The 57,671-nt window shown below is 51.0% G+C and carries 50 protein-coding genes, 2 tRNA genes, 3 rRNA genes and 1 pseudogene (2 of these 56 running past the window's edge); 29 read left to right on the plus strand and 27 right to left on the minus strand.

Translation table 11 applies throughout. The features are described from left to right. From L3556_RS05175 to L3556_RS05200, 6 genes are all read left to right on the plus strand, one after another. Positions 1–107: ribosomal RNA gene (locus L3556_RS05175) — 16S ribosomal RNA — on the plus strand; it begins 1,382 nt to the left of the window's first position. Positions 108–220: 113 nt separating this feature from the next. Next, positions 221–294 (plus strand) — tRNA-Ile (locus L3556_RS05180). 9 nt (positions 295–303) lie between these two features. Beyond that, a tRNA-Ala gene (locus L3556_RS05185) sits at positions 304–376 on the plus strand. A gap of 146 nt (positions 377–522) precedes the next feature. Further along, a 23S ribosomal RNA gene (locus tag L3556_RS05190) occupies positions 523–3,398 on the plus strand. Positions 3,399–3,548: 150 nt separating this feature from the next. Continuing rightward, positions 3,549–3,665 (plus strand): 5S ribosomal RNA (gene rrf / locus L3556_RS05195). The 16S, 23S and 5S rRNA genes sit together here with 2 tRNA genes alongside, the layout of an rRNA operon. Positions 3,666–3,729: 64 nt before the next feature. Then, entirely contained in the window at positions 3,730–4,551 is an 822-nt protein-coding gene (locus L3556_RS05200) for a carbohydrate ABC transporter permease (protein ID WP_277866244.1), read from the plus strand. Positions 4,552–4,554: 3 nt separating this feature from the next. Here L3556_RS05200 and L3556_RS05205 read toward each other — a convergent pair whose 3' ends face one another. After that, positions 4,555–4,986, minus strand: a complete 432-nt coding sequence (locus L3556_RS05205; protein WP_277866245.1) for a pre-16S rRNA-processing nuclease YqgF — start codon at positions 4,984–4,986, stop codon at positions 4,555–4,557. A gap of 56 nt (positions 4,987–5,042) precedes the next feature. Here L3556_RS05205 and L3556_RS05210 point away from each other — a divergent pair, with 56 nt between their 5' ends. Then, complete coding sequence (locus L3556_RS05210) at positions 5,043–5,507, plus strand: Spy/CpxP family protein refolding chaperone (RefSeq protein ID WP_277866246.1); 465 nt, start codon at positions 5,043–5,045, stop codon at positions 5,505–5,507. Positions 5,508–5,519: 12 nt separating this feature from the next. Here L3556_RS05210 and L3556_RS05215 read toward each other — a convergent pair whose 3' ends face one another. After that, positions 5,520–7,811 carry a cation:proton antiporter gene (locus tag L3556_RS05215; protein ID WP_277866247.1) on the minus strand — a complete coding sequence of 764 codons (2,292 nt, stop codon included), beginning with the start codon at positions 7,809–7,811 and terminating at the stop codon, positions 5,520–5,522. Between the two features lie 235 nt (positions 7,812–8,046). Here L3556_RS05215 and L3556_RS05220 point away from each other — a divergent pair, with 235 nt between their 5' ends. Both L3556_RS05220 and L3556_RS05225 read left to right on the plus strand, forming a co-directional pair. Beyond that, positions 8,047–8,220 (plus strand): hypothetical protein, encoded by a 174-nt coding sequence (locus L3556_RS05220; protein WP_277866248.1) that lies wholly within the window; start codon positions 8,047–8,049, stop codon positions 8,218–8,220. A 12-nt stretch (positions 8,221–8,232) separates the two neighbouring features. Next, the gene (locus tag L3556_RS05225; protein ID WP_277866249.1) at positions 8,233–9,570 is read left to right on the plus strand and encodes a helix-hairpin-helix domain-containing protein; all 1,338 of its coding nucleotides are present in this window, start codon (positions 8,233–8,235) and stop codon (positions 9,568–9,570) included. Positions 9,571–9,727: 157 nt separating this feature from the next. On the opposite strand, the gene alaS is transcribed toward L3556_RS05225, so the two are convergent. The 3 genes from alaS to bioD all read right to left on the minus strand — a co-directional run bounded on the left by alaS (position 9,728) and on the right by bioD (position 14,389). Next, complete coding sequence (alaS, locus tag L3556_RS05230; RefSeq protein ID WP_277866250.1) at positions 9,728–12,421, minus strand: alanine--tRNA ligase; 2,694 nt, start codon at positions 12,419–12,421, stop codon at positions 9,728–9,730. Positions 12,422–12,508: 87 nt separating this feature from the next. Beyond that, a complete protein-coding gene (locus L3556_RS05235; protein WP_277866251.1) occupies positions 12,509–13,534 on the minus strand; it encodes a bifunctional heptose 7-phosphate kinase/heptose 1-phosphate adenyltransferase in 1,026 nt (341 codons plus the stop codon). A gap of 114 nt (positions 13,535–13,648) precedes the next feature. Further along, on the minus strand, positions 13,649–14,389 hold the full coding sequence (gene bioD, locus L3556_RS05240) for a dethiobiotin synthase (RefSeq protein WP_277866252.1): 741 nt from the start codon (positions 14,387–14,389) through the stop codon (positions 13,649–13,651). A 127-nt stretch (positions 14,390–14,516) separates the two neighbouring features. On the opposite strand from bioD, the gene L3556_RS05245 reads away from it, so the two are divergent. Beyond that, on the plus strand, positions 14,517–14,834 hold the full coding sequence (locus tag L3556_RS05245) for a DUF760 domain-containing protein (RefSeq protein ID WP_277866253.1): 318 nt from the start codon (positions 14,517–14,519) through the stop codon (positions 14,832–14,834). Positions 14,835–14,919: 85 nt separating this feature from the next. Continuing rightward, positions 14,920–16,014, plus strand: coding sequence for an A/G-specific adenine glycosylase (gene mutY / locus L3556_RS05250; protein WP_422110771.1), 1,095 nt, complete (start codon positions 14,920–14,922; stop codon positions 16,012–16,014). Here mutY and L3556_RS05255 read toward each other — a convergent pair. Together L3556_RS05255 and L3556_RS05260 are read right to left on the minus strand one after the other, a co-directional pair. Next, positions 15,995–17,044 (minus strand): PstS family phosphate ABC transporter substrate-binding protein, encoded by a 1,050-nt coding sequence (locus tag L3556_RS05255; protein ID WP_277866254.1) that lies wholly within the window; start codon positions 17,042–17,044, stop codon positions 15,995–15,997. The genes mutY and L3556_RS05255 overlap by 20 nt on opposite strands. 223 nt (positions 17,045–17,267) lie before the next feature. Beyond that, positions 17,268–17,801: a tetratricopeptide repeat protein gene (locus L3556_RS05260; RefSeq protein WP_277866255.1), complete on the minus strand. Its 534-nt coding sequence runs from the start codon at positions 17,799–17,801 to the stop codon at positions 17,268–17,270. A 110-nt stretch (positions 17,802–17,911) separates the two neighbouring features. Between L3556_RS05260 and smpB the strand changes: the two genes are divergently transcribed. The 5 genes from smpB to L3556_RS05285 all read left to right on the plus strand — a co-directional run bounded on the left by smpB (position 17,912) and on the right by L3556_RS05285 (position 22,777). Next, positions 17,912–18,373, plus strand: coding sequence for an SsrA-binding protein SmpB (gene smpB, locus L3556_RS05265; protein ID WP_277866256.1), 462 nt, complete (start codon positions 17,912–17,914; stop codon positions 18,371–18,373). Between the two features lie 118 nt (positions 18,374–18,491). Next, the gene (locus tag L3556_RS05270; RefSeq protein ID WP_277866257.1) at positions 18,492–19,955 is read left to right on the plus strand and encodes an ABC transporter substrate-binding protein/permease; all 1,464 of its coding nucleotides are present in this window, start codon (positions 18,492–18,494) and stop codon (positions 19,953–19,955) included. Continuing rightward, the gene (locus L3556_RS05275) at positions 19,948–20,670 is read left to right on the plus strand and encodes an amino acid ABC transporter ATP-binding protein (RefSeq protein WP_277866258.1); all 723 of its coding nucleotides are present in this window, start codon (positions 19,948–19,950) and stop codon (positions 20,668–20,670) included. Before L3556_RS05270 ends, L3556_RS05275 begins: the two co-directional genes overlap by 8 nt. 76 nt (positions 20,671–20,746) lie before the next feature. After that, positions 20,747–21,925, plus strand: a complete 1,179-nt coding sequence (gene corA, locus L3556_RS05280) for a magnesium/cobalt transporter CorA (RefSeq protein WP_277866259.1) — start codon at positions 20,747–20,749, stop codon at positions 21,923–21,925. A gap of 24 nt (positions 21,926–21,949) precedes the next feature. Beyond that, positions 21,950–22,777, plus strand: coding sequence for a DUF4253 domain-containing protein (locus tag L3556_RS05285; protein ID WP_277866260.1), 828 nt, complete (start codon positions 21,950–21,952; stop codon positions 22,775–22,777). Positions 22,778–22,796: 19 nt separating this feature from the next. Here the strand turns inward: L3556_RS05285 and L3556_RS05290 are convergent, their stop codons facing one another. From L3556_RS05290 to L3556_RS05300, 3 genes are all read right to left on the minus strand, one after another. Further along, positions 22,797–23,951: an esterase-like activity of phytase family protein gene (locus tag L3556_RS05290; RefSeq protein ID WP_277866261.1), complete on the minus strand. Its 1,155-nt coding sequence runs from the start codon at positions 23,949–23,951 to the stop codon at positions 22,797–22,799. A 17-nt stretch (positions 23,952–23,968) separates the two neighbouring features. After that, positions 23,969–24,778: a Tic22 family protein gene (locus L3556_RS05295; protein WP_277866262.1), complete on the minus strand. Its 810-nt coding sequence runs from the start codon at positions 24,776–24,778 to the stop codon at positions 23,969–23,971. Positions 24,779–25,128: 350 nt separating this feature from the next. After that, positions 25,129–26,049, minus strand: a complete 921-nt coding sequence (locus L3556_RS05300) for a LysR family transcriptional regulator (protein WP_277866263.1) — start codon at positions 26,047–26,049, stop codon at positions 25,129–25,131. Positions 26,050–26,375: 326 nt separating this feature from the next. On the opposite strand from L3556_RS05300, the gene lpdA reads away from it, so the two are divergent. Further along, positions 26,376–27,824: a dihydrolipoyl dehydrogenase gene (gene lpdA, locus L3556_RS05305; RefSeq protein ID WP_277866264.1), complete on the plus strand. Its 1,449-nt coding sequence runs from the start codon at positions 26,376–26,378 to the stop codon at positions 27,822–27,824. 40 nt (positions 27,825–27,864) lie between these two features. Here the strand turns inward: lpdA and L3556_RS05310 are convergent, their stop codons facing one another. The 4 genes from L3556_RS05310 to L3556_RS05325 form a co-directional block, all read right to left on the minus strand. After that, entirely contained in the window at positions 27,865–29,001 is a 1,137-nt protein-coding gene (locus L3556_RS05310; protein ID WP_277866265.1) for a DUF819 family protein, read from the minus strand. Next, positions 29,002–29,802 (minus strand): peptidase, encoded by an 801-nt coding sequence (locus L3556_RS05315; protein WP_277866266.1) that lies wholly within the window; start codon positions 29,800–29,802, stop codon positions 29,002–29,004. A gap of 69 nt (positions 29,803–29,871) precedes the next feature. Beyond that, positions 29,872–29,979 (minus strand): type II toxin-antitoxin system RelE/ParE family toxin, encoded by a 108-nt coding sequence (locus L3556_RS05320; protein WP_277866267.1) that lies wholly within the window; start codon positions 29,977–29,979, stop codon positions 29,872–29,874. Continuing rightward, complete coding sequence (locus L3556_RS05325; protein ID WP_277866268.1) at positions 29,976–30,236, minus strand: ribbon-helix-helix domain-containing protein; 261 nt, start codon at positions 30,234–30,236, stop codon at positions 29,976–29,978. The genes L3556_RS05320 and L3556_RS05325 overlap by 4 nt, the downstream gene beginning before the upstream one ends. Positions 30,237–30,492: 256 nt before the next feature. On the opposite strand from L3556_RS05325, the gene ftsH2 reads away from it, so the two are divergent. Next, the gene (gene ftsH2 / locus L3556_RS05330; protein WP_277866269.1) at positions 30,493–32,394 is read left to right on the plus strand and encodes an ATP-dependent zinc metalloprotease FtsH2; all 1,902 of its coding nucleotides are present in this window, start codon (positions 30,493–30,495) and stop codon (positions 32,392–32,394) included. 32 nt (positions 32,395–32,426) lie between these two features. Here ftsH2 and L3556_RS05335 read toward each other — a convergent pair whose 3' ends face one another. The 6 genes from L3556_RS05335 to L3556_RS05360 form a co-directional block, all read right to left on the minus strand. Continuing rightward, on the minus strand, positions 32,427–33,785 hold the full coding sequence (locus tag L3556_RS05335; RefSeq protein ID WP_277866270.1) for a UDP-N-acetylmuramoyl-tripeptide--D-alanyl-D-alanine ligase: 1,359 nt from the start codon (positions 33,783–33,785) through the stop codon (positions 32,427–32,429). Between the two features lie 2 nt (positions 33,786–33,787). Next, positions 33,788–33,994, minus strand: coding sequence for a glycogen debranching protein (locus L3556_RS05340; RefSeq protein ID WP_277866271.1), 207 nt, complete (start codon positions 33,992–33,994; stop codon positions 33,788–33,790). Between the two features lie 121 nt (positions 33,995–34,115). After that, on the minus strand, positions 34,116–34,361 hold the full coding sequence (gene psaC, locus L3556_RS05345; RefSeq protein WP_011056855.1) for a photosystem I iron-sulfur center protein PsaC: 246 nt from the start codon (positions 34,359–34,361) through the stop codon (positions 34,116–34,118). 351 nt (positions 34,362–34,712) lie between these two features. After that, positions 34,713–36,350, minus strand: coding sequence for an L-aspartate oxidase (gene nadB / locus L3556_RS05350; protein WP_277866272.1), 1,638 nt, complete (start codon positions 36,348–36,350; stop codon positions 34,713–34,715). A gap of 17 nt (positions 36,351–36,367) precedes the next feature. After that, positions 36,368–36,772 carry a photosystem II complex extrinsic protein PsbU gene (gene psbU, locus L3556_RS05355; RefSeq protein ID WP_277866273.1) on the minus strand — a complete coding sequence of 135 codons (405 nt, stop codon included), beginning with the start codon at positions 36,770–36,772 and terminating at the stop codon, positions 36,368–36,370. A 102-nt stretch (positions 36,773–36,874) separates the two neighbouring features. Continuing rightward, positions 36,875–38,050, minus strand: a complete 1,176-nt coding sequence (locus L3556_RS05360) for an adenylate/guanylate cyclase domain-containing protein (protein WP_277866274.1) — start codon at positions 38,048–38,050, stop codon at positions 36,875–36,877. Between the two features lie 128 nt (positions 38,051–38,178). Between L3556_RS05360 and L3556_RS05365 the strand changes: the two genes are divergently transcribed. The 6 genes and pseudogenes from L3556_RS05365 (at position 38,179) to L3556_RS05390 (ending at position 43,290) form a co-directional block, all read left to right on the plus strand. Further along, positions 38,179–38,973: a nuclear transport factor 2 family protein gene (locus tag L3556_RS05365; protein ID WP_277866275.1), complete on the plus strand. Its 795-nt coding sequence runs from the start codon at positions 38,179–38,181 to the stop codon at positions 38,971–38,973. After that, positions 38,970–39,797 carry a septum site-determining protein MinC gene (gene minC, locus L3556_RS05370; RefSeq protein WP_277866276.1) on the plus strand — a complete coding sequence of 276 codons (828 nt, stop codon included), beginning with the start codon at positions 38,970–38,972 and terminating at the stop codon, positions 39,795–39,797. Before L3556_RS05365 ends, minC begins: the two co-directional genes overlap by 4 nt. A gap of 113 nt (positions 39,798–39,910) precedes the next feature. Then, positions 39,911–40,711, plus strand: a complete 801-nt coding sequence (gene minD, locus L3556_RS05375) for a septum site-determining protein MinD (protein ID WP_277866277.1) — start codon at positions 39,911–39,913, stop codon at positions 40,709–40,711. After that, positions 40,711–40,980, plus strand: a pseudogene (gene minE, locus L3556_RS16230) (cell division topological specificity factor MinE); the annotation flags it as partial. The gene minD and the pseudogene minE, both read left to right, overlap by 1 nt. A 237-nt stretch (positions 40,981–41,217) precedes the next feature. Then, entirely contained in the window at positions 41,218–42,300 is a 1,083-nt protein-coding gene (mazG, locus tag L3556_RS05385; RefSeq protein WP_277866279.1) for a nucleoside triphosphate pyrophosphohydrolase, read from the plus strand. An 87-nt stretch (positions 42,301–42,387) separates the two neighbouring features. Further along, on the plus strand, positions 42,388–43,290 hold the full coding sequence (locus L3556_RS05390) for an alpha/beta fold hydrolase (RefSeq protein ID WP_277866280.1): 903 nt from the start codon (positions 42,388–42,390) through the stop codon (positions 43,288–43,290). Between the two features lie 3 nt (positions 43,291–43,293). On the opposite strand, the gene ahcY is transcribed toward L3556_RS05390, so the two are convergent. The 6 genes from ahcY to L3556_RS05420 form a co-directional block, all read right to left on the minus strand. Then, the gene (gene ahcY / locus L3556_RS05395) at positions 43,294–44,583 is read right to left on the minus strand and encodes an adenosylhomocysteinase (protein ID WP_277866281.1); all 1,290 of its coding nucleotides are present in this window, start codon (positions 44,581–44,583) and stop codon (positions 43,294–43,296) included. 163 nt (positions 44,584–44,746) lie between these two features. Next, positions 44,747–46,162: a glycogen synthase GlgA gene (gene glgA / locus L3556_RS05400; protein ID WP_277866282.1), complete on the minus strand. Its 1,416-nt coding sequence runs from the start codon at positions 46,160–46,162 to the stop codon at positions 44,747–44,749. Positions 46,163–46,191: 29 nt separating this feature from the next. After that, positions 46,192–46,821 carry a DUF3727 domain-containing protein gene (locus L3556_RS05405; protein ID WP_277866283.1) on the minus strand — a complete coding sequence of 210 codons (630 nt, stop codon included), beginning with the start codon at positions 46,819–46,821 and terminating at the stop codon, positions 46,192–46,194. 124 nt (positions 46,822–46,945) lie between these two features. Beyond that, positions 46,946–49,447, minus strand: a complete 2,502-nt coding sequence (gene pheT, locus L3556_RS05410; protein ID WP_277866284.1) for a phenylalanine--tRNA ligase subunit beta — start codon at positions 49,445–49,447, stop codon at positions 46,946–46,948. A gap of 175 nt (positions 49,448–49,622) precedes the next feature. Further along, on the minus strand, positions 49,623–50,258 hold the full coding sequence (locus L3556_RS05415) for a peroxiredoxin (RefSeq protein WP_277866285.1): 636 nt from the start codon (positions 50,256–50,258) through the stop codon (positions 49,623–49,625). Positions 50,259–50,461: 203 nt separating this feature from the next. Further along, on the minus strand, positions 50,462–50,926 hold the full coding sequence (locus L3556_RS05420) for a nucleoside deaminase (RefSeq protein ID WP_277866286.1): 465 nt from the start codon (positions 50,924–50,926) through the stop codon (positions 50,462–50,464). A 185-nt stretch (positions 50,927–51,111) separates the two neighbouring features. Here L3556_RS05420 and L3556_RS05425 point away from each other — a divergent pair, with 185 nt between their 5' ends. The 5 genes from L3556_RS05425 to L3556_RS05445 all read left to right on the plus strand — a co-directional run bounded on the left by L3556_RS05425 (position 51,112) and on the right by L3556_RS05445 (position 56,755). Beyond that, positions 51,112–53,454, plus strand: coding sequence for a diguanylate cyclase domain-containing protein (locus L3556_RS05425; RefSeq protein ID WP_277866287.1), 2,343 nt, complete (start codon positions 51,112–51,114; stop codon positions 53,452–53,454). Positions 53,455–53,630: 176 nt separating this feature from the next. Further along, positions 53,631–54,497: a Tab2/Atab2 family RNA-binding protein gene (locus tag L3556_RS05430; protein WP_277866288.1), complete on the plus strand. Its 867-nt coding sequence runs from the start codon at positions 53,631–53,633 to the stop codon at positions 54,495–54,497. A 128-nt stretch (positions 54,498–54,625) separates the two neighbouring features. After that, complete coding sequence (sodB, locus tag L3556_RS05435; RefSeq protein WP_277866289.1) at positions 54,626–55,228, plus strand: superoxide dismutase [Fe]; 603 nt, start codon at positions 54,626–54,628, stop codon at positions 55,226–55,228. Positions 55,229–55,555: 327 nt separating this feature from the next. Continuing rightward, entirely contained in the window at positions 55,556–56,287 is a 732-nt protein-coding gene (locus tag L3556_RS05440; RefSeq protein WP_277866290.1) for a DUF928 domain-containing protein, read from the plus strand. A 159-nt stretch (positions 56,288–56,446) separates the two neighbouring features. Then, positions 56,447–56,755, plus strand: a complete 309-nt coding sequence (locus tag L3556_RS05445) for a DUF5132 domain-containing protein (RefSeq protein ID WP_277866291.1) — start codon at positions 56,447–56,449, stop codon at positions 56,753–56,755. A 188-nt stretch (positions 56,756–56,943) separates the two neighbouring features. On the opposite strand, the gene L3556_RS05450 is transcribed toward L3556_RS05445, so the two are convergent. Then, positions 56,944–57,671, minus strand: partial view of a cob(I)yrinic acid a,c-diamide adenosyltransferase gene (locus L3556_RS05450; protein WP_277866292.1) — the 3' portion only. 406 nt of this gene lie beyond the right edge of the window; only the last 728 of its 1,134 coding nucleotides appear in the window; its start codon lies off the right edge, out of view — the gene reads right to left on this strand; it ends in the stop codon at positions 56,944–56,946.

Here is a 57,671-nt window from a genome sequence, read left to right on the forward strand (position 1 = left end):
GTTACTCTAACCCGTAAGGGAGGAGGGCGCCGAAGGCAGGGCTGATGACTGGGGTGAAGTCGTAACAAGGTAGCCGTACCGGAAGGTGTGGCTGGATCACCTCCTTTTAAGGAGACCTAATCTGTTCAGGTTGATTTATCACCTTTTGTAACAGGTTCACGGTCTAAGAGGTTTTGCGTCTAAGGCTTTCAAACTAGTTCTAGGTTAAACAGGCAGGCAGGGGCTATTAGCTCAGGTGGTTAGAGCGCACCCCTGATAAGGGTGAGGTCCCTGGTTCGAGTCCAGGATGGCCCATTAATGCCTGGGGGTATAGCTCAGTTGGTAGAGCACCTGCTTTGCACGCAGGGGGCCAGCGGTTCGAGTCCGCTTACCTCCACGTCTTTTAAAGGTTTACTTTTAAGCGACGTGACCTGTTTACGCGATACAGAACCTTGAAAACTCAATAGTGATTTGTCAGGTAGTTGTTTAGGTGACAGATTAAAATCTGTTATCTAATAGACACAGACACCAATGTTGTATTGTGGTCAAGCTACAAAGAGCCTACGGTGGATACCTAGGCACACAGAGGCGATGAAGGACGTGGTTACCGACGAAACGCTTCGGGGAGCTGGAAGCAAGCTTTGATCCGGAGATGTCCGAATGGGGCAACCCAATAACTCTAACGCCAATCCATAACGTTAGAGAGCCAACCCAGCGAATTGAAACATCTTAGTAGCTGGAGGAAGAGAAAGCAAACGCGATTCCCCTAGTAGCGGCGAGCGAAGCGGGAACAGCCTAAACCAGCAGGCTTGCCTGTTGGGGTCGTGGGACAGCGACATGGAATCGAGCGACTAGACGAAGCAGCTGAATACTGCACCAGAGAAGGTGAAAGTCCTGTAGTCGAAAGTTTAACGATACTAGCTGAATCCCGAGTAGTCCGGAGCACGTGAAATTCCGGATGAATCTGCGAGGACCACCTCGTAAGGCTAAATACTCCTGTGTGACCGATAGCGTATAGTACCGCGAGGGAAAGGTGAAAAGAACCCCGGAAGGGGAGTGAAATAGAACATGAAACCGTAGGCTTACAAGCAGTCGAAGGCCGATTTAACGGCTGACGGCGTGCCTGTTGAAGAATGAGCCGGCGACTTATAGGTACTGGCAGGTTAAGACGGAAATGTCGAAGCCAAAGCGAAAGCGAGTCTGATAAGGGCGTTAGTCAGTATTTATAGACCCGAACCCGGGTGATCTAACCATGGCCAGAATGAAGCTTGGGTAAAACCAAGTGAAGGTTCGCACCGACCGATGTTGAAAAATCGGCGGATGAGCTGTGGTTAGGGGTGAAATGCCAATCGAACCCGGAGCTAGCTGGTTCTCCCCGAAATATGTTGAGGCATAGCGGTTGAGATTATAGCGGGGGGGTAAAGCACTGATTCGGTGCGGGCTGGGAGACCGGTACCAAATCGAGTCAAACTCTGAATACCCCGTGTACACTCAGCCAGTCAGACGGTGGGGGATAAGCTTCATCGTCAAGAGGGAAACAGCCCAGACCACCAGCTAAGGTCCCCAAATTGTCACTAAGTGATAAAGGAGGTAGGAATGCATAGACAACCAGGAGGTTTGCCTAGAAGCAGCCACCCTTAAAAGAGTGCGTAATAGCTCACTGGTCAAGCGTTCCTGCGCCGAAAATGAACGGGGCTAAGTGACGTACCGAAGCTGTGGGATATATCTATCGATGTATCGGTAGGGGAGCGTTCTGCATTAGTTTGAAGCACTAGCGTAAGCAGGTGTGGACGAGGCAGAAGTGAGAATGTCGGCTTGAGTAGCGAAAACATTGGTGAGAATCCAATGCCCCGAAACCCCAAGGGTTCCTCCGGAAGGCTCGTCCGCGGAGGGTTAGTCGGGACCTAAGGCGAGGCCGAAAGGCGTAGTCGATGGACAACTGGTTAATATTCCAGTACTCATCTTGGTTTGTGCAGAGGGACGGAGAAGGCTAAATCAGCCGGATGTTGGTTACCGGTTTAACTGTCCGAGGTGTTGAGGAGCGGTGAAAACGCTCTGAGCTAAGGCAGGAATACGACCCGCTACGGCGGGGAAGTGATTGATGTCATACTTCCGAGAAAAGCTCTAAACACGCTAAGCCAAGATACCCGTACCCGAAACCGACACAGGTGGGGGGGTAGAGTATACCAAGGGGCGCGAGATAACTCTCTCTAAGGAACTCGGCAAAATGGCCCCGTAACTTCGGGAGAAGGGGTGCCACCGAGAGGTGGTCGCAGTGAAGAGATCCAGGCGACTGTTTACCAAAAACACAGGTCTCCGCTAAGTCGCAAGACGATGTATGGGGGCTGACGCCTGCCCAGTGCCGGAAGGTTAAGGAAGTTGGTTAGCGTAAGCGAAGCTAGCGACTGAAGCCCCGGTGAACGGCGGCCGTAACTATAACGGTCCTAAGGTAGCGAAATTCCTTGTCGGGTAAGTTCCGACCCGCACGAAAGGCGTAACGATCTGGATGCTGTCTCGGAGAGAGACTCGGCGAAATAGAAGTGTCTGTGAAGATGCGGACTACCTGCACCCGGACAGAAAGACCCTATGAAGCTTTACTGTAGCTTGGAATTGGGTTCGGGCTTTGCTTGCGCAGGATAGGTGGGAGACGTTGAAGTATCTCTTTTGGGAGATATGGAGTCATCGGTGAGATACCACTCTGGCAAGGCTAGAATTCTAACTCTCTGCCGTTATCCGGCGAGGGAACAGTTTCAGGTGGGCAGTTTGACTGGGGCGGTCGCCTCCTAAAAGATAACGGAGGCGCGCAAAGGTTCCCTCAGACTGGTCGGAAATCAGTCGAAGAGTGTAAAGGCATAAGGGAGCTTGACTGCAAGACCTACAAGTCGAGCAGGTACGAAAGTAGGCCTTAGTGATCCGACGGTTCCGCGTGGAAGGGCCGTCGCTCAACGGATAAAAGTTACTCTAGGGATAACAGGCTGATCTCCCCCAAGAGTTCACATCGACGGGGAGGTTTGGCACCTCGATGTCGGCTCATCGCAACCTGGGGCGGTAGTACGTCCCAAGGGTTGGGCTGTTCGCCCATTAAAGCGGTACGTGAGCTGGGTTCAGAACGTCGTGAGACAGTTCGGTCCATATCCGGTGCAGGCGTAGGAGCATTGAGAGGAGTCCTCCTTAGTACGAGAGGACCGGGAGGAACGCACCGCTGGTGTACCTGTTGTCGTGCCAACGGCAAACGCAGGGTAGCCAAGTGCGGAGTGGATAACCGCTGAAAGCATCTAAGTGGGAAGCCCACCTCAAGATGAGTGCTCCCATGGCACAAGCCAGTAAGGTCACGGGAAGAACACCCGTTAATAGGCTCTAGATGGAAGTTCAGTAATGGATGAAGTCGAGGAGTACTAATAGACCGAGGGCTTGACCTCAATAATATTGTGTCGGTGTCTGTAGTTTAATCATCTGACAAATCACGGTTTGAGTTTTTATAAAAGTCTGATAGCGCAAGCAACACTTTAAGTTTGACTATGAAGATTATCCTAGGTTTCTTCTGATGTCACTATAAGGTTTACTACTTGCTTGGTGTTTATGGCGCGGTGGTCCCACACTGATCCATCTCGAACTCAGTTGTGAAACGCTGTTGCGGCGAAGATAGTTGGGGGGTAGCTCCCTGCAAAAATAGCTCAATGCCAGGCATAAATTTTAAGGTTCCTCCTAATCTCTTAATGGTTTTCCATAGAGTTTAGGGGGAATTCTTTTATGGATATTGGATCAATGCTGCGGTATTTTTTAGGGCGATCGCCCTTGTGGGTCTTTGCTGGTTTTGTGTTTTTGCCGTTGCTGATAGCGGTGCTGACATCGGGCTGGCCGGTGGGTCAATTGCCAACTCAGTTATGGTCATTGGCGGGCTGGTCTTGGCAGAGTTATGCTGTGGCTTGGTCTGATGGGAATTTTATCCGTGCTTTTGCCAATTCGGCCTTTGTTGCGGTTGCGGTGACGCTGTTACAGATTGTGACCTCTGCCATGGCGGGCTATGGGTTGGCTCGTTTAGTCTTTCCAGGGCGGAGAGTGATTCTTTTGTTGATTCTGGCGACGTTGGTGATCCCTTTCCAGTTGTTGGTTATTCCGATTTTTTTAGTGTTGAAAACAGGCCATCTGATTAATACCTATGGAGCGTTAATTTTACCAACGGCGGCCAATGGGTTTGGTATTTTTTTGATGCGGCAGTTCTTTTTAAGTATTCCCGTTTCCTTGGAGGAGGCGGCCCTATTGGATGGCGCGAGTCGCTGGCAGATTCTCTGGCAAATTTTACTTCCCCTCTCTCGTCCTGCTTTGGTAACCTTGTTTATCTTTACGTTTATTGGGGAATGGAATGATCTGTTTAAGCCGCTGATTTTTACGACAAAGCCAGAATTGATAACGGTACAGTTATCCTTGGCGAATTTTCAGGAACAGTTCACGAATGATTGGCCGTTGATGATGGCGGCAGCGGTGATTGCCACCATTCCAGTAGTGGTTATTTTTCTGTTGGGGCAACGTCAGTTTGTGCGTGGAATTGCAGCGACAGGCGTGAAGAGTTGACAGCTAAGATTGCGTGGCCCGATACCGCTCAATCAGCAAAATTGCGACAATATCGTCAATGGGTCGGGGAGGTTGGCGGAGTCCTTGGGGAAGAAGTTGCTGTAAGCCTTGGGGAGGAAACATCTGCCAATAGCGATCGCGGGCTTCTAGGGTGCTGTTGCGCTCATCAACCGCTACAACTGGAATAGGGGGGTGAAGCTCTTGCTCTAGTTGGGCTTTCCAGGTTTTAGCCGTTGTCTGGTTGCCGATAATGATTTTTTCAATGGAATAGTCTTGCTGCCAGGCCGTAATCCGAGCGATCGCCCCTGAAGATGCTACTACTTCATGTTTGAGTATCTGACCCATGGTAGTGCTAAGGGCCAGTCCACATTTATCCCGGCCTGGATCAAAACCAAGCCAGCAAGGAGGGTGTACCGCCGGATCATTGGAGGGCATGACTATCTATACGCTACAATTGGTGTGCCATGGGTTCATCTGGGATAAATAATTCTATGCAGCGGTATCAAACAAAAGCAACATTTGGTGTACTTGGTCTTGTCTGTGCTGCGGTTTTAGTCGGCGGGAGTGTGGGATCTGTGTTGGCCCAACCGACCTCAGCCCCTGTGGCTACTGAAATGCCAAAATGGATGGCAGCCCTGAAGGTAACACCGGCCCAAGCTGAGTCAATGATAGCAGTTCAGGCAAAGTATAAGCCGATGGTGCAAGAGATGCAAACGGAGTTGAACCAAGCGGAAGAAAGCCTGGAAAATCTTTTGGTGACAGGGGCGAGTAATGATGAAATTCGTACTCAACATGAAAAAGTCTTGGATCTCAAGAAAAAAATAGACATGACGCGATTGGAATCTGCCCTGGAAATCAAGGAAATTCTGACACTAGAACAACGGCAAATGCTCTCGACAATGACTCGTCAGCGGTTAGTTAATTTGCGTGATCACCTAAGGAATGGTTCCCAGTAATGGTTTATTTGGTTAGGTTTCCGTAGGCGCGATCTCGGACTTGATCTCTGGTTTGGTGGGTAGGGGAACGGAACGGGCGGTGAGTTGATCTCCCGCTAGGGCTAGTTGATTCATGGGCCCACACAGGAGTAGGCGATCGCCCGCTTGTAATAGGGTGGTTCGCGTGGGAGAGGTTATGAGTGTGCCTTCCCTGCGTAGGGCCTGAATGGTGACCTCGGTGGGTAAGTGAATATCTGTTAGTGAACGGCCAATCACAATGGTTTCGTTGGGCAAAATCAACCAGAGAAAAGACGTTCCACTGCCCGGTAGGGTGACTTCGCCAGAAATGAGGGCTTGGAATGCCTCTAGCTCTTGGGGCTGACCCGTGACTAAAAAGCGATCGCCGGCCATGAGGGTAGTCTGACCACCGGGATAATCAATCTCTTCTCCACCCTGACGTAGGATCGCTAAAAGGGTGACTCCGGTGAGTTGCCGCAGTTCAATTTCCCTGAGGGTCATGCCGGTGACGGGGGAGTTTTCCGGTAGGTTAACCCATTGACTATTGAGATCCCGGGCGGCTTGGCGCAAATCCCGAGCGACTTTATCGGGGGATGCGTCTCCCCGTAGGATTTGATAGTGGCGATCTCGCACATGTTGCATCTGCTGTTGAATCATCCGGGCGGAGACTCCCAGGGTGAAAAATAAATGGGTCGCCAACTCTAAACTGGCTTCAAATTCGGGTTGTACCACCTCCCGCGCCCCCAGTTGATAGAGCAATTCAATCTCGCGATCGCTATTGGCGCGGACAATGACATCCAACTCCGGGGCAAATTCTAGGGAGCGTTTCAGGCAAAGACGGGTACTCATACTGTCCGATAGGGCGATCGCCATACCTAGGGCCTGATCAACCCCTGCCTTTTCTAGGACTGGCAGGCTAGCGGCATTGCCGTAGATATAGGGCAGCCCGGTTTCCCGCACCTGCTGAATCACATGTTCACTCTGGTCAATGATCAAGACGGGATAGTTTTGCTCCTCTAGGAGTTGGACTAAACTTTTGCCGACCCGACCATAGCCACAGACAATTAAATGATTCCGGCGGGGTAAACCCGTTAAATCCATCTCAAAAATGCGATCGCTCTGTTGTACGTATTGACTCAGCCAAGGCGAATCTAAAACCCAGGGGATCAGTTTTAAGAGAAAGGGGGTCACCACTAAGGTCACCGCCGTAGTCCCCAGGAGCAGTAAATAGACCTGACGGGACACGAGGCCCAAGGATTGCCCGGAACTTGCCAAAACAAAGGAAAATTCGCCAATTTGGGCTAACCCCACCCCGGTGAGTAGGGCCGTTTTCCAGGAATAGCCAAAGAGTTTGACAATGGGCGTGACAATGAGGAACTTGCCGAGAATGACCAGGGCAACTAATCCTAAAATAACTTCGAGATGTTGCCAGAGAAACACTGGATCGATCAACATGCCAATGGCGGCAAAAAAGAGGGTCGCAAAAATATCCCGAATGGATTCCACGTAGGCTAGGGTTTGATCCGCATATTCCACCTCCGAAATCATCAGGCCGGCAATGAATGCGCCAATTTCAATGGACAGGCCTAAGCGTTCGGTGAGGAGGGCAATGCCTAAACAGAGGGCCACGACCCCCAGTAAAAATAATTCCCGGCTTTCCGTTTGGGCCAGTAAACGGAGCAGGGGGGGTAAGAGCCAAATGCCGGCGACAATCGCGCCCAGGGCAATCAGGGCAATTTGCAGTACCGCCCAAGCCAAAGCCAATCCTAATTCATCCAGTGGTTTATCCAGGGCCGGTAAGATGGCTAACATCAGGCCTACGGCCAAGTCCTGAACCACCAGTATCCCCAGCATCACCTGGCCTTGGGGGGAATTGGTCTCATTGCGATCCATTAAACTTCGCAAAACCACGGCAGTGGATGATAACGAAAGAATCGCCCCTAGAAAGACCCCTTGGGGGGCCGATGTCACCCAGCCCACGGATAGGGAAATCAGGGTGGTGACCAGGATAGTCAGGAGAATTTGTAAACTGCCTCCCCCTAGGCTAATTCCCTGCACTTTTTTGATCTCTCCTAGGGAAAAACTCACCCCCAGGGCAAAAAGGAGAAAGGCAACCCCCAGTTGGGCCAGGGTTTCCACTTGAACCACTTCTTTAATTAGGCCCAGACCCGCGGGCCCGACAATCATGCCGGCCAGGAGATAGCCCAATAGGGTGGGTTGGCGCAGTAGGGCCGCCATTAGGCCAGCGATCGCCGCCACCCCTAACACCGTTACCAGATCAACAATTAAGCGAAAATCTTCTTGCACGGCTATGGATGACTCACTCAAAAATAGATTGATGGCAAATATTTGGCCCCTAGGAGCGATCTCTGTGAGCTTTTTCGATATTATTTTTATTCACGGTAGTCAGTCGCTCTGCTCTATTATGGCCTATGGTGTATGGCCTATACTCCTATAGCTTTCCTTCTGTTTTCGGACAGGCAGTGGGGGCGATCGCTCCCTAGACTAGAAGCAAATCAAATTACTTTGGAGGATCAAGGGAATGATGATCCAACGCCTGATTGGCCGTGTGATGGATACCCATATTCTCACCTCGTCCATTGAAAATCAAATTAGTCAACTCCTCTGGAAACGGGACTATGACGGTGAAGATATGGCTGCCCTTGAACAGTTGTTAGATGCCTTAGACGCAGGGGATATCCAAACCGGAACCTAACAAGAGGATGTTATGAAAATAATCAGTCGTCGTCCTTTGGGAGTCCAGCCTGTTTACGATATTGGTTTGGCAGGGGATCATAATTTTTTGCTCGCCAATGGGGCGATCGCTGCCAACTGTTTTAATAAATCCCACTCCACGGCCTACGGATACGTCACCTACCAAACGGCCTACCTTAAGGCTAACTTCCCCGTAGAGTATATGGCGGCCCTGTTGACCGCCAACAGTGGTGATCAAGATAAGGTGCAGCGGTATATTGCCACCTGTATCACCATGGGGATTGAGGTATTGCCCCCGGATGTGAATCACTCCGGTATTGATTTTACGCCAGTGAGTCAAGGGATATTATTTGGTTTATCGGCGGTGCGAAATGTGGGACAGGGAGCGATCGAAGCGATTTTGTCAGCCCGTGATCAGGGTGGCCCCTTTGAATCCTTGGCAGACTTTTGCGATCGCGTAGACTCGCGGGTGATGAATCGGCGGGCCTTGGAAGCATTGATTTCCTGCGGGGCTATGGACTCCATGGAAACCAATCGGAATCAACTCCTCCATGATTTAGAGCCAGTTCTAGAATGGGCCCAAGGTCGGGCCAAGGATCGGGCTGTAGGCCAGGGCAACCTCTTTGATGTCTTGGGGGGAACCACCGCCAATGAAGCCAATCAAACCTATCGCCTTGCCCCCAAAAGTGACCCGGTGGCGGATTTACCGGAAGCTGATAAATTGCGGCTAGAAAAAGAACTGCTTGGATTTTATGTCTCGAATCATCCCCTCAAGGAAGTGCGACAGGTGTCCCGGGTGTTGGCTCCGGTGAATGTGGCGGACTTGGAGCAGCAAGGTGGGGATACGGCCGTGAGTGCCATTGTTTTATTGACAGAACTCAAACCCATCACCACAAAAAAGGGAGATCGGATGGCGATCGCCCAGATTGAGGATCTCACGGGCAAAGCGGAGGCAGTTATTTTTCCGAAAACCTACGAACGGATCCATGGTTGTTTGGAATTGGATCGGCGATTAATGGTGTGGGGCAAGGTAGATCGCCGTGATGATCGCCAACAACTCATTATTGAAGATGCCGAACCTGTCGAAGAAGTCACCTTACTCATGGTGGATCTGGCCCCAGAGCAGGCCGGGGATATTCGCTACCAGGGACAGCTTTCCGAGATTTTGAAGGAACAGTCCGGGGATAATCCGAAGATTCCCGTGATTATTAAAATTAGCAATGGTATTGAAAGCCAGTATGTTCGTTTGGGGCCCCAATTCCGAGTTGGCAACGATCGCTCCACACTTCAGTCCCTACAGCGGGCCGGGTTTCGGGCCAAATCCACCGGACTTTTGGCCTTGACTCTATAACTTAAGCTATCGCTCCGTCCGCTCCATCGCGTTGTTAGCCTGTGTTTGCTTCACCCAGTTTTCTGGGGTTGCGCCAATTCTCAGTTTGCAGACCGGGGACTCGATCAAATTCTCTCTGGTTTGCTGTGATCTGACCCTCTCTTATCCCGAATTCACGTTACTCTAGAAAGGCAGCCAACTTGGTTTTAGCCAGGGCGATCGCCGCCGGTAGCTGATCCGGTAAACGTCCCCCCGCTTGGGCCATATTGGGTCGGCCGCCGCCACCACCACCACAGAGTTGGGCTAATTCCGCCACAAATTTACCCCCATGGAATCCCCGTTTTACGAGATCATTACTAGCCATAACAATCAAATTAACGTTACCTGATTCATTCGCACTGCCGAAGACAATCACGCCGGAGCCTAGTTTGGGCAAGAGCCATTCCGCTGCGGTTTTCAGACCGGCCCCATCCATGGCCTCTACCTGGGCCACCAGGGTATTCACGTTACCCATTGGGATGACTTGCTCTAGAAGGTGTTGGCTTTGGGCGAGAGCTAACTCAGCCTTGAGATCCGCCACCTGTTTTTGGCTAGTTTTGAGTTCCGTTTGTAGGGCGGTAATCCGCTCTAGAAGTTCTTCGGGCTTGGTCTTGAAGCGATCGCCTAGTTCCTGGACAATCCGATCTCGCACATTCAGGTAATCCCGCACCGCCGGCCCGGCCACGGCCTCAATGCGACGAATACCGGCAGCAACCCCCGTTTCCGTCATGATCTTGAACAGACCAATCTCAGCGGTATTTTGGACATGGGTGCCACCACAGAGTTCCATGGAAACCCCTGGCACATCCAGCACCCGCACCTCATTGGCGTACTTTTCCCCAAACATGGCGATCGCCCCCTTGGCCTTGGCCTCGGCTAGGGCCATAATGCTGGTCTCAGTGGGATGACTCTCCATAATCCAGGTATTGACCTGATCCTCAATTTGCTGAAGCTCATCACTACTGAGGGGACGGGGACAATTAAAATCAAACCGGAGCCGATCCAGGGCCACCAGGGATCCCGCCTGACTAATACTTTCATCAATCAACTTCTTGAGGGCAGCTTGTAACAGATGGGTAGCGGTGTGATGGGCCTGAACCCGACGACGACTGGCTAGATCAATTTGGGCCGTGAGGCGATCGCCAGCTTGTAGGGTTCCCCGCTCCACTCGACCATGGTGAATAAAGAGGCCCTTTTGTTTTTGCACATCCTCAATTTGCACTAGGACATCATTTCCAGCCAAGTAGCCGCGATCGCCAATTTGCCCTCCGGATTCAGCATAGAAGGGCGTTTCCTCTAGAATGACCTGCACCTGGGTACCGGGGCCGGCAATGTCCGTGGGATGGCCCCCTAGCAAAATAGCTTGAACCGTTGTGGTTAGGGCAAATTGTTCATAGCCATGGAAAGGGGTGGGGTGGAGGTGATCCGCCAGGGTATCTAAACTGCCCTGAATGGTGACATCAATGGTTTCATGGGCCGCCTGGGATCGCTGGCGTTGCTCGGCCATGGCCGCCTCAAAGCCCTTCACATCCACCGTGAGACCCTGTTCTTCGGCAATTTCCTGGGTTAATTCCAGGGGAAAGCCATAGGTGTCAAAGAGAATAAAAGCATCCTGCCCACTGATTTGGTTTTGGTGCTGGTGTTGTTTGGCCTGTTTCGTGTTCTGTTTTTTATTGCCTTGGGATTTTGCAATCATCTCCCCTAGAATTTTCTCGCCCCGATCCAGGGTTTTCAGGAAATTTTCCTCTTCCCGATCCAGTTCGGCTTGGATCACTGCCTGGCGATCGCCCACCTGGGGGTAAACGGTTTTTGCCAGTTGGATGGCCGTTTCGGACAGTTGCACCGTAAAGGGTTGATCAATCCCCAGTAAGCGCCCGTGACGCACAATCCGCCGAATTAACCGCCGCAGTACATACCCCCGGCCCATATTACTGGCGGTGACGCCATCGGCAATTAAGTGAACCACGGCCCGGAGATGATCGCCAATCACCTTCAACGAGGTTTGTAATTTGTGGGATAGCTCGCTGTAGTTCACATCCGCTAAATCCGCCGCCGCCTGGATAATCGGAAAAATTAAATCCGTTTCATAGTTATTGGGAAACCCCTGCAACACCTGGGCCATCCGCTCTAGACCTAGGCCAGTATCAATGTTTTTAGACTTTAGGGGGGTTAACTGTCCCTGATCATCCCGATTTAATTCCATAAACACGAGGTTATAGAGTTCAATAAACCGGGAATCATCCTCCAGATCAATATTTTTTAGCCCCCGCTGCGGGTGAAAATCATAATAGATCTCAGAACAGGGGCCACAGGGCCCCGTTGGCCCCGCTGCCCAAAAATTGCTCTCTGCACCCATTCGACGGATCCGTTCCGGGGGTAGGCCCACCTGGCGATGCCAGAGATCAAATGCTTCATCGTCCTCTGCAAAAACACTCACCACTAATTGCTTGGGGGAAAGTTGGTACACCTGGGTCATTAGTTCCCAGGCCCAGGTAATGGCTTCGGGTTTGAAGTAATCGCCAAAACTAAAATTTCCTAGCATCTCAAAAAACGTATGGTGGCGGGCGGTGCGACCCACATTTTCAATATCGTTAGTGCGAATACATTTCTGGGAGGTGGTGGCGCGCGGGACAGTTGGGGCCTCTTGTCCTAGGAAAATCGGCTTAAAGGGCAGCATCCCGGCGATCGTCAATAATACCGTTGGATCCTCTGGAATTAGGGAGGCACTGGGGAGAACCTTATGTCCTTTGGCTGCAAAAAACTCTAGGAACTTGGTACGAATATCATTGCCACTGAGGGCCACAGGAGCTTTCACAGACTTGGAAGACTTCATAGGGATAGGGGTGACGAAAAACTAAGGGCTAACTACCATCATAATCATCAATCTGCAAGCTCTGATTTTAGGCATGGGGCTGGATCGTCAGGCATCTTCCAGTAAATGCTCTAGGGCTAAGGCCATTTCTGCGGGGGTTGTTGTTGCTGTACCAAACTGACGCACTACAATACTGGCGGCTAAATTCCCAAGAACCGCCGCCTCCCAAAAACTGGCTCCGGCAATAAAGGCCAGGGTCATGGCAGCCACAACCGTATCTCCGGCCCCGGTGACATCAAAGACATCGGTACGATTAAAGGCGGGTACATTTTCCCAGGGGCGATCGCGGACAAACAGACTCATCCCCGCATCGCCTTGGGTAATCAATAGGTGTTTAGCGGCCGTTAAATTGAGCAGGTCTTCCCCCGCTTGTAGTAGGCTTTGGTGATTGTGAATAGGATAGCCCACGGCAGCTTCCGCCTCCGGTAGATTGGGGGTAAACAGAAATGCACCATGGTAGCGGCCCAGGTTTTTTTGGGCATCGACAAGGGTACGGCCGTGGCCGAGGGCGGCTTCAATGACGGGGGCAGTAAAGACACCTTCGCCGTAGTCGGAGCAGACAATGGCATCCACGGTGGCGGAATGGCTACGGATATAGTTGGCCAATTGGCTTTGATAGGTGTCTGCGGGGATCGTGTCGGCTTTGCGATCAATCCGCACAATTTGCTGGGTCACGGATTGGCGGGCATGACCAGAGATGCGGGTTTTTGTCACTGTGGGGCGATCGCCATCGCAGAGAATCCCCTGGGTATCAATGTCGGCCTGATCAAAAATATGTCGCAGGGCTGCCCCTTGACTATCACTTCCCACCAATCCCACCGCCATTACTTTGGCCCCCAGTTTTGCCAAATTAAAAATGGCATTGGCTCCCCCCCCAGGAACTTGACGAGTGGATTCATGGCGCAAAATCAGCACCGGGGCCTCCCGGGAAATCCGTTCTACTTGGCCCGTGAGAAATTCATCCAGGGTTAAATCCCCCACCACTAAGACCCGTGCTTGGTGAAAGGCCCCTAGTAGCTGTAATAGTCGCGGGTAAGCTGTCGTTAGTTTTTCCCGTAGGGCCGGATCAAGCACAGAAGACCGCCAAATACTAATGAGTTAATGGGCGAAAAAGATGGGTTAAGGCACTAGAAGGTAACTTAAAGATTAGCCAAAAGATATTTATCTTTCAAGATACCAGATCCAGCCCTAGGAACCTTTGCCCAAAATTGATGTGAGGGGCCACTGGGCTACAATCTGCCCTAAGGCATCTAGATCGGTGGCGGTTAGATCATCGGCGGCGGTCATAAAGGGCAAAATCCCTAGGATAGGAACGTGGGTCAAGTCCGTAATTAAATCCTGGGGTGCCCATTGCTGGATGTCTAGTTCTGTGCAGGGTTGAACACAGTTCAAAATAATGCCATGAATCTTTAATTGATGACTTCGGGCTAAGGCCACATTGGCGACAATTTGGGCGATTGCCCCCAAGCGCACAGGAACCACGAGCAGGATTGGCAATTTCCAGGCCGCCGCCAAATCCGCCACCGTCCATTCCCAGGTGATCGGTGTGCCTAAACCGCCAATGCCCTCAACCAACACCTGATCGTAGGTGGACTGCAACTTTTGTAGGGTTTGCCATACCGGCGTTAAATCAATGGGGCGTTCCTCCCGTTGGGCTGCGAGGGGAGGGGCCAGGGGAGCTTGAAAACTTAGGGGGGAAATCTCATCAGCGGATTGGTGAAAATCAAAGAGACGCAAATAATGGCTGCGATCGCCCCCCCGTTCCTGGTCTACTCCATGCTCCACGCTAGGTGTAACTCCCGTTTGGATTGGCTTGAAAACTGCCCACCTTTGGTCAGGACAATACCGCCGCCCATAGGCAAATAGGGCCGTTGTCACCCAGGTTTTACCAATTTCAGTATCCGTGCCCGTAATTAAAACGTTACCCATAAAATGAACCAACCGAACGGAAAACCGTCATAATCCTTAGGGGTTTTACCCACCCTGACTGCTACCTTTAATTGTTACATTAGGAAGCGTGTATCCTATAAAACCTAAGCCTTGGCGAGGAGAAGAAATGGAGTCATTTGCAAACACCGGCAATCTCCAAGAGAATGTTGAGTCCCTTTGGAACTACCTGCAAGACTTAGATGCAGACGTGGTTGCCCGCCTTTCCCGCCCCACATCGACAGAAATGTCAGTGGTGATGGAGCGGCACATTGGCAATCTTCTGGGCTACTTACCTCCCGAAGGGTTTGATGTCAGCATTACGACAAATCGGGAGCATTTGGGCCGGCTGTTGGCCTCGGCGATGATGAGTGGCTATTTCCTACGGGGAGCAGAGCAACGCCTTGAGTTTGAACGCTCACTTCAAGGAATGGTTTCCCCAGAATAAACCGAAATTAGGTTCTTGGGTGGATCGTCTCCGGGATGGTAGCGGGCTGTATGCCCCTGAGGTAATCCCTCATCAACCATGGGCGATCTCTCCCCTACAACAGGCATTACTCCGTTGGTATCAACACCAGGGGCGGGACTTACCTTGGCGACATAGCCGCGATGCCTACGCCATTTGGGTATCCGAGATCATGTTGCAACAAACCCAAGTGCAGACGGTCATTCCCTATTACCAGCGTTGGTTAGAGCATTTTCCCACCATTTCCAGCTTGGCGGCAGCGGATCAAGATCAGGTTCTAAAACAATGGCAAGGATTGGGCTACTATGCCCGAGCCCGCAACCTGCACCACGCCGCCCGCATCGTTGAAGCAGACCATGGGGGCAAGTTTCCCGAGCAATTTGAGCAGGTTATCGCCTTACCCGGAATTGGCCGTACCACGGCGGGCGGGATTCTCAGTGCGGCCTTTAATCAACCCTGGCCAATTTTGGATGGTAATGTCAAGCGGGTATTGGCCCGTCTTCTCGCCCTCGATCGCCCACCCAAACAGGCCGAAGCCTATCTGTGGCAATGGTCGGAGCAATTATTACCCCACGGGCAGGCCCGAGACTTTAATCAGGCCTTGATGGACTTAGGGGCAACCCGTTGTACGCCTCGGCAACCCTTGTGCCATGATTGTCCTTGGCAGGCCCACTGTCGCGCCTATGCTGAAAATAAACACCATCAAATTCCGATCAAAATGAAAACGAATCCCATTCCCCATAAATATATTGGTGTGGCGGTGATTTGGAATGATGCCGGCCAACTCCTCATCGATCGCCGTCCGGCCGCAGGTTTGCTGGGAGGCCTGTGGGAATTTCCGGGGGGCAAAATTGAACCGGGGGAAACCGTCCAGGATTGCATTGTCCGGGAAGTGACCGAAGAACTGGGGATAGCCGTGGACGTAGGAGAGCATTTAATCGATATTGATCATGCCTATAGCCACTTCAAAGTCACCCTTCAGGTGTACCATTGCCGTCATCGCCAGGGAGAACCCCAGCCCCTCGGTTGTGATGCGGTGCGTTGGGTCAGCCTAGAGGAGTTGGATCAGTACGCCTTTCCCAAAGCCAATGAGCAGATCATTGCTGCCCTGCGTTCCCAAGCACACCCTATTGACTTGCCCCCTACTGACTTGCCGGTGTAGCCGCCGCTGCTTCATCGGTTTTCGCCGCCAAAATATCGGCTAAACTTAAACCCACGGGCGATCGGCCGACAAAAAGGGAACCAGGAATCCCCTCGTTGTAGCGATCCATGGCCAAGGTCGTGACCTTATCTGGCATGGGCACGTAGCCCACTTCTTGGACGAGGTACTTGTTGGCGGGATCCATCATGAATTCCACCAAGGCCTTCACCTCAGGGCGATCGGCGACCGTGGTTTTCACATAGAAAAATTCTGGCCGGGCTAGGGGTTGGTAACTGCCATCGCCGATGGTGGCTTCACTGGGTTCAACGCAGCCTTTGCCATTGTCAATGCCCACCAGTTTGAGTTTGTCAGCATTTTCAATGTAGTAGGCGTAGCCAAAATAACCAAACCCTCCCTTATCACCGGCAATGCCTAGGACTAAAACGTTATCATCCTCACTGGCGGTAAAGTCACCCCGACTCATGGCGGATTTACCCATGACCGCTTCGGTAAAGTAGTCAAAGGTACCGGAGTCCGTTCCTGGGGCATAGAGAGCGAGGGCTTGATCGGGAAATTTGGGATCAATTTGTTTCCAATTTGTGATCTTTCCTTGGGCTGCGGGTTCCCAAGCTTTTTTCAACTGCTCAACGGTCATACAGGTAGCCCAGGTATTTTCTGGGTTCACCACCACCGAAAGGCCATCGTAGGCAATGGGCATTTCAATATATTCAATACCCGCTTTTTCGCATTCCTCAATTTCTTCTGCTTTAATCGGTCGGGATGCGTTAGAAATATCCGTTTCGCCAGCGCAAAACTTCTTAAATCCTCCCCCCGTACCGGAAGCATCCAGGGAAATAGAAACACCGGGATGAACCTTATTAAATTCTTCTGCCATCGCTTCGGCAATGGGAAACACCGTACTGGAACCGTCAATGACAATACTGCCGCTCAATCCAGAATCAGCTTGTCCACCATTCCCCCCAGAGGAATCCGAGTTCTCTCCCCCACAACTAGCCAAGGCCAGGGAAGCCAAGGCTACAATGACTAGCATTGATTTCTTTGTTTTCAGCATAATAATGCGATCACCATAAAAATAATCAGCTTGGCGATGAAAGACTGTGCATCATCACAACGGTCTCTAAGCTCATTATTCCTATCTGTTAATGCTTGTCAAGAAAAAGTGTATTTCAGATTACAAACCCAGACCAAAAGATTATTCGGGAGTTGGATCGGTTAAGTCTTAAGACAGCGATCGCCGCATTATCTGGTAAATCTCAGGCGGTGGGGATCGTTAAGCGTTTCCGTAAAGAATTAGCCCGCCGCTTGGCGATCGCATTGTTGGCATCATACTTGAGGGTCTGCTCGTAGGATTCTAGGGCCGGCTGACTCAGGTTTTTCTTTTCGTAGGCATGGCCCAGATTATTGGAGGCCGTGACGTAGGTGGGCTGATTTTTTAGGGCATCTTTGTAGTAGCGAATAGCCAAATCGTACTGTTCCTGAATGAAGTAGGCATAGCCCAAGGCATTAAAAATGGGAGCGGTAAAGGTTTCTCCCTCAGCTTCCGCCGCCTTCAGGGCCTTTTGAAAAAGGGGGATCGCCTGGACAGCCAGTTTTTTGTTAAGATAAATGCTCCCTAACTCAAAGTATTCCTGGGCAGTGCCGGGTTCTTTTTTTAATTTGCCTTGTAAACGGGATAAACTGGTTTCAATCCGACGGGTGCGAAAGATTTGTTTCACCACAAACCAGCCAGCGATCGCCAAGATAACTACTAACACTGACAAATAAATTGCTGGCAACGAACTATCCATACCTGTTTAACCCCATACCTCTTTAAGCTTATTTAAGCGTGCAGCATACCTCACCTATCTAGCCTATCGGACTTTTTGCCTTTGCGTCATGGATCTCGGCTAATTAATTTATGGATAACGGATATAAAATTCTCAGTGATAACCGTCAAGCTCGCTATCTTTACGAAATTCTTGACACCTACGAGTGCGGCATTGCCCTAGTGGGAACCGAGGTCAAGTCCATCCGGGCTGGCAAGGTGAACCTGCGGGATGGTTTTGCCCGACTGCGGGATGGGGAAGTTTGGCTGATGAATGTCCATATTTCCCCCCACAGCAGCACCAACCAAGTCTACAATCACGATCCGCGCCGGAGTCGAAAACTGCTGCTCCACCGTCAGGAAATTCGTCGCTTGATTGGCAAAATTGAGCAAAAGGGCCTGACCCTCGTACCCCTGAAAATGTACCTAAAAAAAGGTCGGGTCAAGGTAGAAATTGCCATTGCCCGTGGTAAAAAACTTCACGATAAACGCCAAGACCTGAAGAAGAAGCAAGATCAACGGGAAATGGAGCGGGCCTTGAAACACAATAACTAGGCTGAAACTAAGATAATGCCTATCGTCAATTTCCCAGAAATTGTTTTTCTGACCCTTGCGTAGCCAACAGTATAAGGGCTAACATCAATAAAATTTACGTTTCCTTAGGCTCGCCATCGTGTTTAATGGTCTTCCTCGGTTAAGCCAGTACTTACGTCAGAAACTACGCTATGGGGCGATCGCCCTAGTTACGCTCCTATTGGTGATCATTTCAGGGTTGTTTTCTTCCTTCTCGGCCCAAACGGTTCCCTCACCCCTAACCATGGCCACATCCGCCGATTATCGTCCCTTTGAATTCCATGACACCTCTACCGGCAGAGATGAAATTGTTGGCTTTGATATAGATGTCGCTAGAAATATCAGTCAACAACTGGGCTTTGAGTTAAACATTGTGGATATGGACTTCAGCGGTTTGATTCCGGCCCTACAGAGTGGCCGGGCTGATTTTGTCATGGCTGGGATGACCCCCACCCCAGAACGGCAGCAAAATGCTGATTTTTCTATACTTTACTTTAATGTTAAAAACACGATTTTGAGTAAAAAGGGGAGTCCCTTTACCACCCTAGAAAGCTTACAGGGCAAGTCTGTTGGTGCCCTCCTCGGCAGTACCCAGCAGGATTTGGCTAATACCATTCCCCAAGTCACCGTTAAGGTTTACAACAAAGTTACCGATGCTATCCAAGATGTCATTGCCGGCCGGATTCAGGCAGCCTTGGTGGAGGAATTTTTTGCTAAGGGCTATGTAGTTGCCGATCCCAACCTGATGTATACCATCATCCCCGGCAAGGATAGTGGCTATGCCATTGCTTTTCCCCAAGGTTCTACCCTCGTGGAACCCTTTAACCGGGCAATTACCAACATGAAACAGGACGGCACGATCGCCCGACTGGAGAAAAAATGGTTAGATGCCCAAACGAAACCAGAGGCCTGGACGACTCAACGGATCATGGCTTCGGTCATGTACATGCTGGGGGGAATTCCCGTCACCCTCGCCTTTACAGCCGTCTCTGCCATCTTTGGCTTTATCTGGGCAATTATCCTAGTTTTAGCGAAAATCTCTGTCCTCAAACCCCTCCGCTGGTTGGCCAACGCCTACACCTCCATTTTTCGCGGTACGCCCCTGATTTTGCAAATTGCCCTAGTCTACTTTGCCACCCCCCAACTCACGGGTTACGATATTCCCGCCTTTCAAGCCGGGGTGATTGCCTTTGCCCTCAATTCCGGGGCCTATATCTCGGAAACCCTTCGCAGTGGCATTCTCTCTGTGGATAAGGGGCAGCGGGAAGCCGCCATGTCCTTGGGGGTTCCCTATCGGCAAATGATGAGCGATATTATTATGCCTCAGGCGATTAAAAATATTTTACCGGCCCTAGCCAATGAGCTAATTAACCTGCTCAAGGACTCGGCCCTAGTTTCTACCATTGGGGCTGCGGATCTATTGCGCCGAGCCAATGTGGTGGGGGCAGAAACCTATTTATACTTCCAGCCCTTAATCTTTGTGGGCGTGATTTATTACCTGATGGTGATGGTGTTGACGATCGCCACCTCCGTACTTGAAAAAAGGATGCAACGCAGTGCTTAAAATAGAAAATCTCTATAAATCCTTTGGTTCCCTGGATGTCCTTAAGGGGATTAGCACAGAAATTGACAAAGGGGAAGTGGTTGTCATGCTTGGGCCATCGGGTTCCGGTAAGTCCACTTTTCTGCGCTGCTTAAATCGCCTAGAAGACCCCACCTCGGGCCATATTTATTTTAAGGACAAGGATATTTTGCATCCCAAAACTGATATTCGCAAAATACGCCAAAATCTGGTCATGGTCTTTCAGCACTTCAACCTATTTCCCCACATGACGGTTTTGGAAAATGTGACCTACGCTCCCATCAATGTGAAGGGGATTGGCAAAGATCAGGCGGCAACCCTGGGCCAAGACTTACTAGAGCGGGTGGGGCTAGGAACCAAATCAGATGTCTATCCTGCCAAACTATCGGGGGGGCAAAAACAACGGGTGGCGATCGCCCGCGCCCTGGCCATGGAACCAGAAATGGTTTTATTTGATGAACCCACCTCGGCTTTAGATCCAGAGATGGTGAAAGAAGTTCTAGACGTGATGCGGGATCTAGCGCATAGTGGCATGACCATGGCCATTGTCACCCACGAGATGAACTTTGCCCGTCAGGTGGCTAGTCGCATCCTATTTTTGCACAATGGTCAACTGGCCGAAGATACCACCCCCGAAGCCTTTTTTAGCCATCCCCAATGCGATCGGGCCCGACAGTTTTTAGACCGAATGCTGTAAAAATTTGCCTGCGGGGAACGGATTCTCTCTGGTATCCTCAAAGGCAATTAGGACTCTTCGGGGACATCTCACTGCTATGGCTAGAAAACCCTTTCATTTTTTTCGAGCCGAACCTCCGGCCAACGTTGAGATTCCCCCTGAGGAAGACGATGACGATAACTATCTGGACTACTTCTATGATGAACAGGGAACACTCCCCGGCACCCTAACCATTGAAGCCGATGCGCCAATTCCCGATATTATTTTGATTGAGTACGACAAAGATCGAGCGGTTCGCCTCAACCTGGATAGCCCAGAGGCCTTCATTCCCTACCTAGAAACCCCCACTGTCTCATGGATTGATGTTCAGGGGTTGGGCGATGAAAATGTTTTGCAACGCCTAGGTCGAGTTTTTGGCCTGCATCCGATTGTTTTAGAAGATATTGTCAATGTTCCCCAACGCCCCAAAGTTGAAGATCATGATCACCAACTACTCCTGATTACGCGGATGGTCACACCCAAGGAGGATGGGCGGGGCTTTTATACTGAGCAGGTTAGCCTGGTTTTAGGAAAAAGTTACCTGTTAACGGTGCAAGAAGAGCCGACCCGTGACTGTTTTGATCTAGTTCGTCAGCGAATTCGCACCAATCGTGGCACCATTCGCCAAAATGGTTGTGATTATCTTCTCTATGCTTTGATTGATGCTATTATCGATGGTTTTTTTCCGGTGCTAGAAGACTACGGCGAACGGATTGAACTCCTCGAAGATGAAGTTGTTGCCAACCCTAGCCGCGAGACCCTAGAAGAAGTACATCAGATTCGCCGGGAACTGTTGGCCCTAAGGCGAGCCATTTGGCCCCAGCGAGATGCTCTCAATGCCATGATCCGCGATCGCAGTGAGTTACTCTCCGATGATGTGCAAATTTATTTGCGGGATTGCTACGATCATGCAATTCAAGTCTTAGATATGGTTGAAACCTATCGGGAATTAGCCGCCAGTTTAATGGATGTTTATCTTTCCTCTGTGGGTAACAAAATGAATGAAATCATGAAGTTGCTCACGATTATTTCGACGATTTTCATTCCCTTGACATTTATTGTCGGTGTTTACGGTATGAATTTTAATCCAGAAGCCTCGCCCTTGAATATGCCAGAACTCAATTGGTATTGGGGCTATCCAGCCTGCTGGGCGGTGATGATTGGAATTTCGGCTTTCCTCTTTGGCTACTTTTGGCGGCAGGGATGGTTTAAGAACTTTTCCTCGGTGGATGATTAAATCCCCGAATCAATGACGACATAAATGAGTAGCATTAAGGAGCCAAAATTATCGATGATTCAGTCCATTTCTGAGCTTGCAGCCAGTCTCGCGGGAACTACCTTAGCTGAACGGATGATGCTGGAGCTTCCCATACTGGATACCGATGAAAAAGCCTACGCCTTGAAAATTTCTGGGGACGAAGTAGAATCCGCTTGGAGGATTGCCCGTGCCTGTTTATCTCAAACCCAGCGATGGCCGGTTGCGGTGGGTTCATGGGTGGAAAATTGGTCGAAGTGGCCAGAACAGATCGCCAGGGCAGATTTCTTTTCTCGTTTTTACTATGAAGAAGCCCCTAACCCCGTTGATATTTCTCCCCGTGGTCTATGTCGGTTGGCAGATAGGGTGGATGTTCCGGCATTTCTAGAGCGCATGGCATGGGATCGTACCCAGGAGAAGGCTCTATATGGGGATTGGGGTGACATTGATCCAAAGAACTTAGCACCAGAAGATGCGCGACTCCCTTGGTATCAACCGCCTACAGTGGCTCTTCTCTTTTTACCCACCATTCATTGTTGGGATACCCTAGCCTACTTGAACTGGTTTGGAACATCTGATTATGGAGCCGAGTATTATATTGCCCTGGGACGCTCCTGGGAAAAACGGTTTGGGGCTGAGTTAGTGGCCCACTACGGTACGATTTTGCAATGCTTAGTGAGTCGTCCTCCCCAAATCCTAGGGGATGCAGAAACCCTAGCCCAGGAACATGATTTGGCAAGTCCCTGTACCCTGGCCCAGCCTGGCCTGCACATCCTCGACTATGCCAAGGGTCTGGTGGGGTGCGATCGCTGGGCACTACAAGAAAATCCCTAGGATAGAAGACTCTTACCGCCTAGTCGGCCACATCAAATATCAATAGCTGGGTTGGCCGCTGGGGCTGAAAATCATTATCAGCAATGATCACAAGACTGGAATGGTGATCCCTCAGAGCAGGGCCAAAACTTAATCCTTCTAGGTTATCGAGGGAAAAGCCAAGGGTGCGTAAATCTAGAAGAAGTTGTTTTTGGACGGGCCGCACCTGGGAATTATTTCCTAGACGAGTTCGCCCCAAAACATCCGTAGCCCCTGCCAGGGAGACCTGAAAAAGTTTGGCCCCAAACCCCGCCGATACACTAAAGGTGCGCTCCAAACTAAGGAAATGGCCGCCATTATCTAGGGCTAACAACTCCACTAACCCATTGGCAATATCCCATTCACCGTCTGGTTCTAGGGGATACAGGTGTTCCGCAATTAAAATGGGATCCCCAACCCCCCGGACATAATGGAGTAACCGGCAATATATCGGCCCCTGCCCATCCCTGGCTAAATCCTGAGCTAAGGCGGACTCCGTTGCCGCAAACAGGCGATCGCCCGTGGGGGAAAGGGTCAAGGATTCAAACCCTAGGTTATCCCGGACACCCATGGGTTCACCGTCCTCTGTCATCTGGGGAATGAAATAGTTGGGTAAGGGATATTGACGCAGTTCCTGACCATTTTGGCGATCAAATTCCCTAATCCAGGGGGGAGACTCGGATTGGGCCACCCCTTCACTACTCACTAATAGGGTATCTTCCGGGGTCAGGGCAATACCTTCTGTATCCGCTTGGTTCGGGGGAATGGGGTTTGTGGATCTATCCTTGAGGAGCGTAAGGTCGGTGATTTCAAGCTCCGGGATAGATGACCCACTGACAGATGGTTCACTGGGGTTAGGGTCAGGAAGATTTAATCTTAGGGTATAAAAACGGGGACTTTGGCGATCGTCACTAATGGCATAAAACTGATTCCGGGGGCGATCGTAGGTGATGCCCGACAAACCGCCCACCGAGGTATGGGCAAAGGTTGTGTCACTGGGTAGGGTCACTTGGGCGACAAAATCTAGCCGCAGATCCAAAAACAGACGGGATGCTGCTTGCACCTGCGGTAAATTACAACTGGTCAGGGCGATCGCTAAGCTGGCGATGAGTAGGCAAAACCGCCACCAACGTCCCAACCTGGAAATGGTCGGCATTCTAAGACAGATACAAACTATTGGTTTTCAGCTTGTTGAATGGCAAATTGGATCGCTTCTGGGGTCTGTACCAGTTGGATTTGCCCCGCCACTGGATCATCACTGGTGAGCATGGTAGACACTAATCCATCCAGCATAATCACCCGAATGGTTGTGTCCCGAACCAGTTCAGGCCGTTGCTCTTGAGCCTGCCGGAGTTCATTTTGTAGTTGGGCATTATCAAAATAGAAGGGGACAAAACGAGTCGTCCGGGATTGGCCATTTTCTTGTACTGTGGCTTCTACGGCAATGGGGCCGCCGGTTTTAATATCTGCCACATAGAATAAGGGCGTTCCCCCCGCAAAGGGCTGACCCTCTTTTGTCAGCAGTTGGCCATCCCGCTCCACAAGGTCTCCATTTTTCTTCAGCAGATCTACAGCCGTATCGAACTGTTGGCGGGAGGGAATAATATCCACGCCGATGTCAGCGTTTTCCTGACTCTCAAGGGCAACCTGCACTGCGCCGCTGAGGGATGCGGTTGAAATTCGAGCAACATTTCCCACCTCTGGCTGATTGGTTTTTAGACCAGTTAGGGCCGTTTGGGCATCCTGCTGATTAATGAAAAAGGTGAAAACTTGAACTTTCTTCTGATTACTGGGGTTTTCTAGCTCGTAGGTGAGGGGTTCACCCTGCTGGTTGGTGATCATGAAAACGGGAACGTTATTGAGTTGCCGTAGTACTTGCTCTTGGGGCAGAGCAAACGCAGTCATTTGCCGGGTTAGGGCCGGAGCCATCCACAGGCCACTGACGAGTCCTGCAAGTATACCCAAGCGCGCTAAACCTTTCATAGTTTCTCCTGAGTCTTTAATGGTCAATTACTCTATTGATGTGATATGACGACGCACAGTTCCCACAACTCACTCACGCAACCATTTTATCCAAAGGACTGAAGGAATCTACCCTGCCTTTATCGATCCTATTCAAACCAATAGACGACAAAGGAATGAAGCCTTGGTCTAATTGGTCTAAAGGAGCTAGGGGACTCGGTATAAATTCACGGTCGATCCTTAATGTTTAATCACCCTATGCCATTTTGGCACATGGGGCAAGAGTGGCCAGCCGAAGTTTTTTACGGTTTTTTACTGCGTTTTTTTACCTTGGCGATCGCGGGTAAGGCCTGGTCTAGATTGGGCTAAACTTAGGCTAAGTTAGATTCAATCATCTCCCGCCCTTCAGTGGAAACGTAATCAAAAAAGGCTTGGGCCACCACGGACAGTTGCTTCCCCGATGGATAGACCAAGTGCCAATGGCGTTCAATGGGAAAATGCTCCACATCTAAAATTTTTAGTTGGCTGGATTCGCGATCGAGGGCTAAACAGTGGTGGGACAATACGGAAATACCCAAGCCGCCGGCGATCGCCTGCTTAATGGATTCATTACTTCCCAATTCTAGGCGAATGTTCATGGAGATGCCATGGGTCGCAAAGAGTTGCTCCACCGCCTGTCGGGTTCCCGACCCCAATTCCCGGACAATAAAGGGTTCCCCATCTAGCTCTTGAATAGAAATCCGCTGGCGATCGCTGAGGGGATGTTGACTCGGGGCAACCACCACTAACGGGTTATCTAAAAAGGGGTGGCACTGAATATCCAGATGTTCCGGGGGATAGCTGGGAATATATAAATCATCTAAATTTCCCCGCAATCGTTCAACCACCTGCTCATGGTTGGTCACTGTCAGGGCCACATCAATGCCTGGATACTGGCGGCAAAAGGGGCCCAATAATCGGGGAATCACATACTTGGCGGTTGTAATCACACAGAGGCGCAAATGGCCCTGCTTTAATCCCTTTAAGTTAGCCACGGCCATATCAAAGCGATCCAACCGTTCAAAAATGTCCTGACAAGTAGCCAATAGCTCCTTACCTGCCTCGGTTAAAAAGAGCCGTTTCCCCACCTGTTCAAAAAGGGGCAACCCCACGGCCCGGGTCAGTTGCTTCATTTGAATAGAGACGGTGGGCTGGGTTAAAAAGAGTTCTTCCGCTGCCCGGGTAAAACTCCCATGGCGGGCTGTCACCTCAAAGACTTTAAGCTGATGGAGAGTAGCCTGTTTCAATCCCATGACTCCTAAGATTTTCTTGGTGAAGATAAAATTGTGAACAATAATTCAGTCATTGGCGATCGGCAGGCAGGTTTCAGGTGTCCAATGGTTCAGCCAAGGATGCAGAGGAAAGATTTATAGAGGAAATTCTATCAAACTTACCTTCAGTATATAGTAAGCCTAAGCTATATCAAGATTATATAAAGCCGCCAAACGGGGCTACATTAGGAAGGATCGGGGCGGTATAAGCTAGTAAATAGGCATTGGCTATAACCTAGACGTACCCTAGGATGGGGTGTTCTTTGGTTCATACTAGATTATTTACAGATTATTTAGGGAGAAATGGCGTGAGCTTCGATTACGACTTAGTGATTATTGGGGCCGGAGTAGGCGGCCATGGGGCAGCCCTCCATGGAGTGAGTGCGGGCCTCAAAACAGCGATCGTCGAAGCTGCCGAAATGGGAGGAACCTGTGTCAATCGTGGTTGTATTCCCTCCAAAGCCCTTTTAGCTGCGGCGGGGCGTGTCCGTGAATTACGGAATCATCACCATTGGCAAAATTTTGGCATTCAACTGGGCCAGATCAATTTTGATCGCATCGGCATTGCCGGCCATGCCGATGATCTGGTGCAAAAAATCCGGGGAGATCTGACCAATAGTCTCAAACGTCTGGGGGTTGATACCCTTGTGGGTCGCGGCAAACTGGCGGGGCCGCAAAAGGTAAGCATTACGACTGCCACGGGTGAAACAACGATCACCTGCCGGGATGTGATTATTGCCAGTGGTTCGGTTCCCTGGGTTCCCCCTGGTATTGAAATAGATGGCAAAACCGTTTACACCAGCGATCAGGCTGTTAAGTTAGATTGGCTGCCGGATTGGATTGCCATTATTGGCAGTGGCTACATTGGCCTGGAGTTTGCCGATATTTACACCGCCCTCGGCTGTGAAGTCACGATGATTGAGGCATTGGATCAACTCATGCCCACCTTTGACCCGGACATTGCCAAGTTGGCCCAACGGGTGCTTATTAATCCTCGGGATATTGAAACCTATACCGGCCAGTTAGCCCGGAAGATTACCCCCGGCGCGCCAGTTTTGATTGAGTTAGCGGATGCCAAAACCAAGGAATTAACGGATGTCTTGGAAGTAGATGCCTGCCTGGTGGCCACGGGTCGGATTCCGGCAACCCAAGATTTAGGCCTGGAGAGCCTTGCCATTGACACCGATCGCCGCGGGTTTATTCCTGTCAATGATCAAATGGCCGTTCTCAAGGGTGATCAGGTCGTTCCCCACGTTTGGGCCATTGGCGATGCCACCGGGAAAATGATGTTAGCCCATGCCGCATCTGCCCAAGGCATTACGGTGGTTGAAAACATTGTTGGTCGCCCCCGTACCATGGATTACCGCAGTATTCCCGCCGCTGCCTTTACCCATCCAGAAATGAGTTTTGTTGGTTTGACCGAACCCCAGGCTAAGGACTTAGGGGAAAAAGAAGGGTTTTCAGTGTTGACGGCGCGTACTTATTTCAAGGGAAATTCCAAGGCGTTAGCGGAAACCGAAACCGATGGCATTGCCAAAGTGATTTTCCGGGGGGATACGGGGGAACTCCTAGGGGTTCATATTTTTGGCCTCCATGCTTCGGACCTAATCCAAGAAGCCGCCAACGCCATTAGCGATCGCCAGACGGTGCAAACCCTGGCCTTTAAGGTGCATACCCACCCCACCCTCTCGGAAGTGTTAGATGAAGCCTTTAAGCGGGCCAGTGAGCAACTCGCAAAAAATCTGGAAAAAGCTTAAAAACGATCCAAGGAATCAAAATAGAGCACAAAAAATGGGGTCAAGAAATTGCCTCAAAAATAAAATTAAAACTAAAGCCAATATAATTACCGATCGCGTAGCCCAGTAAACCTAGGGTGACGGCGGGTAAAACAAGGTGGGTGCGTTGCCGGCCCATGGCTTGGGCCATGGCGGTAGAGGGGCCACCAATGGCCGCTTGGGAGGCGATCGCCAGTAGCTCCATATCTAACCCCAGCCACACCCCGAACCCAAAGGTAATCAGACCATGAACCGTGACAATTACCAGGGCAAAACCAATGATTTCTAAACCCAGGTTGAGGACACTCCCTAGGTGGGAACCGGCACCAATCACCGTAAAAAATAAATTCAAGCCAAAAATGCCCAGTTGAGATGTTCCCCGCAAAAGCCGTACCCAACCAAATTGGGCCAGAGCCAAACTCAGGGTCGTCAGCCAAACAATCGCCGGAATCCCCGGCAGCCATTGGTGTAGCCCCTCCGCCAACTGAATAATTCCCAATCCCACCCCCAATAAAATGGCTAAATCCAGGGCAGCAAAACCATTGGTTTGGAGTATTCCTTTCCCTGGGGAGGATACCGAGGGAGAGCTATCGAGTTCTGAGGGTGGCAAGAAGTAGCCTAAACTGCTAGGCAAAACCAATGTCATCCCCATCCATAGGGCCGTGAGCAAATTATCCGCAGCGGTGGCCCCACTAAAGAGGTTATCCGGTAGACCCACGCCCCGACCAACGGCAATAAAATTAAGACTGCCACCAATGTAACTCGCCGTCAGACTGGCCCCTAGTTTTCCCGTATCGGGGCCAAAGTGACCTTGAAAAATAGCACTGGCCACGATCCCACCCAATAGGGTTCCCAGTATCGAGATCGCAAAGGCAAGCAAGGTTTTTCGCCCCAGTTTCCGTAGCTCCCCCAAATTCACCAGGAGTAATAGCCAGACAATAGCTAGGGAGGTAACGGGGCCATAGATCCATTCATAGACGGGGGCTTGACTGGGAATAATGCCCAGATTAGAGAAAATGGCTGCCAGGATCAAGATAATTAATGAGGCCCCGACCCGTGAAGCCCAAACAAATCGCTGCTCTAACCACAGTCCCACCGCAGTTAGGCTGATCAAAATCGTTAATAGGGCAAGGGACTGGTTCAAGGGCAAATGGCTCAATCAAGGCTCATCAGAAGACGTTTCAGGGCGATCGCCCGCCAGGTTCGGCATGACCCAACCTAGGCGAGTGGGCTGTTCATAGACCCGCCGCAGGGTATTAATATCTCGTTTTGAGATCGGGGGTGGCTCCCGTACCTGGGCAAAATAGAGGGCATCGGTATCTACGGGACTATGACCCCAAACCCCCAGGGCATGGCCCAATTCATGGCGGAGGGCCCCTAGAACGTAGGGAGGACTCTGATTCGGATGAACAATGACCGTACAGCGGTGCCGCAGAATCGCTTTCGAGTCTAGCCATAGCTCATAGAGGGTTTCCCCAGAACGAACCCGACCACCACTTCGATAACCGGTGTGGGTTGACTGAATTGTAATGTCTGCCCCCTCAGGCTTTTCCACAATTTTCAGAGGTAAATAGGCCTGCCATTCTTCGACGGCGGTTTGGGCCGCCTTCAGCCAGGGATCCCGTTGGATGGTGTCTGGAGGGTTGAGATACACCCGAATCGGGAAGTCACTCCACACCAGATACCCCACTTCCACTACTTGCACTTCATCAAAGTAATCCCCCGCATCGGCCCATAGTTGGGTGTCCGCCAAGGTCGTGGGGAGGGGATGGCGGGCAAAATCGGGCCATTGGATATTCCTGGGGGCGATCGCCGCTTGTGCAGGGTAGGACGGGCTATGTCGCAGCATATCTAGGGGAACATCACCATGCCATGGACTCAAGAGGAAAAGCCATAGACCAAGGAGTCCCCAGCCTAAAAACCATGCCAATTTTTGCCCTAGGGTCCGCGTTTTTCCCATACTGAGATTTTATCCTACGAACTGTAAATTTATGCTGCCGTGCTTTTTCAGGATTTCCATGACATTATCTCAGGTCAATTCTTCAAAAAGAGAGGGAAAATCTCGGCGACCACTCACAACTCTGAGGATTTCGATGCCATCATCCAGAATTCTGTAAAAAATGACGTAGCGGCTCATGCCTGATTTGCTTGCTGGAATCGCTCTAGAATTCCATTGACAAATGCTTCACCATCAATTGGATCCGTATGGTTGGAGACTTCAATTGCTGCATCAATTCTGACTCGAATGTCTTCAACCCACTCTGCTTCAGAGTGCTCGTACTCATCAAGTAACCGTAAAGCGATTTCTAAAATTTCTTCGGCAGAGTGATATTTGCCAGCTTGAAGCTTAGTTTGCACAAAGTGTTCTTGGTCAGGAGTGAGACTGATGCTCATATAAACCTTTGATCCAGACTACCGATCATTCTAAGTCAGGTTTTCACCTGTCTGTTGCTCCATATTGGAAATACCAAGGTTGCAAACTTATGCTGTAATTAGGTGTCTTTCGCTACGTCCCCGCTGATACTTCAGGCTGCATAACATGGTCTTTGGTGGGTGGGGCCTCTTGGGCAAGGTAGCATCATCAATGATCTTGGTGCATTCCTGAGAATTACGTTAAATTTGATTAAGAACCCCTTTACGAAAATTTGCCATGAAACTATCCTGGAAAATAATATTACTCTGGTCGTTACCTCTAGTCATTGTTGGTGCCTTAATTTGGCAGGGAGGCTTTGCCACGCCGAGTCAGGGTCAACCAGAACTTAATGCCGCAGCCGCTAGTACCCGCATGAGTTACGGCCGGTTTATTGATTACCTGGATGCGGGGCGAATTAGTAAGGTTGATGTGTTTGATGGGGGTCGCACTGCCATTGTTGATGTGGCGGATCCCGATATTATTGGTGGTCGTCCCCTGCGGGTGCGGGTTGATTTACCCGGTACGTCTCCCCAACTCATTAGTCAACTCAGGGAAGATCATATTGATCTAGATGTGCATCCGGCCCGAAATGATGGTGCCCTCTGGGGGTTATTGGGCAATCTTCTCTTTCCTATTTTATTGATTGTGGGTTTATTTTTTCTCTTTCGCCGTTCTGGCAATGTTCCCGGCGGCCCTGGCCAGGCGATGAATTTTGGTAAATCGCGGGCCCGGTTCCAAATGGAAGCGAAAACTGGGGTGATGTTTGACGATGTAGCCGGGGTCGATGAAGCCAAGGAAGAACTGGAAGAAGTGGTTACATTTTTGAAAAAGCCAGAAAAATTCACGGCGGTGGGAGCACGGATCCCCAAGGGTGTTCTATTGGTGGGCCCCCCAGGAACCGGCAAAACCATGTTAGCCAAGGCGATCTCTGGCGAAGCAGGGGTTCCCTTCTTTTCCATTTCCGGTTCAGAATTTGTGGAAATGTTTGTGGGTGTTGGCGCATCTCGGGTGCGGGATCTGTTCAAAAAGGCGAAGGAAAATGCCCCCTGCTTGATTTTTATTGATGAAATTGATGCGGTCGGTCGCCAGCGGGGTGCGGGTATTGGCGGTGGTAATGATGAGCGGGAACAAACCCTGAATCAACTCCTTACAGAAATGGATGGGTTTGAGGGCAATACGGGCATTATTATTATTGCGGCCACCAACCGCCCCGATGTTCTAGATGCGGCACTGCTGCGCCCCGGCCGTTTCGATCGCCAGGTGACGGTGGATGCCCCAGATATTAAGGGACGGCTGTCGATTTTGAATGTCCATGCCCGGAATAAAAAACTTGCCGATGAAATTTCCCTCGAGGCGATCGCCCGGCGAACACCGGGATTTACCGGGGCAGATTTGGCCAACCTCCTCAATGAAGCGGCCATTCTCACGGCCCGGCGACGGAAACCGGCCATCACTATGCTGGAAGTGGATGATGCGGTGGATCGGGTGGTTGCTGGCATGGAAGGCACTCCCCTCGTAGATGGTAAAAGTAAGCGGCTCATTGCCTACCACGAAGTTGGCCATGCCATTGTCGGTACGCTGGTTAAGGATCATGATCCCGTCCAAAAAGTGACCCTGATTCCCCGTGGTCAAGCCCGTGGCCTCACCTGGTTTATGATGCCCTCGGAGGATTCCGGCTTGATTTCCCGATCCCAGTTGGTGGCGCGGATGGCAGGAGCCTTAGGGGGACGGGCCGCAGAGTATGTTGTTTTTGGGGATTCGGAGGTGACGACCGGGGCCGGAAGTGATCTGCAACAGGTGACGGCCATGGCCCGGCAAATGGTGACTCGGTTTGGTATGTCTGACCTGGGCCCCCTGTCCCTAGAGACCCAAAACAGCGAAGTTTTCCTGGGGCGGGATCTGGTGTCCCGTTCTGAGTATTCCGAAGAAATTGCCGCTCGGATTGATGCTCAGGTGCGGGAACTGGTTCAGCACAGCTATGAATTAGCCATTAAACTAATCCGGGAACACCGAGTTGTCATCGATCGCCTTGTGGATCTGCTGATTGAAAAGGAAACCATTGACGGCGAAGAGTTTCGCCAAATCGTGGCCGAATATACCGTGGTTCCGGAAAAAGATCAGTTTGTGCCCCATATCTAGGAGTCTCTATCTCTAGAAGTCTAGGGAACAAGTTACCCTTGGAATTCCTGACGGAGAGCTTGGACGACCCGATCTAGGCCAACGGAGTGGGAAGCCTTAAATAAAATGCGATCGCCCGGCTCGATTTCACCTTTGAGATAGTCAATGACCTGATCATGGGTGTCAAATCGTTGACTAGGGGTGGATTGGGCCCCCGCAATTAAGGCTTCTCCTTCGGATCCGTCATCTAAAACCACTAGGTAATCTAAACCCAGACGACTCACCTCTTCCCCCACCTGATAATGAAAGGGAATGGCATAATCCCCCAGTTCTCGCATCGCCCCTAGGACTGCACCCCGTCGTGTTCCAGGAGGCATTGCCGCCAGTAAGCGCAGGGAAGCCACCATGGATTCTAGGCCGGCATTATAGGTTTCATCCAGTAAAACAATATCGTTACGCAAGGTGTAACGACCGCCCCGTCCCTTGGGCAAGGTGAGGGTGATTCCCGCTTGCAAGGGGGCTAAATCTAAATGACAGGCCCGGGCAACGGCGATCGCCGCCAAATAATTCAGGGCATGGTGTTCGCCCACTAGGGGCAAGGGAAAGGCATAGTCGCCAACTTGAAGACGGTTGTCAGGGATGATGTGCCCCCGCAGTTGTCCGGTGGTTAGCCCGTAGGTGATCGTTGCCCCTGACCACACCTGGGGGGCGGTGGCCATTAATAAATCATTTTCACCGTTGAGAACTGCTGTCCCCTTGGGTCGGAGTTGGGCTAACAGTTCACACTTTGCCTCAGCGATCGCCTGCCGAGAACCTAAACGACCGATATGGGCTGTCCCCACATTGGTAATCACCCCAATATCCGGTTGGGCAATGGAGCCTAATAGGGCAATTTCCCCTGGCCCCCGCATTCCCATTTCAATCACAGCATAGTCATGGTCATGGGTGAGGTGCAGCAGGGTTTTCGGAACCCCAATCTCATTGTTGTTATTGGCCTCCGTTTTGAGGACAGAGCCATAACAGCCCAGAACCGCTGCAATCAGTTCTTTCGTGGTGGTTTTGCCCACGGATCCCGTCACCGCAATGATCGTCGCCGAGACCTGATTTCGCCACCATTGGGCGATCGCCTGGTACGCCGCTAGGGTATCCTTCACAATGAGTTGGGGAAGGGCAACCTTTAGGGGATGATCCACAATGGCCGCGATCGCCCCCCCCTCCTTGGCCGTTGCCACAAACCCATGACCATCAAAATTGTCACCCCGCAGGGCCAGAAACACATCTCCGGGCCGTAATTCGCGGGAATCGGTGCAAATAGCTCCACTAGATGTTCCCATCAGACTAGGGGAATCATTAACGATAGGGGCGGCAAGAATATCCCCTAACTGGGCAAGGGTTGCTGAGAAAGATGTCATCGTTAGCTGAGCTTCAGGGCCGTACTTGGTACATCATCCCAGGATTCAACGGTATGCAACTGAACTTGCCAACCCGCTGCTTTTTGTTCGCTGGTCAATTCTTTTTCAAAGGACTTAATGCAATCCTGGGCCTGCTCTTGATCGCAACAGGCAATACAAGCATAGAGTAAGCCGGAGGGATCCCGTTGCTCACTCACCCAAATTCTCATAAACCCAAACCTCCCACGAAAAAACCTGAGACCCCACAACGGCCCCAGGTTCTAGTGTATAGCCATAGCCTTTATCACTTGGACAAAGAATCAAAAAAACAATCTCAAAAAAAAGCCACCCTTAGTAAGCCAAGCCCATACTACGGGTTGTTTCTGCCCCAAGGTAGACACGAATACTTAAAAAGTCTGTGGGACAGGCGGTTTCACAACGTTTGCAACCAACACAGTCTTCAGTGCGTGGGGAGGAGGCAATTTGCCCAGCCTTACAACCATCCCAAGGCACCATTTCCAAAACATCGGTGGGGCAGGCCCGCACACATTGGGTGCAGCCAATGCAAGTGTCATAGATCTTAACAGTGTGAGCCATGAATGTAACTGCTCCTAAACGATCAGGATCAAAGGTCAATGCTGACTGGGATTAATGGGGACTTAATCAGTGGGATGAGAAATTGAGTGAGCAAAGCCCCTGGCCAAGGGTGGCTTTTACAGGGGTAGTCTAATCTCAACTGCTCACTACCTCACTCTTAGCCAAAAGACTCTAGCCAAGGCAGCAAGTTAAATATAAATACCGAGATTAAGTCTACAGCAGCCACCGTAACCGAACTAGGGGAAACCCCAGAAACTTCAAAGAATGTAACTTCTTTGTTAAGAATTGTACGAAAGCGTGACTTTTGAGCGAAGATATGATTCCGTAATTTGATCCTATGATTGTTATTAACTATTTTTGGATAGGGGACTTCTGCCAGCGATCGCCAATGACGAGGGTATGTTGTTGCCACTCCGGTTTGGTTTCAGGATAATCCTGGCGATAATGGCCGCCGCGACTTTCTTGACGGAATGCCGCACTCTTGAGAATTAAATAGGCAATATCTAGGAGGTTCCGTAGTTCGGCCCAATCCCAAAGGTGGGAGTGCTGATCACGGCTATCCAGGGTATGGGATTGACCGGGAATTAATTGGCCCAGGGTTTTATTCATTTCAGACTGATTGAGGAGTTGCCGCCATTCCTGTACTTGGGCGATCGCCCCATGGAGAGTATCGCCGTGACGACAGATCCCTGCACATTGCCAAACCAGTTCCCGCAATTCCTGACGAATCGAATCTAGGTCAAGGAAAGAGGTTGGTGCAGTCCAGGGAGTTTCCCCTAGGGGTGAGGGGTGAGATAGGGGTTGGGGGTAAAGCTCAAGATCGGCAAATTGAGCCGAAAAGACAAAGCATTCCAATAATGAATTACTGGCTAAGCGGTTGGCTCCATGAACCCCCGTACTGGCCACTTCCCCGACGGCCCGCAGATTTGTTACGGAGGTTTGACCCTCTAAATCGGTGACGACTCCCCCCATCCAATAGTGGGCTGCCGGGGCCACCGGAATGGGTTCCTGGAATAGATCTACGCCCCACTGACGGCACACCTGAATGATTTTAGGAAAACGGTGGCGGATTTGTGCGGGGGCGATCGCCCGTAAATCTAGCCAAACATGGGCCTGCTGGGTCTGCTGAAGATGGGTATAAATGGCGCGACTGACCACATCTCGGGGAGCCAGTTCCCCATCGGGATGGTAGTCAAAGGCAAAGCGGTATCCCCGATGATCAATGAGATGGGCTCCCTCACCCCTGACCGCTTCACTAATTAAAAAACGGGGAGCCTTAGGCAGGGTTAGGGCCGTAGGGTGAAACTGAAAAAATTCTAAATCCCGTACCTGGGCCCCAGCCCGCCAGGCGATCGCCACCCCATCGCCGGTACTAATGGATGGATTGGTGGTTTGGGAAAAGACTTGGCCGCCCCCGCCCGTCGCTAAAACTGTTAGGGATGCGGTTATCCAGCTAATTTTTTGCTGATGCAGGAGACAAACCCCCCGACAACCCCCATCCCCTAGCCATAGGTCTAAAACCAGGGCATTGGGAATCAGGGTGATCCGTGGGCAGGCCCGTACCTGCTCTAGTAGGGTGGTGACTAGGGCTTGACCGGTGGTATCGGCGGCATGGAGAACCCGCGGCCGGGAATGGGCCGCTTCTAGGGTGAGGGCGGGAATGGTACCCTGGCGATCAAAGGCAACTCCCATGGCTAAAAGCCGATCCACTTGGGTCGGAGCTTGGGCCACTAAAAATTCGACACTGGCCGGATCACACAGCCCGGCCCCTGCCTTGAGGGTATCTTCTCCGTGGAGGAGGGGGGAATCTTCCTGGGCGATCGCCGCGGCCATTCCCCCTTGGGCCCAACCACTGGCGGATTGCTTGAGATCGTCTTTAGTGATTAGGCCCACCCGATACTGGGGCGGAATCGCTAAGGCTGCACTGAGACCAGCGGCACCACTACCGATGATCAATACATCAAAAAATGATGGAGTTAGTTCAGCCAACGAGTGCCAAGATGGGATTATTTATATGAACCATTATTATAGCGATCGCCCCCTTCGACTAGGGCCGACTCCACCTCCGTTACCGTAAAATTATCTAGGTTTGCCTCCAGAAGTTCTTTCTGGCGACTCGATAACCCGGAAATATTGAGGACATCCTCAACACTTTGGTAGGGGGCATTTTTGACAATCAATTTTGCTAGAGTGGGGTACAGGCCCCGTAGTTGAATGAATGCCGTAATGTTGGTATTGTTCAAGTCAATTTTTTCGCCGTAGGAACTCCCCAGCTTTTCATCGGCTACATTGACGAGTTCTTCCGTTGGCGCAGCGGCGGCGGCCCAAGCAGGTTGACTCCAGGGTAGCCAAGCGAAAAATCCGATGAGAACCAGACAGGCCAAACTAAACCAGCGGCCAAAACGTTGCATAACCCTCTACCTCCCAATCTCACAGTAGGTTAAAAACAGCGGTTTAATGTTTCAGAAGGGCAAAAAATGAGTGGATCGGATGCGATCGCCTCAACCCCTCCATTAGTAGAGCGTATCATCTCGCTTGATACTCATTGCCAAGAAACAGCGCAAATCCTCAAAGGTTCCCACATAGGCCGGAACCGGAGACTCATAGCCCTTGAGGGTGACCACCTGGGGCCGGAATGGTAGGGGAACCGATGCCCCCACCACCATGTAGTGATAACTGGTGGCCCCAATCGCCACATCCAGTCCCAATTGTTTGGTGGAGCTTTCTAAGCGAAAGGCCGCATTCACCGTATCCCCCAGGGCCGTATAGTCGGGGCGATCGCCACTCCCCGTATTTCCCACCATGGCATAGCCGGTATTAATCCCGGCTCCAATGCGTAGGGCACCGGGCAGGGGATATTGAAGGTGTAATTGACTGGTCATAATTTTCAGATCATGGAGGGCAGCCAAGACGTGCTGGAGTTCAACGGCGGACATTTCTTCGCTTTCATGGATCCACACTGCCATCACCGCATCGCCAATGTACTTATCCACCCAACTGCCATATTGGCGAATAATTTCCCCGGCTCGATGGAACCATGTACCAATCACTTCCGAAAGGAGTTGTTCATCCAGTTGGCGGGTCAGTTTGGTAAAGTCACGAATGTCCACCACCAGTACGGATAACAATCGCCGCACATGGAGGAGGACGGTGGCAGACCCTTCAGTTTCCCCTAGGTTTAGGGTGGCATTGTCTCCACTCAGGTCGCCAGTGAAGGGTTCATTATAAAAATCTAGTTCCGTTTGCCCAAAGGTGATGCGATCGCCGTTTTGCAGGAACACGGGCACACTCACCCGCCGGCCGTTCACAAAAGTACCATTGCGACTGCCCAGATCAATTAAATAAAATTCACCGGGGGCCATACATTGAATCATGGCGTGGGTGCGAGACATCCAGCGATCGCCCAAAACAATCGAGCTTTCTTCGCTTCGTCCCACTGTCCAGCAGGAGCCACTTGTCAACGGGAAATAACAGGCGGTTCCTTCAGTGGGGAGAATTAAATGGGGGCCATTGGGGGGAAATTTGGCAAGGGCAGGAGGGGGATCGGCAGAGGGAGGGACATCGATAGGATCTTGGGAGAGGGACTTAATTATTTTTTGCTGCTCAATAATAATCGACACCAATTGATGGGTCGATAATTTTTCTAAAACCTGGGGTTCAGGCACTTTCAGGTTTGGGTAGGCATCCATCAAACTCGAACCGTTGCTTTGCCTCTAGTGTTTATCATCGGCTATGGGTTGACTCTTCTGTGTCAGCAAAATCACGGAAAAGGACTGATTCCCTTATGATGTTCACTACAGCCCTTTTCCTAAGAACTATGCGATTTATTCTTTTTGCTCCAGTTCTCTCCCTCAGTTTACTGATTGGTAGTGGTGTCCTGCGGCCAGGGTGGGCTGGGACAGGCCCTATCCTCCTGAGTCAGGCAACAACGGTACCCGCTGAACTTCAGACCCTTGTCCAAGGTTTAGATACCGCTGCCAGTGCCGGCCAGTTAGACCAGGTGTTAGCCTTCTTTGCCGATGACTTTTCCGGGAGTGATGGATTATCCCGCGATATTCTGGAGCAGTCCCTCAGCCAACTATGGGAAACCTACAATCAATTAACCTATCGCACAACCATTGATCGCTGGCAACGGCTAGGGAATGGCTGGGAGGTGGAGGTCACCACCAAGATTTCTGGCACCGGTAGCAGTGGCGATCGCCCCCTCGCCCTTGAAGCAACCTTACGGGCAAAACAAACCATGGTGGATGGCAAAATTACGGGTCAAGAAATTCTTGGCGAACAAACTCGGGTCTCTACGGGCACGGCTCCACCGACCATTGAGTTTTCCCTACCGGAACAGGTGCGCCCCGGACAGGAGTACCATCTGGATGCCATTGTCCAGGAACCCATTGGCGACTCAATTTTATTAGGCTCTGCCAGTGAAGAGGCGATTACCCCAGAAAGCTATCTGAATCCCTCCCCCCTACGGTTAGAACTATTGAATGCCGGTGGTATTTTTAAGATTGGCCGTGCCCCCAGCCAACCCGGAAATCGCTGGGTATCCGTTGCCTTAATCCGGGATACTGGGATGGTCTTTATTACCCAACGACTGCGGGTGGCAACACCATGACCGATGGGGCCGAGGCCGGGTCTTCTCCGGCTCCATCCCCTTTGGAATCATCCCTTGTAGATCAAGCATCGGGGGGGGATGGGGAGAGTCCCTTGGCGGAGTCCGGGGAAACCCTAGAGGTTGTTCTCGCGGGCGATCGCCTGAAAATTTCCTTACCCCTTACCCCAGACTGGTCGGAGCTATGGCCCCAACTCCATCTGCGGCTGCACGGCCAGGAGCGGTTATGGCAAGATCCAATTCCCGTGGATATTTACGGTGGCGATCGCCCCCTAGACCTGGAACAATTAACCCTTTTGACGGGGGTTTTCAGTGCCCTGGCCATGGAGCTAACCCAGGTTCATACCCAACATCGAGAAACGGCGATCGCGGCGGCCAGCCTTGGCTACGATGTGATTCAATCCACCCCTAAGGGTAAACGTGAAACCCAGGAAAAGATAGATGATTCCCTGCCGGATCCTCCCCTATACCTGGAAACCACACTGCGATCGGGTACGGAATTACGGCACCATGGCTCGGTGGTCATTGTGGGTGATGTGAATCCTGGCAGTACGATTATTGCCGATGGCAATATCTTAGTCTGGGGTCGATTACGGGGCATTGCCCATGCTGGTTTTAAGGGCAACCTGTCTGCCTGCATTATGACCCTAAATATGGCAGCAACCCAGTTACGTATTGCCCATTTAGTTGCCCGTACCCCAGAGCCGCCCAGCCAAGCCTATCCAGAAGTGGCCTATGTCCTGAACGATAGTATTCAAATTGCCCCGGCCTGGCCGCGGCAGCGATCGCGGGTATCAAAATTGTCTAATCAGGCCCCAAATCAATGATTAGAACGATGGGAACGATAAGAACCATTCGAGGGTGAGCCTTATTTTCAACATCTAGGGTAAACTATCCTCTAGAGTACTTTCACAAAACCTTTTCTCCCCAATCCGTAATTATGGGCCGTATTATTGTTGTCACCTCCGGCAAGGGGGGCGTTGGAAAAACTACGTGCAGTGCTAATGTGGGCATGGCCTTAGCTCGTTTGGGGCGATCGGTGGCTCTTATTGATGCAGATTTTGGCCTGCGGAATTTAGATTTATTACTGGGGCTAGAAAATCGAATTGTCTATACGGCCATGGATGTCTTGACGGGCCAATGCCGCCTAGATCAAGCCCTTGTCCGTGATAAACGCCAAAATCAACTAGTGCTATTACCTGCTGCCCAAAGTCGCAATAAAGATGCCATCACCCCGGATCAAATGCGTCAGTTAGCAATGGCCCTTTCTAAGCGGTTTGACTATATTTTGATTGATTGTCCTGCGGGCATTGAGGGGGGCTTTCGCAATGCTATTGCCCCGGCCCAGGAAGCGTTGGTGGTGACTACGCCAGAAATTGCCGCCGTGCGGGATGCCGATCGGGTCGTGGGATTACTGGAAGCCTACCGTATTCGTAAAAGCCATTTAATTATCAATCGCATTCGCCCCGCCATGGTGGAGGCCAATGATATGATGTCCGTCGAAGATGTCCAGGAAATTTTATCCATTCCCCTCATCGGCATTGTCCCCGACGATGAGAAGGTGATTGTCTCCACCAATAAGGGGGAGCCGTTGGTACTCTCTGATTCCCCCTCCCTAGCGGGTCAGGCCTTTGCCAATATTGCCCGGCGGCTAGAGGGAGACCCCGTGGAGTTTTTAGATCTCCATGCTGCTAGTGGTGGAGTTTTTGCGCGCATTCGTCGCCTATTTGGGTCAAAGTGATGCTAAGTGATCTCCTCGAGCGTATTTTTTCCCGATCTGCGCCAACGCGTGTGGCGGTAAAGCAACGGCTAAAGTTAGTTTTAGCCCACGATCGCACCGCCTTGAGTCCAGGGATTTTAGAGAATATGCGCCGGGAAATCTTAGAAGTCGTGTCTCGCTACGTTGAATTAGAGCCAGAGGGCTTAGAGGTGTCCCTAGAATCAGATCAACGGACAACGGCCCTGATTGCCAATTTACCCATTCGCCGCCTGAAAGTATCGGAGGAAGAGTTTTTGCAGTCCGTCGAACCTGGTTCGGAACCGCTGCCGGAACCCTACGGATCTGAAGCATCTATCCCCGAATCCGCCGCCGAGTTACCCGATGGCACAGTGGATTTGAACCTACCGCCCCTTGAGCAAATCCTGGAGTCAGAGGAGACAAAACCCTAGCCAGGAATCCGGTTCCACGATTTGTTTCCTGAACCGATTAAACTAATAGGTAATTGTGCCAGATATATCCCCCTTTCTATGAGTTCTGCCCTACCTAATCCTGCCCTTGAGGTGGTGACTGCGGCGGCCCTGCTAGAGCAATCATTGCCCCTAGCGGAAACCTGTCTGATTATCCAAATTAGTGACGAGGCGATCGCCCAAGGGGTGGGGTCTTATTTGGCAACATTTCATGGCAGTGATACCCTGGTGACGGTGATTGATGGGGAAGGACAGTCTCAACAAATTTCCCTGGAAAATCTCACCCTATCCCTGGAAGTGACCTATCCCTGTCAAATCTATCTTGCACCTACCCCAAGTCCCATCCTCCATGCCCTTCAGGAACTCATTGATGTGGTTGCCCACCTTCGGGATCCGGCCCAAGGTTGTCCCTGGGATTTAGCCCAGACCCCGGAAAGTTTAACCCCCTACGTGATTGAAGAAGCCTACGAAGTTGTGGATGCCATTCGTCAAAATGATGTCGAGGCGATCGCCGAGGAGCTAGGGGATTTACTGCTACAGGTGGTTCTGCAAAGTCAAATTGCCCAGGAAGCCCAGCAGTTCACCCTTGGAGATGTGGCCACGGGCATTACCAACAAATTGATTCGCCGTCATCCCCATGTCTTTGCTGATGGGGAAGCGGATACACCGGAGGCGGTGCGGCAACAATGGGATGCCATTAAGGCCGAAGAACAGGGGGAAACGAATAGTACCCTACTCAGTAAAAAATTAGGACGGTACGCCCGCACCTTACCCCCCTTAATGGCTGGCCTGAAAATTGGCGAAAAAGCCAGTGCATCGGGACTTGATTGGCCTAATATTAGCGGTGCCTGGGAAAAATTCTATGAAGAATTAGCGGAATTTCAAGAAGCCCTTTTGAAGGGGGATGTCAATCAGCAACAGTCGGAATTAGGGGATCTGCTTTTTGCCGTGATTAATTTGGCTCGTTGGTGTCATTTACATCCGGTGACGGCTCTCCAGGATTCCTATGGCCGCTTTATTCGTCGCTTGGAAGTCATTGAGGGGGCGATCGCCCAGCCCTTGGAGCAGTATAGTCTAGAGGAATTAGACAACTTTTGGCAGCAGGCCAAGGCCCAACTGCGGCAGACGGATCCCAATGCATGACCCTAAATTTCCGACATTGCCTTAAGGGTACATCTACCGATTAAGCTAAAGGAGCAAACAGGGGTAACTGCGAGGTTTGTCAGCCGGATGTCCACCATCCTAGATCATATCCAACGGCATTCTGTAACCACCCACCTTGGGCGTGTCAATTACTACCACAGTCCGAAACCGGAGTCTGCCGCCAGTCCATCCCCCTTGATTTTTATCCATGGCTTTGGTGGGGGTTCCTCCAGTTATGAGTGGGCCCAGGTCTATCCGGCCTTTACGGCCACCCATGGGGTCTATGCCCCAGATCTCATTGGTTGGGGAGATTCCCAGCACCCTGACCATGGATATCGGATTAAAGATTATCTTGACCATCTCGATGAATTACTGGATCACTTTAGTCCGGGGCAACCCGCCATTGTGATTGCGTCCTCGTTGACCGCAGCGTTTCTCGTGCGGGTGGCGATCGCCCATCCCCAGAAATTTCGCGCCTTGATCCTCTCCTGCCCCAGCGGCTTAAGTGATTTCGAGGCGGATTATGCCCGTACCCTACTGGCCCAAATTGCCTCCCAGCCAGGCATTGATCAGTGGTTCTACCAATTAGGCATTGCCAATTCCTTTGGGGTGCGGCGGTTTATGGAGCAGCAACAGTTTGCCCAACCGGAACGGATTACCCCCGCCATGGTTCAGGCCTATACCCGTGTTGCCCAACTAGACGGAGCCGCCATTGCTGCCCTCGCCTTTGTCCGGGGCGATCTCTGTTTTGATCTGAGTCACTATCTACCGGATTTGACCACACCCACGTTTTTAGTTTGGGGTGAAAAGGCCCAGCTATCCCCGGTGGCGATCGCCCATCGCTTGGTACGCCTCAATCCCCAAGCTATTCAATCCCTTCAGGTTTTGCCGGATGTGGGCCTAACCCCCCAGCTAGAATGTCCTGCGGTGATGATTGGTTTGATCCGCAAATATTTGCAGAAAATATCTACGGATCTGAGTAACCCCTAGAACCTAGGTTCCCGATGTCCAGGAATTCATGTATTCCACCTGCTCTGGGGTGAGGGTATCAATGCCAATCCCCATGGACTGGAGTTTTAAGCGGGCAATTTCCTGATCCACTTCCGTCGGAATGGGGTGTAGACCAGGGGTCAAAACTCCTCGCTGCTTAATCAGGTACTCACAGCCCAAGGCCTGGTTAGCAAAACTCATGTCCATGACACTAGCGGGATGGCCTTCCGCTGCCGCCAGATTAATGAGTCGCCCTTCACCTAAGACAATAATCGACTTGCCGCTGGGGAGACGGTATTCCTCAGTGAAGTTTCGCACCGTTGTTACACTGGTGGATAAATCCTTGAGGGTAGCCAGATCAATTTCAATATCAAAGTGCCCCGAGTTAGCTAACATTGCACCATCTTTCATGACGGTAAAATGCTCCGCCCGAATCACATGCTTGTTACCGGTAACGGTAATAAAAATATCCCCTAGGGGAGCTGCTTGCTCCATGGGCATCACCCGGAAACCGTCCATCACCGCTTCGATCGCCCGAATCGGATCCACCTCCGTCACAATCACATTTGCCCCCATACCCCGGGCCCGGAGGGCGGCTCCTTTGCCACACCAACCATAGCCAACTACAACAATATTTTTGCCAGCTAAAAGAATATTGGTTGCCCGGATAATGCCATCCAGGGTGGATTGCCCTGTCCCATAGCGGTTATCAAAGAAATGCTTGGTATCGGCATCGTTGACATTAATTGCCGGAAAAGTTAAAACCCCATCCTTAAACATGGCCCGCAGCCGGACAATGCCGGTAGTGGTTTCTTCCGTGGTACCAATAATGTCGCTTAACTGGTCTTGACGCTCTTTGACCAGAGTTGCCACCACATCAGAGCCATCATCAATAATGATATTGGGACGGTGATCCAGGGCAATATTGACATGACGTAGATAGGTTTCGGCATCTTCTCCCTTTTTCGCATACACGGGAATGCCTTGATCCACCACCAAGCTAGCGGCCACATCATCTTGGGTAGAGAGGGGATTACTGGCAATTAATACCGCATCGGCTCCCCCCACCTTCAGGGCAATGGCTAAGTTAGCGGTTTCGGTGGTGACATGGCAGCAGGCAGCGAGGCGAATACCTGCTAGGGGTTTTTCCTGGGCAAAACGATCTCTTACTTGGCGCAGTACGGGCATTTCACGGCCAGCCCACTCAATCCGTTGCTTACCGAGGGGCGCGAGGCTGAGGTCTTTAATATCGTGGTCTGTATTGGGGGTTGGCTTAATGACAGAAGCAACCATGTAAACTTTTCCTACAAAACATTTATGCCTGCCCATTATACCCCTAAGCATCTTAGGGATACCTTATTCCAACAGACACGGGGTAACCTAGTCGCAGCAGCCCGGAAAGCGAAGCAAGAAATTGCAGCGGGGCAATCGATGCCGACCGATTTACATCTCCGTCCTAACGCGGAATATGTAGGGTTGGGGTCGGTAAATGATCCGCAGGTAAGTCATACATGGAGTTATACAGACTGTTGTAGGCTAGGGCAGATTGGGTCCAGCTAAAGTCTTGGGCCATGCCCCGCTGCTGTAGGCTGCGCCATTCCGGTTTATAGTGGAATCCTTCCCAGGCACGAACAAGGCAGGTGTAGAGATCCAGGGGTTCGTAGCGATCGAAGCAGTAACCAGTTCCCGCGTTCGCCCCAGGATCATGGTGGAAGACCGTATCCACCAAGCCCCCTGTCCGCCGCACAATGGGTACACAACCATAGCGAAGGGCAATCATCTGGGCAATGCCACAGGGTTCAAATCGACTGGGCATCAAAAAGGCATCACAGCCGGCATAAATGCGACGGGAAAGAACATCACTATAGAGCAATTGCACACTACAGCGTCCGGGAAAGCGTGAGGCCATCTGCCAGAGTTGGGTTTCGTAGTAGCGATCGCCCGTTCCCAAAAGTACAAATTGGCTATCGGTATAGGCTAAAAAGCGATCCAGAACTTGCAGGATTAAATCCAGACCCTTTTGTTCCACCAAGCGAGTGACCATTCCCACTAGGAGGGAGCCAGCATTGATTTCTAGACCGAGTTCTTCTTGCAGGGCAATTTTGTTGGCCTTGCGATCATCAAGGGTATCGGCGGTAAAGTTTTGTACTAGGGCGCGATCGCTACTCGGATCAAACATCTCTAGTTCAATGCCGTTGAGAATGCCTGAGAGCTTGCCACTAATAAAGGAGAGTAATCCTTCTAACTTTTCGCCATACTCAGCGGTTTTAATTTGCTCCGCATAGGTGGGAGAAACGGTGTTCACCCGATTGGCATACTGAACCGCCGCCGCCATGGTGTTATGACCTTGCATATACCAAGGGCACCAGGTCATTTGGTCAAGTCGCCAGCGCCACGGCCCTTGGTAGGCCAAATTATGAATCGTAAAAACGGTGGTAATATCCGGGGATTGGTGCATCCACACCGGAATCATACCTGTGTGCCAATCGTGGCAATGAATAATATCCGGCTTCCAATGGTTCCAGGCAAATTCTGAGGCCCCATTGGCAAAGAGGGTAAACCGCCAATCCTCATCATCCCCAGAATAGACGCGACGGGGTATAAAACTAGGATGGCCAAAAAGGTACAGGGGAACTTCGGAATTCGGTAAGAGGGTCTCATAGACATGAAAGGTCTGAAACATGGCATGGCCCGTCCAGATCGGCTCGGTGGGAGCATCCATTTTGTCCGGGAGAAACCCATAGTAGGGCATGAAAATTCGGACATCATGGCCCATGCGCCGCAAAACTTTCGGTAAAGAGCCAACGACATCGCCCATGCCACCTACTTTAGCCAAGGGGGCGGCCTCGGCGGCTACAAACAGAATTCGCATGATCCTCCTAGCAGTATCCTAATCCACGGTTATTCCCAGTCGTCCTCTTGATTAAAGTGAGCAAAGTGCTCGACTAAATGCTCTTCTAAGAGGGGCTGGATATGTTGAAAATCTTGGGGTGAGAGCAGTTCCGGCTGTTGACCCGGCTGCAAACGGGCAACATAGAGGGTGGGACTCATGGGCGTATAGACGGTGTATTCCTGTTCCCGGCAAAAGAAGTTACACCCTAGGGGCTGGTATTCCTCAAAGGTAGTATCCTCCTCCGACTCCACTTCAACATTCAGAATATCATCCTGCTCTACCTCAGGGAGTTCTCCCTCCACTGTTAGGGTCAGGGCCGTTCGCTTGAGGGTGAGATTTTGCTCTTCTAGAATCACCTGGGCGGTATTAAAGACCACATCAATCTCTGGATCATCTAGGGGAACTAAGGTTTCTTCCTCTTCGTCTTCGGCAATGACCGCAAAAATTTCCACGGGAGAATCCACGGGTCGCAGGAGGGCGTAGTCTTGCCCCTGCAATGTCAAACTAAATTCCACGAAGCAATCGAGCGATCGCCCATCATCATCGTAAATGGTGATTTGACCCTGATCGAGATCAAGATCGTCATCGTCCCACTCGAAACTGCCCGTGTTGTTACTGCCGAGATTATTAGAACCCATGCCAGCGTGTTGGATTGAACAATGGGGAACTATTTCCCTCTGGCTTTGGAGCATAACATGAGGTGGGTACCTGCGATAGGCCCACATTATTCCTTGGCTTAGGTGCTTAGTTTAGCTCCGTGGCTTAACTACGGAGGGTGAGTCCATATTTTTCCTGCAAGGCATCCCGAATTTGCTGATGCTGAGCATTCACTTCGGCATCCGTTAAGGTGCGATCGCTGGCTCGGTAACAGAGGCGAAAGGCCAGGCTACGTTGACCCTCAGGAACCCCTTCCCCTACGTACTGATCAAATAGTTCAATGGAGGCAAGTAGGGAGCCTTGACCCGCCGCTGCTTTCACCATGGTGCGCTGTAAATCCGTAACGGCAAGGGACCGGGGGGCAAAGAGTGCTAAGTCCCGATCTGCGGAGGGATAGGTGGAAAAACTGTGAAACTGTTGCCGGGCCTGGTTTTGCAGCAGGTTATCCAGCAGAACTTCGATGTCTAGCTCAAAAACATAGACGGCTTCCGGCAAGTCCTGATCCTGGCGAAATTGGGGATGGAGTTGGCCAAAGCGACCTAAGCGTTCCCCTTGGAGCCACAACGAGGCGGTTCGGCCCGGATGGAAGCGTTCATCTCGGCAATCGGGCTGGTATTCGACCCCTAGGCCCAGTCGTGCAAAGATACTTTCTAAAATGCCTTTGGCCTCAAACCAAGAAAGGGGTTGCTGTTTTTGGGACGGCCGCAGCCATTTCCCCTGCCAGGGATCGCCGCTGATAATGCCACCGAGGCGATCGCTCTCCCACAGGCCATCCTCATCCTTGATAAAGACCCGGCCCACTTCAAAGCCATTGAGGGGTGGGTTGCCCTGCTCCAGGTTGTAGCGGCAGGCCTGCACCAGACCAGTAACTAAATCCATTCGCAGGGAAGAGAACTCCGCCACAAGGGGATTTACCACCGTAATTTGGGTGTCTTGGCTTTGTCCGGGTTTGACCCAGGAATAGTGCATCAGTTCTGTGAGTCCGGCCCCGCGACACACGCTACGAATCTGCCGCAGTAGGGTGTACTCAATGGGGAGGTAGCCCAGTTCCCCTTGATCGGGTAGGGTTTCAATGAAGCGATCGTAGCCGTAGAGCCGCGCCACTTCTTCAATGAGATCCACTTCCCGCTCAATATCTCGATGGCGGTAAGGGGGAACCGTCACCTGCCAGATCGGGGAAACATCGGGGATAGATTTGGTTTCGGTTTCTTGTTTCACACCAAAGCCAAGGGCCGTCAAGGCCTGAGTCACCTCTTCTGGCTCTAGATCGTCCATATCCCCTACCCCATCCTCGCCATCACTCCCAGGGCGATCGATGGGCCCTAAAAGGCGATGAACTTGTTCTAGGCGTAATTGAATCACCCGTTCCAGGTTGGGGCGTTGATCAAAGATCACTTGCTGCTGAATTGTTCCCCCTGCGAAAATCTGTATTAGAGCCAAGGCATCGTTACAGGCCGCTTCCAGTTCGGCGGCATTGACCCCCCGCTCATACCGGGCCGAGGCTTCACTGCGTAATCCCTGGTGGCGGGCCGATCTCCGCACTGCCGCACTACCAAAGAGGGCAGCTTCTAAGAAAATGGTGGTGGTGCCATCATGGACTTCCGTGGCTTCCCCCCCCATCACACCGGCTAGGGCAACGGGTTGATCATTGGCCGTGATCAGGAGATTCTCAGGACAAAGGGTGCGATTTTGACCATCTAGGGTCTTTAGGGTTTCTTGGGGACGGCCAGGACGAACCCCAATCGTGAGGGAATCCTTACCCGCTAAAGCTTTTAAGCGATCGCCATCAAAGGCATGGAGGGGCTGCCCCCAAGTTAAAAGAATGTAGTTGGTAATATCAACAACGTTATTAATGGGTCGAATCCCTGCGGTTTCCAGGCGACGCTGAAGCCAAAGGGGAGACGGCTCAACCTTAATATCCTTGATCATCGTCCCCAGATAGGCGGGACAGACTTGGGGAGAGTCCACGGCAATCTGGATCGACTTGAGGCGGGCAGATTTCTTAATTCTGGGCGGGATCACGCTGGGAATACTTAATTTTCCCCCCGTTAGGGCCGCCACTTCCCGGGCAATCCCCACCATACTCAGGGCATCGGCACGGTTGGCGGTGGAGGTTAGGTCTAGAACCACATCATCTAAACCAAGAATAGGGCGCACATCCTCACCCACCTGCCGTTGATTTTCCTCATTATCAAAGATATGGATGCCTGCGGATTCTTTGGCCAGACCCAACTCCGCCAAGGAGCAAATCATCCCCTGGGATAGGACTCCCCGTAGTTTAGTTGGGCGAATTTTCAGATCAATTTTGCCTAGGATTGCCCCAGGACAGGCCACGGGAACGTAGAGGCCAGCGGCCGCATTGGGGGCACCGCAGACAATAGTAGAGGGTTCCGACTGCCCCACATCCACTTGGCACACCTGTAGTTTTTCGGCATTGGGGTGGCGATCGCAGTCGAGAATTTCTCCCACGACTACGCCCTCCGCCCAGGTGCGCCGATCTTCAATCTCTTCTACTTCAAATCCGGCCAGAGTGAGGCGATCGCCCAAAGCCTCTGGTTCTAAATCAATGGCTACTAATTCCCGTAACCAATTGAGGGAAACGCGCATTGGCAACCCACTCTAAAATTCTAAAATGTGAAATTATTCTTTAGCCTAGCCTTGTTTTTGGCTCCTCGACAAGGATTCCCCCCAATCCCCCAGAAAAAAATTGAGGGATCAGAGGGTTAGCACTGTGGCTAAGTTGCCCACGGATATCAATACTATGCCGCGTGCCGCAGGTAGCCTACTTGTTGGGTTGGGGAGTCATCCGGAGATAGGGCTTCACGGGATTGAAACCCTTGGGAAATTTCTCTTTTGCCACATCATCGGAGATGGAGGGAACAATCACACAGTCTTGGCCATCTTGCCAGTTGACCGGGGTGGCAACACTGTGGTTATCCGTCAATTGCAGGGAGTCAATCACCCGCAGGATCTCAGAAAAATTGCGGCCGGTGCTGGCGGGATAGGTCAGGCTCAGGCGGAGTTTCTTGTGGGGGTCAATAATGAACACGGTGCGTACAGTGAGATTATTGAGGGAGTTGGGGTGAATCATGTCGTAGAGATCCGACACTTTTTTATCCTCATCCGCGAGAATGGGATAGTTAAGACTGACACTTCCCACTTCTTCAATATCTTTGATCCAACCCAAGTGGGACTCAACACCATCCACACTCAGGGCAATGGTCTTGACATTGCGTTTCTCAAATTCGTCCTTGAGACGGGCAACTTCCCCAAGCTCTGTGGTGCAAACCGGAGTATAGTCTGCCGGATGGGAAAAAAGCACAACCCAGCTATCGCCAGCCCAATCATAGAAATTGATCTCGCCCTGGGAGGACGACTGCGTAAAGTTGGGCACGACATCCCCAAGTCTGAGGGTCATAGCAAACTCCTATATTGAATAATGCATCGTAGATTACCCATTCATCATGCCACAAACACTCCTTTCTCGGTCGGAATATAGAGGAAATCAAAATTTACCCGGATGAATATGAAGAATCCTATCGGAAACGTTAATATTCCTGACGGGGATGCCGGACATTGTTACAGAAAACAGGGCACTAGGGATGGGATGGGCTATGTGCCTCAAAGTTCACCAATATCTTCCTGCCACAGTTGGGGCTGACGTTGAATAAACTCTGCCATCAGGGTCTTACATTCCCCTAAATCTAAATCAATCACATCTACCCCATGGCTTTCCATAAAATCCCGGGCCCCAGGGAATGTGGCGGATTCTCCGGCAATGACTTTTTTAATTCCAAACTGGACAACGGCTCCAGCACAGAGATAACAGGGCATCAGAGTGGAATAGAGGACAGTGCCCCGATAGTGGCCCACTCGACCGGCATTATGGAGGCAATCAATTTCAGCGTGCATGACCGGAGCGGCATCCTGAACCCGTTTATTGTGCCCACGGCTGAGAATGACCCCATCTCTGACCAGTACAGAACCAATGGGAATTCCCCCTTCCGCTAAACCTTGACGGGCCTCGGCGATCGCCGCAGCCATAAATTCATCCATAGCGAGGACATCCTTATGATCTTGAAACAAAATAAACAAACTTGATAAAAAAGCCTAAATTGATTATCCCCAATCTTCAGACCTTGGCCTATGGGTTGAGCACTAGGAAATCAAATTTCGGTATTCCCAGGTGCGATAATAAAGTGGATAGATTTATTTTTATTGTCAAAGATTTTCTTAATATTTCTATATGTTTTCCCTTTGTGAACCTTGAAATGAATTTTGATGTTTTAGGTCAGGCAAAACTCCAATCCGTTGTCCTGCAAGAGCCACTAACGGTTAATGTTGATACCAGTTTTGAGCAGGTCATTGGGCTTCTCTATGATCAGCAAAATATTGGTTTACCTGTTTTAGAGCAGGGATTACTCGTTGGCATTATTACAGAGCGGGAAGTTGTCAAGGCGATCGCCCAAGGGGGAAGCAAAAACAGTCCGGATGGAGGCATTTCCACGCTCCAGGCTAGGGATATTATGCAGTCCGGAGATCGCTGTTTAACCCTAGTAGATCTAGATCATCCCCTGGATATTCTCGATAAATTTCGCCATTATCAAATTGACTGCTTACCCGTTGTCAACCAGCACCAGCAAATTGAAGGACTACTCAGTCGCCAAGCCTTTCGGAATAGCCTAAATCCCATTGATCTGTTACGGATTAAACGGGTAGAAGAGGTCATGGTCACCCAGGTCGCCACCCTCTCGCTCCAGCAAACCATTTCCGATGCCGCAACGGCTATGGCCGAGCAGGGGATTAGCTGTTTGGTGATTGTGGATGTCACCGCAACCGGGGCAAAACCCCTAGGGATTATTACCGAGCGGGATGTATTAAATGCCTTCATCGGGCTACCGGACTGGACAGGTGTCCCCCTGACCCAAATCATGAGTCAACCCGTATTGACCCTACCGGTGGGGCGTTCCCTTTGGCAGGTTCATGCCTTACTCCAGGAGCATCATATCCGTCGTCTGGTCATTGTTGATGACCAGGGCAATTTGGCTGGGCTGGTGACGCAAACGAATATTTTGGCTGCCATTGATGCTGGGGAAGCCGATGGACTCATTCAGCTTCTTCGGCGGGAACTCAATCAGGCAACGGCAGAATTACGGTGGCAACTTTCACGCCAGCAATCCTTGACCGTAGCAGTCGCCGAAAGTGAAATGCGCTACAATACCTTGATTGCCCACTTACCCGCAGCCGTCTATCGCCGCAGTGGCGATCGCCATTGGTATCATTCCTACTTAAGTGAGCATATCTATGATCTGACGGGGTACTCACCCAAGGAACTAAAATCTCTCCGGGATTTGATTCTCCCGGAAGATTTAGCTCCGGCAGAAATTGAAATTACCAAAGCCGTAAGTCAAGAGCGTTCCTTTGAGGTGCAGTTTCGGATTCGCCATAAGGATGGATCCTTTCGCTGGCTCCAGGATCGGGGCAAGTTGGAATCCACCGGGGAGAACCTGAGTGGAATTTTAATTGATATTACCCAGCAGAAACACACCGAAGAGACCCTCCATCTGACGCTACAGCGAGAAATGCTCGTTAATAAAATCGTTCTCAGTATTCGCCGATCCATTCACCTCGAAGATATTTGGGAACAGGCCGTCACTGACGTTCAGGCGGTTCTCCAGTGCGATCGGGTGATGATCTATCGGTTCTTAAGTGATGGCAGCGGTGTTGTGGAAGTGGAATGCACCCCAGACCCCAAGTATTCCATTATGGGGCGAATCATTGACGATCCTTGTTTTAAGAAGGGAACCGCCCTTAAATATCAAAAGGGTCATACCTCTACCATTAGTGACGTTTACCAAGCCCTTCTGAATGAATGCCATCGGAACTTATTGATTTCTCTAGAGGTAAAAGCCAACCTAGTCGTTCCCCTGCTCCAGGGGGAGAATCTCTGGGGACTTTTGATTGCCCACCATTGCCAATCCCCCCGGCTGTGGCTTCGGGAAGAGTTGCTGCTCCTCCAGCAAATTGCCCAACCCCTGGCCCTCGCCCTTCAGCAAGCCGAACTATACCGTAACCTAGAGGCGGCAAATCAAGAACTGCAACAGATGGTGTTTATTGATGGTCTCACCCAAATTAAAAACCGGCGTTGTTTTGATGAACTACTGCCGAAGGAATGGCGGCGCGCCCTGCGGGAACAGACTCCCCTGACTCTGGTGATGATTGATATTGACTTTTTTAAGGACTATAACGATCACTATGGTCATATTCAAGGGGACGAGACCCTCAAACAAGTGGCCCAGTTGCTCCAATCCCATCTGCGGCGGCCGGGGGATATGGCGGCCCGCTTTGGCGGCGAAGAATTTGTTTTATTACTGCCCAATACCGAACAAGCGGGGGCCCTTGAAGTTGTTCATCAACTCCAGCAGGAACTAGCACAGCTACATATTCCCCATCGTCCCAGTACCATTAACCCTTACCTGACCTTGAGTTTTGGCATTGCCACCACCATTCCCCAAGCCGAACATGGCCCCGATGATCTCCTGGCCGTTGCGGATCAGGCCCTCTATCGAGCTAAGGCTGAAGGCCGCGATCGCTCTATTGCCCAAACTCTGTGACATCCTCCAATTAATCTGGCTTCAGTTAATCCGGCTTCAGTTAATCTTATGAAGCTAGGAACGGCAACGCTCTGGGCATAATTTCTAGGGAATCAGCGTAGTTTCTAAGAGTACTTTTGAGATCAAGGGTACAGAATATATTTGAATAGAACTTTGCACAGATTTTTGAAGAGAAAATGACTTTGTGGCAGGTAGATTTTTATCAACGTCCCCTTCAGAATCAAGGGGGCGATCGCCTGTGGGAACTATTAATTTGCAGTCCCGATGGTGAATTTCGCCACCAGGCCTTTTGTCCCCAACCCGATGTCAGTGCCCAGTGGCTTTGCCAGCAATTTCTTCACTGTAGTGATACCTTGCCAGAGCGAATCCAACTCTTTCGTCCCCAGAGTCTCAATCTCGTGGAGTCCGCCTGCCAAGTCTTAAACATTCCCCTAGAAGCCACCCGCCGCACGGCTACCCTTAAACAATGGCTCCAAGAGCGGGCTGCCCTCTATCCCACCCTCCCCACCTATACCAGCGAGGTCTATCAGCCCACCTACTTACTACAACCGCCGCCCCTGCCCCTACCCGATCATCTCTGGGGAGAAGGATGGTGCTTTGCGGCCCTCAATGCCTCTGAACTAGAGCAATTCATTGAATATCCCATTCCCATTTTGTCCATTGAACTGGATTTATTACCCAGTCACTTGGGTTTAGCACCGGACACTAAAATACCTGGCATTGTCCTCTACGGTGGCCAGCGATCGCTGCGATTAGCCCGTTGGTTTCAAGAGCAGGTTCCCTATCGCTTAGAATTTGTCAAGTCCGATCCCAGTGGTGTGATATTGCATAGCGGTCTCCACGATCGCTGGGTCTTCTTAACCTTTGTTAATAGCGACATTGTCCAAAGTGGTGAGGTTTTTAATCAACGATTAGAGTTGAGTCAAGGGCTGCATTTTCTCCTCATTCAACCGGATGATACGGGAGTCACCTATACCGGACTATGGCTGTTAAAACCCTTGAAGGAGTTTGATTTCCCGGAACCGGGGCGGTCAATGGTATAATTATTGAGAATTGTAAATATACTCTGCCCGGCCAATGTCTATGGTGGTAAGTATTCCCTGAATGCGGACTCCTAAGGCCGGATAATTTTGACGAACCCTCATCATCGCTAGAGAGGTAACAGAACACTATGGCATTTCAGCAACCCCCCTTACCTTTTGATCCTGCTGCCCTTAAACCCTACGGCATGTCTGCCGAGACCTTTGAATTTCATTATGGTAAGCATCACAAGGCCTACGTTGATAACCTCAATAAACTGACCCAAGACACCGAATTGGCAGACAAAAGCCTAGAGGATGTGATTCGGGTTAGCTTTAGTGACCCAACCAAGGGTGGTATTTTCAATAATGCGGCTCAAGTCTGGAATCATACCTTTTTCTGGAATAGTCTCAAGCCCGGTGGTGGCGGACTGCCCACGGGTGAACTAGCGGCTCGAATTGATAGTGCCTTTGGTAGCTATGACGAGTTTAAGGGCCAATTTAAGACCGCTGCTGCAACCCAATTTGGGAGTGGCTGGGCTTGGCTTGTTTCCGAAGCAGGAACCTTAAAAATTACTAAAACCGCCAATGCCGAAAATCCTCTGGTTCATGGCCAAGTTCCCCTCTTGACCTTAGACGTGTGGGAACATGCCTACTATCTGGACTTCCAAAATCGTCGTCCCGACTTTATTGATAATTTCCTCAATCAATTGGTGAACTGGGAGTTTGTTTCCAAGAATTTAGCCTCTGCTTAGAACCCTAAGCGGACTCATCAGCCTTTTCAACCTTGAGCTTCAAAGGTAAGTTCATTAAGGTACAGAAGCTTCCAAGTCGTACTCCCCGGTAATACGGGTGGTAAAAATTCAAATAGGGGATAGATCAGCACCGTTCCAACTGAGGAGTAGTGTTTGATCTATTTCTTTTTTATATTTTGCAGACCTAAAAAGCATGGGATATTGTGTGATCTGGGACACGATGATCTGTGGGGAATCATCACTGGGCAAAGGCGACAGACAACACAGTACCCCACCGTGACAAGGGGTATTCTGGAGGAATCAGTGAATCCATTGGAGACAAATCAAATGCGCCGTTTTCCCTCGCTAGTACCCGGACTCCTATTATTGAGCTTGCCCCTACTGCCCCTGTCCATTGCCCAGGCCCATCAATCCAATGGAACCCTGATTGCTCAGGCAAGCAGCAGCTTAGCCGCTCGGCTTCGGGCCAACCTTCCCAATCGTGGTGCCCCGGGCAGTCGTTTTGGGGGAGCAACCCGTAGCAATTGTATTTCGGGAGAGCAGCGTTTAACCGCCCTGTTGCCCTCTACCAATCTGGGACAAACTGCGGATTCAAACCCCCACCTCTTTATCTTTGTACCATCCACTATTGCAGAGCAGGCGGAGTTAGTGATCAGCGATCCTGATACCAATACCGTCATTAGCACCGACATTTTAAAACTGCCTGGAAAGGCTGGAGTGATGCAGGTTCAGCCCGTCCTCGCCCTAGATCCGGGTCGAGACTATAACTGGTCGTTTACATTGATGTGTGATTCCAATGATCCCTCCAGCTTTGTTTCTGTAAGTGGCACCATCGAACGAGTCGAGTTGAATTCTGCCATGGCCAATAAGCTGGCATCCCAAAACCCGCAGGAGCGTCTTGGCGCGGCAGTGGATGCCGGACTCTGGTACGAAACCCTGACTATCTTGGCCGAGTTACAGCAAACCAATCCCACGAATGATACGCTGCGGACTGAATGGCAAGGGATCCTTGGAGCCGTTGGCCTAGAGGCGATCGCCCAGGAACCCTTGCTGCAATAACCAGGAAATGCTGAGGCAGGTTCCAGTTGATGCCCCAGTATGTGCATAAGGGGGACAGTGGAAACGATTGCATACATAGACCTTGCATTGCCAGGCAGGTTTGCTATGATCAGGTCGATATAAGCATGTCCCTAATTTGCTGCTGGAGGATTCGACGGAATGGAGTTTGAAGCGTTATTACTGGGTTTAGAACCACTCACGGTGTTGGCTTTGGGAGTAGGAGCAGTGGCCGTGGCTCCAGTCGTCGGTGCCGTAGACTCGATGACCGGCCATAATCTCACCGAGCAAGCCCGCAATGCGGCAAAAACAGGGTTGGTCTGGGCCTTTGATACCTACGAGAAGGCGCAAACGGCGGTTGCCGAGGCCAGTGAGTCTTTTCAGGATCTAGTTGCCGAAGCCAAGTCGGAAATGGTAGAAACAAAATCTGCCACTGAAGAGAATGAACCTCGGGAAGTCACGATTAGTTAGTAGTGGGTGCTGCTGCGCTGGGAAATCCTTGTCTTGCTCACCTCTGGTCACTGAGGGAGCATGGGGCTTTTCAGCGCACCCTGTTGTTAAGGGCGATCAAGATCGCCCCCGTGTGCAGTCATGATTCACCTGAAACTACGCTGGTTTTCCCCTCTTTAATCTTTTATTATCCTGAATTTTACTTGTCTTTAATAATCTACGCCCCGCTTGAGATCAATTCCCTTTTCGGCATAGTGTTTATGACAAATCATTTCTGAATGAATACTGGCTAGGTCAAAGTAGGCCGGGGGATGTTTACAGCGACCAGTGGCAATAATTTCCGTATCTCGGGGTTTGCGTAGAAACGTTTGCAAAATTGGCTCGACGGGCAATAGCTCTAGATCAACGGTGGGGTTGAGTTCATCTAAAATAATTGTTTTATACATCCCGGAGGCAATGGCGGCCCGAGCAATTTCCCAACCTCGTTCTGCTTCAATGTAGTCAAGTTCCTGCTGTTGACCCCGCCAAACAATGGCATCCCGACCACAGCGTTGGTGATCCACTAAATTGGGATAGCTTTCCTTGAGGGCGGCGATCGCTGCATCTTCTGTATAGCCTTTCCCCCCTTTGAGCCACTGCATAATTAAGACCCGATGGGACTGATCTCGACTAATGCCTTTGCCGATCGCCTGTAAAGCTTTGCCGAGGGCACTGGTCGATTTACCCTTACCATCTCCCGTATAGATTTCAATCCCTTCTATGCCCCGATCTATCGCCGTGGGGTGGAAATGGGGTTTCATTTCTGAGTGGAGATCGGCAATATTCAACAGGCTTTGGGGGGTACCGCGCCCCGTGGAGATGATTTCTAAATGCTCCGGTTTGCGGCGGAGAACATTCACCACGTCATGAATATCTAGGAGTCCCAAATCTAAAACTG

The organism is Candidatus Synechococcus calcipolaris G9 (genome assembly GCF_029582805.1).
GTDB lineage: Bacteria > Cyanobacteriota > Cyanobacteriia > Thermosynechococcales > Thermosynechococcaceae > Synechococcus_F > Synechococcus_F calcipolaris.

Excerpts from the sequence above, each read along its gene's own strand:
- L3556_RS05200 (WP_277866244.1), top strand. The coding sequence starts at position 3,730 with ATGGATATTGGATCAATGCTGCGGTATTTTTTAGGGCGATCGCCCTTG.
- L3556_RS05205 (WP_277866245.1), bottom strand. The coding sequence starts at position 4,986 with ATGCCCTCCAATGATCCGGCGGTACACCCTCCTTGCTGGCTTGGTTTT.
- L3556_RS05210 (WP_277866246.1), top strand. The coding sequence starts at position 5,043 with ATGCAGCGGTATCAAACAAAAGCAACATTTGGTGTACTTGGTCTTGTC.
- L3556_RS05220 (WP_277866248.1), top strand. The coding sequence starts at position 8,047 with ATGATGATCCAACGCCTGATTGGCCGTGTGATGGATACCCATATTCTC.
- L3556_RS05225 (WP_277866249.1), top strand. The coding sequence starts at position 8,233 with ATGAAAATAATCAGTCGTCGTCCTTTGGGAGTCCAGCCTGTTTACGAT.
- alaS (WP_277866250.1), bottom strand. The coding sequence starts at position 12,421 with ATGAAGTCTTCCAAGTCTGTGAAAGCTCCTGTGGCCCTCAGTGGCAAT.
- bioD (WP_277866252.1), bottom strand. The coding sequence starts at position 14,389 with ATGGGTAACGTTTTAATTACGGGCACGGATACTGAAATTGGTAAAACC.
- L3556_RS05245 (WP_277866253.1), top strand. The coding sequence starts at position 14,517 with ATGGAGTCATTTGCAAACACCGGCAATCTCCAAGAGAATGTTGAGTCC.
- L3556_RS05255 (WP_277866254.1), bottom strand. The coding sequence starts at position 17,044 with ATGCTAGTCATTGTAGCCTTGGCTTCCCTGGCCTTGGCTAGTTGTGGG.
- L3556_RS05260 (WP_277866255.1), bottom strand. The coding sequence starts at position 17,801 with ATGGATAGTTCGTTGCCAGCAATTTATTTGTCAGTGTTAGTAGTTATC.
- smpB (WP_277866256.1), top strand. The coding sequence starts at position 17,912 with ATGGATAACGGATATAAAATTCTCAGTGATAACCGTCAAGCTCGCTAT.
- corA (WP_277866259.1), top strand. The coding sequence starts at position 20,747 with ATGGCTAGAAAACCCTTTCATTTTTTTCGAGCCGAACCTCCGGCCAAC.
- L3556_RS05285 (WP_277866260.1), top strand. The coding sequence starts at position 21,950 with ATGAGTAGCATTAAGGAGCCAAAATTATCGATGATTCAGTCCATTTCT.
- L3556_RS05290 (WP_277866261.1), bottom strand. The coding sequence starts at position 23,951 with ATGCCGACCATTTCCAGGTTGGGACGTTGGTGGCGGTTTTGCCTACTC.
- L3556_RS05295 (WP_277866262.1), bottom strand. The coding sequence starts at position 24,778 with ATGAAAGGTTTAGCGCGCTTGGGTATACTTGCAGGACTCGTCAGTGGC.
- L3556_RS05300 (WP_277866263.1), bottom strand. The coding sequence starts at position 26,049 with ATGGGATTGAAACAGGCTACTCTCCATCAGCTTAAAGTCTTTGAGGTG.
- L3556_RS05315 (WP_277866266.1), bottom strand. The coding sequence starts at position 29,802 with ATGGGAAAAACGCGGACCCTAGGGCAAAAATTGGCATGGTTTTTAGGC.
- L3556_RS05320 (WP_277866267.1), bottom strand. The coding sequence starts at position 29,979 with ATGAGCCGCTACGTCATTTTTTACAGAATTCTGGATGATGGCATCGAA.
- L3556_RS05325 (WP_277866268.1), bottom strand. The coding sequence starts at position 30,236 with ATGAGCATCAGTCTCACTCCTGACCAAGAACACTTTGTGCAAACTAAG.
- ftsH2 (WP_277866269.1), top strand. The coding sequence starts at position 30,493 with ATGAAACTATCCTGGAAAATAATATTACTCTGGTCGTTACCTCTAGTC.
- L3556_RS05335 (WP_277866270.1), bottom strand. The coding sequence starts at position 33,785 with ATGACATCTTTCTCAGCAACCCTTGCCCAGTTAGGGGATATTCTTGCC.
- L3556_RS05340 (WP_277866271.1), bottom strand. The coding sequence starts at position 33,994 with ATGAGAATTTGGGTGAGTGAGCAACGGGATCCCTCCGGCTTACTCTAT.
- psaC (WP_011056855.1), bottom strand. The coding sequence starts at position 34,361 with ATGGCTCACACTGTTAAGATCTATGACACTTGCATTGGCTGCACCCAA.
- psbU (WP_277866273.1), bottom strand. The coding sequence starts at position 36,772 with ATGCAACGTTTTGGCCGCTGGTTTAGTTTGGCCTGTCTGGTTCTCATC.
- L3556_RS05360 (WP_277866274.1), bottom strand. The coding sequence starts at position 38,050 with ATGGATGCCTACCCAAACCTGAAAGTGCCTGAACCCCAGGTTTTAGAA.
- L3556_RS05365 (WP_277866275.1), top strand. The coding sequence starts at position 38,179 with ATGCGATTTATTCTTTTTGCTCCAGTTCTCTCCCTCAGTTTACTGATT.
- minC (WP_277866276.1), top strand. The coding sequence starts at position 38,970 with ATGACCGATGGGGCCGAGGCCGGGTCTTCTCCGGCTCCATCCCCTTTG.
- minD (WP_277866277.1), top strand. The coding sequence starts at position 39,911 with ATGGGCCGTATTATTGTTGTCACCTCCGGCAAGGGGGGCGTTGGAAAA.
- mazG (WP_277866279.1), top strand. The coding sequence starts at position 41,218 with ATGAGTTCTGCCCTACCTAATCCTGCCCTTGAGGTGGTGACTGCGGCG.
- L3556_RS05390 (WP_277866280.1), top strand. The coding sequence starts at position 42,388 with ATGTCCACCATCCTAGATCATATCCAACGGCATTCTGTAACCACCCAC.
- ahcY (WP_277866281.1), bottom strand. The coding sequence starts at position 44,583 with ATGGTTGCTTCTGTCATTAAGCCAACCCCCAATACAGACCACGATATT.
- glgA (WP_277866282.1), bottom strand. The coding sequence starts at position 46,162 with ATGCGAATTCTGTTTGTAGCCGCCGAGGCCGCCCCCTTGGCTAAAGTA.
- L3556_RS05405 (WP_277866283.1), bottom strand. The coding sequence starts at position 46,821 with ATGGGTTCTAATAATCTCGGCAGTAACAACACGGGCAGTTTCGAGTGG.
- pheT (WP_277866284.1), bottom strand. The coding sequence starts at position 49,447 with ATGCGCGTTTCCCTCAATTGGTTACGGGAATTAGTAGCCATTGATTTA.
- L3556_RS05415 (WP_277866285.1), bottom strand. The coding sequence starts at position 50,258 with ATGACCCTCAGACTTGGGGATGTCGTGCCCAACTTTACGCAGTCGTCC.
- L3556_RS05425 (WP_277866287.1), top strand. The coding sequence starts at position 51,112 with ATGAATTTTGATGTTTTAGGTCAGGCAAAACTCCAATCCGTTGTCCTG.
- L3556_RS05430 (WP_277866288.1), top strand. The coding sequence starts at position 53,631 with ATGACTTTGTGGCAGGTAGATTTTTATCAACGTCCCCTTCAGAATCAA.
- sodB (WP_277866289.1), top strand. The coding sequence starts at position 54,626 with ATGGCATTTCAGCAACCCCCCTTACCTTTTGATCCTGCTGCCCTTAAA.
- L3556_RS05440 (WP_277866290.1), top strand. The coding sequence starts at position 55,556 with ATGCGCCGTTTTCCCTCGCTAGTACCCGGACTCCTATTATTGAGCTTG.
- L3556_RS05445 (WP_277866291.1), top strand. The coding sequence starts at position 56,447 with ATGGAGTTTGAAGCGTTATTACTGGGTTTAGAACCACTCACGGTGTTG.